The 57,671-nt window shown below is 71.1% G+C and carries 46 protein-coding genes (2 of these 46 cut by a window edge); 13 read left to right on the forward strand and 33 right to left on the reverse strand.

Translation table 11 applies throughout. The features are described 5' to 3' along the window. A protein-coding gene (locus tag AB0I69_RS39380; RefSeq protein ID WP_363100569.1) for a discoidin domain-containing protein crosses the window boundary here: on the reverse strand, positions 1–2,683 show its 5' portion. The gene continues 446 nt to the left of window position 1, outside the view; only the first 2,683 of its 3,129 coding nucleotides appear in the window; its start codon is at positions 2,681–2,683; the stop codon falls past the left edge of the window. Positions 2,684–3,151: 468 nt separating this feature from the next. On the opposite strand from AB0I69_RS39380, the gene AB0I69_RS39385 reads away from it, so the two are divergent. The 5 genes from AB0I69_RS39385 to AB0I69_RS39405 are packed head-to-tail and all read left to right on the forward strand — an operon-like array spanning position 3,152 to position 9,056. Further along, entirely contained in the window at positions 3,152–4,477 is a 1,326-nt protein-coding gene (locus tag AB0I69_RS39385; RefSeq protein ID WP_363100570.1) for an extracellular solute-binding protein, read from the forward strand. Continuing rightward, positions 4,474–5,427, forward strand: coding sequence for a sugar ABC transporter permease (locus tag AB0I69_RS39390; protein ID WP_363100571.1), 954 nt, complete (start codon positions 4,474–4,476; stop codon positions 5,425–5,427). The genes AB0I69_RS39385 and AB0I69_RS39390 overlap by 4 nt, the downstream gene beginning before the upstream one ends. After that, positions 5,427–6,299 (forward strand): carbohydrate ABC transporter permease, encoded by an 873-nt coding sequence (locus tag AB0I69_RS39395; RefSeq protein ID WP_363100572.1) that lies wholly within the window; start codon positions 5,427–5,429, stop codon positions 6,297–6,299. Before AB0I69_RS39390 ends, AB0I69_RS39395 begins: the two co-directional genes overlap by 1 nt. A gap of 4 nt (positions 6,300–6,303) precedes the next feature. Continuing rightward, complete coding sequence (locus AB0I69_RS39400) at positions 6,304–6,915, forward strand: hypothetical protein (RefSeq protein WP_363100573.1); 612 nt, start codon at positions 6,304–6,306, stop codon at positions 6,913–6,915. A 17-nt stretch (positions 6,916–6,932) separates the two neighbouring features. Further along, positions 6,933–9,056 carry a hypothetical protein gene (locus AB0I69_RS39405; RefSeq protein WP_363100574.1) on the forward strand — a complete coding sequence of 708 codons (2,124 nt, stop codon included), beginning with the start codon at positions 6,933–6,935 and terminating at the stop codon, positions 9,054–9,056. Positions 9,057–9,070: 14 nt separating this feature from the next. Here AB0I69_RS39405 and AB0I69_RS39410 read toward each other — a convergent pair whose 3' ends face one another. From AB0I69_RS39410 to AB0I69_RS39435, 6 genes are all read right to left on the reverse strand, one after another. Further along, positions 9,071–10,072 (reverse strand): hypothetical protein, encoded by a 1,002-nt coding sequence (locus AB0I69_RS39410; RefSeq protein ID WP_363100575.1) that lies wholly within the window; start codon positions 10,070–10,072, stop codon positions 9,071–9,073. Positions 10,073–10,101: 29 nt separating this feature from the next. After that, positions 10,102–11,382 (reverse strand): transporter, encoded by a 1,281-nt coding sequence (locus tag AB0I69_RS39415; protein WP_363100576.1) that lies wholly within the window; start codon positions 11,380–11,382, stop codon positions 10,102–10,104. Between the two features lie 3 nt (positions 11,383–11,385). Next, positions 11,386–11,985 (reverse strand): hypothetical protein, encoded by a 600-nt coding sequence (locus tag AB0I69_RS39420; RefSeq protein ID WP_363100577.1) that lies wholly within the window; start codon positions 11,983–11,985, stop codon positions 11,386–11,388. Next, a complete protein-coding gene (locus tag AB0I69_RS39425; RefSeq protein ID WP_363100578.1) occupies positions 11,982–14,111 on the reverse strand; it encodes a hydantoinase/oxoprolinase family protein in 2,130 nt (709 codons plus the stop codon). Before AB0I69_RS39425 ends, AB0I69_RS39420 begins: the two co-directional genes overlap by 4 nt. A 100-nt stretch (positions 14,112–14,211) precedes the next feature. Next, positions 14,212–15,810: an FAD-dependent oxidoreductase gene (locus AB0I69_RS39430; protein ID WP_363100579.1), complete on the reverse strand. Its 1,599-nt coding sequence runs from the start codon at positions 15,808–15,810 to the stop codon at positions 14,212–14,214. Between the two features lie 42 nt (positions 15,811–15,852). Beyond that, positions 15,853–16,953 (reverse strand): LacI family DNA-binding transcriptional regulator, encoded by a 1,101-nt coding sequence (locus AB0I69_RS39435; RefSeq protein ID WP_363100580.1) that lies wholly within the window; start codon positions 16,951–16,953, stop codon positions 15,853–15,855. Positions 16,954–17,218: 265 nt separating this feature from the next. Between AB0I69_RS39435 and AB0I69_RS39440 the strand changes: the two genes are divergently transcribed. From AB0I69_RS39440 to AB0I69_RS39450, 3 genes are all read left to right on the forward strand, one after another. After that, entirely contained in the window at positions 17,219–17,911 is a 693-nt protein-coding gene (locus AB0I69_RS39440) for a DJ-1/PfpI family protein (protein WP_363100658.1), read from the forward strand. 54 nt (positions 17,912–17,965) lie between these two features. Beyond that, on the forward strand, positions 17,966–18,268 hold the full coding sequence (locus tag AB0I69_RS39445) for a hypothetical protein (protein ID WP_363100581.1): 303 nt from the start codon (positions 17,966–17,968) through the stop codon (positions 18,266–18,268). A 121-nt stretch (positions 18,269–18,389) separates the two neighbouring features. Further along, entirely contained in the window at positions 18,390–19,424 is a 1,035-nt protein-coding gene (locus tag AB0I69_RS39450; RefSeq protein ID WP_363100582.1) for an FAD-binding oxidoreductase, read from the forward strand. A gap of 15 nt (positions 19,425–19,439) precedes the next feature. Here AB0I69_RS39450 and AB0I69_RS39455 read toward each other — a convergent pair whose 3' ends face one another. Continuing rightward, positions 19,440–20,375 carry an ADP-ribosylglycohydrolase family protein gene (locus AB0I69_RS39455; RefSeq protein ID WP_363100583.1) on the reverse strand — a complete coding sequence of 312 codons (936 nt, stop codon included), beginning with the start codon at positions 20,373–20,375 and terminating at the stop codon, positions 19,440–19,442. A gap of 55 nt (positions 20,376–20,430) precedes the next feature. On the opposite strand from AB0I69_RS39455, the gene AB0I69_RS39460 reads away from it, so the two are divergent. Continuing rightward, positions 20,431–20,949 (forward strand): AAA family ATPase, encoded by a 519-nt coding sequence (locus AB0I69_RS39460; RefSeq protein ID WP_363100584.1) that lies wholly within the window; start codon positions 20,431–20,433, stop codon positions 20,947–20,949. 4 nt (positions 20,950–20,953) lie between these two features. On the opposite strand, the gene AB0I69_RS39465 is transcribed toward AB0I69_RS39460, so the two are convergent. The 10 genes from AB0I69_RS39465 to AB0I69_RS39510 form a co-directional block, all read right to left on the reverse strand. Continuing rightward, positions 20,954–22,138, reverse strand: coding sequence for an acyl-CoA dehydrogenase family protein (locus AB0I69_RS39465; protein WP_363100585.1), 1,185 nt, complete (start codon positions 22,136–22,138; stop codon positions 20,954–20,956). Positions 22,139–22,217: 79 nt separating this feature from the next. Next, positions 22,218–23,303 (reverse strand): MSMEG_0565 family glycosyltransferase, encoded by a 1,086-nt coding sequence (locus tag AB0I69_RS39470; protein WP_363100586.1) that lies wholly within the window; start codon positions 23,301–23,303, stop codon positions 22,218–22,220. Continuing rightward, the gene (locus AB0I69_RS39475; RefSeq protein WP_363100587.1) at positions 23,300–24,136 is read right to left on the reverse strand and encodes a carbon-nitrogen hydrolase family protein; all 837 of its coding nucleotides are present in this window, start codon (positions 24,134–24,136) and stop codon (positions 23,300–23,302) included. Before AB0I69_RS39475 ends, AB0I69_RS39470 begins: the two co-directional genes overlap by 4 nt. Further along, positions 24,133–24,984 carry a carbon-nitrogen hydrolase family protein gene (locus AB0I69_RS39480; RefSeq protein ID WP_363100588.1) on the reverse strand — a complete coding sequence of 284 codons (852 nt, stop codon included), beginning with the start codon at positions 24,982–24,984 and terminating at the stop codon, positions 24,133–24,135. The genes AB0I69_RS39475 and AB0I69_RS39480 overlap by 4 nt, the downstream gene beginning before the upstream one ends. Next, the gene (locus tag AB0I69_RS39485) at positions 24,981–26,417 is read right to left on the reverse strand and encodes an MSMEG_0567/sll0787 family protein (protein WP_363100589.1); all 1,437 of its coding nucleotides are present in this window, start codon (positions 26,415–26,417) and stop codon (positions 24,981–24,983) included. The genes AB0I69_RS39480 and AB0I69_RS39485 overlap by 4 nt, the downstream gene beginning before the upstream one ends. Beyond that, positions 26,417–27,514, reverse strand: coding sequence for an MSMEG_0568 family radical SAM protein (locus tag AB0I69_RS39490; protein ID WP_363100590.1), 1,098 nt, complete (start codon positions 27,512–27,514; stop codon positions 26,417–26,419). The genes AB0I69_RS39485 and AB0I69_RS39490 overlap by 1 nt, the downstream gene beginning before the upstream one ends. A 10-nt stretch (positions 27,515–27,524) precedes the next feature. Next, positions 27,525–28,046 carry an MSMEG_0572/Sll0783 family nitrogen starvation response protein gene (locus tag AB0I69_RS39495; RefSeq protein ID WP_033279770.1) on the reverse strand — a complete coding sequence of 174 codons (522 nt, stop codon included), beginning with the start codon at positions 28,044–28,046 and terminating at the stop codon, positions 27,525–27,527. Positions 28,047–28,087: 41 nt separating this feature from the next. Then, positions 28,088–28,903 (reverse strand): amidohydrolase family protein, encoded by an 816-nt coding sequence (locus tag AB0I69_RS39500; RefSeq protein WP_363100591.1) that lies wholly within the window; start codon positions 28,901–28,903, stop codon positions 28,088–28,090. Between the two features lie 15 nt (positions 28,904–28,918). Next, positions 28,919–30,235 carry an MSMEG_0569 family flavin-dependent oxidoreductase gene (locus AB0I69_RS39505; RefSeq protein ID WP_363100592.1) on the reverse strand — a complete coding sequence of 439 codons (1,317 nt, stop codon included), beginning with the start codon at positions 30,233–30,235 and terminating at the stop codon, positions 28,919–28,921. Between the two features lie 206 nt (positions 30,236–30,441). After that, positions 30,442–30,930: a hypothetical protein gene (locus tag AB0I69_RS39510; RefSeq protein WP_363100593.1), complete on the reverse strand. Its 489-nt coding sequence runs from the start codon at positions 30,928–30,930 to the stop codon at positions 30,442–30,444. 200 nt (positions 30,931–31,130) lie between these two features. Between AB0I69_RS39510 and AB0I69_RS39515 the strand changes: the two genes are divergently transcribed. Further along, complete coding sequence (locus AB0I69_RS39515; RefSeq protein ID WP_363100594.1) at positions 31,131–33,284, forward strand: MMPL family transporter; 2,154 nt, start codon at positions 31,131–31,133, stop codon at positions 33,282–33,284. Between the two features lie 19 nt (positions 33,285–33,303). Here the strand turns inward: AB0I69_RS39515 and pepN are convergent, their stop codons facing one another. Both pepN and AB0I69_RS39525 read right to left on the reverse strand, forming a co-directional pair. Beyond that, positions 33,304–35,739, reverse strand: a complete 2,436-nt coding sequence (pepN, locus tag AB0I69_RS39520) for an aminopeptidase N (protein ID WP_363100595.1) — start codon at positions 35,737–35,739, stop codon at positions 33,304–33,306. A gap of 259 nt (positions 35,740–35,998) precedes the next feature. Then, the gene (locus AB0I69_RS39525) at positions 35,999–36,670 is read right to left on the reverse strand and encodes a helix-turn-helix domain-containing protein (protein WP_363100596.1); all 672 of its coding nucleotides are present in this window, start codon (positions 36,668–36,670) and stop codon (positions 35,999–36,001) included. 298 nt (positions 36,671–36,968) lie between these two features. Here AB0I69_RS39525 and AB0I69_RS39530 point away from each other — a divergent pair, with 298 nt between their 5' ends. Next, on the forward strand, positions 36,969–39,791 hold the full coding sequence (locus tag AB0I69_RS39530; RefSeq protein ID WP_363100597.1) for a BTAD domain-containing putative transcriptional regulator: 2,823 nt from the start codon (positions 36,969–36,971) through the stop codon (positions 39,789–39,791). Positions 39,792–39,815: 24 nt separating this feature from the next. Here AB0I69_RS39530 and AB0I69_RS39535 read toward each other — a convergent pair whose 3' ends face one another. Next, positions 39,816–41,054, reverse strand: a complete 1,239-nt coding sequence (locus AB0I69_RS39535; protein WP_363100598.1) for an MFS transporter — start codon at positions 41,052–41,054, stop codon at positions 39,816–39,818. Between the two features lie 138 nt (positions 41,055–41,192). Between AB0I69_RS39535 and AB0I69_RS39540 the strand changes: the two genes are divergently transcribed. Then, positions 41,193–41,672, forward strand: coding sequence for an Lrp/AsnC family transcriptional regulator (locus tag AB0I69_RS39540; RefSeq protein WP_363100599.1), 480 nt, complete (start codon positions 41,193–41,195; stop codon positions 41,670–41,672). Here AB0I69_RS39540 and AB0I69_RS39545 read toward each other — a convergent pair. The 6 genes from AB0I69_RS39545 to AB0I69_RS39570 are packed head-to-tail and all read right to left on the reverse strand — an operon-like array spanning position 41,669 to position 49,610. Further along, on the reverse strand, positions 41,669–42,655 hold the full coding sequence (locus tag AB0I69_RS39545; protein ID WP_363100600.1) for a PDR/VanB family oxidoreductase: 987 nt from the start codon (positions 42,653–42,655) through the stop codon (positions 41,669–41,671). The genes AB0I69_RS39540 and AB0I69_RS39545 overlap by 4 nt on opposite strands. Next, a complete protein-coding gene (locus tag AB0I69_RS39550; protein WP_363100601.1) occupies positions 42,645–44,081 on the reverse strand; it encodes a glutamine synthetase family protein in 1,437 nt (478 codons plus the stop codon). Before AB0I69_RS39550 ends, AB0I69_RS39545 begins: the two co-directional genes overlap by 11 nt. Before the next feature lie 5 nt (positions 44,082–44,086). Continuing rightward, the gene (locus AB0I69_RS39555) at positions 44,087–45,439 is read right to left on the reverse strand and encodes an aromatic ring-hydroxylating dioxygenase subunit alpha (protein ID WP_363100602.1); all 1,353 of its coding nucleotides are present in this window, start codon (positions 45,437–45,439) and stop codon (positions 44,087–44,089) included. Between the two features lie 30 nt (positions 45,440–45,469). After that, on the reverse strand, positions 45,470–47,416 hold the full coding sequence (locus tag AB0I69_RS39560; protein ID WP_363100603.1) for a primary-amine oxidase: 1,947 nt from the start codon (positions 47,414–47,416) through the stop codon (positions 45,470–45,472). After that, positions 47,413–48,960, reverse strand: coding sequence for a gamma-glutamyltransferase (locus AB0I69_RS39565; RefSeq protein WP_363100604.1), 1,548 nt, complete (start codon positions 48,958–48,960; stop codon positions 47,413–47,415). Before AB0I69_RS39565 ends, AB0I69_RS39560 begins: the two co-directional genes overlap by 4 nt. Continuing rightward, entirely contained in the window at positions 48,957–49,610 is a 654-nt protein-coding gene (locus tag AB0I69_RS39570; protein ID WP_363100605.1) for a cyclase family protein, read from the reverse strand. The genes AB0I69_RS39565 and AB0I69_RS39570 overlap by 4 nt, the downstream gene beginning before the upstream one ends. 137 nt (positions 49,611–49,747) lie before the next feature. Between AB0I69_RS39570 and AB0I69_RS39575 the strand changes: the two genes are divergently transcribed. Beyond that, positions 49,748–50,452 carry a GntR family transcriptional regulator gene (locus AB0I69_RS39575; RefSeq protein ID WP_363100606.1) on the forward strand — a complete coding sequence of 235 codons (705 nt, stop codon included), beginning with the start codon at positions 49,748–49,750 and terminating at the stop codon, positions 50,450–50,452. 35 nt (positions 50,453–50,487) lie between these two features. Here the strand turns inward: AB0I69_RS39575 and solA are convergent, their stop codons facing one another. The 6 genes in view from solA to AB0I69_RS39605 are tightly spaced (at most 31 nt apart) and all read right to left on the reverse strand, a layout consistent with a single transcriptional unit that may run on beyond the window. Further along, positions 50,488–53,262 carry an N-methyl-L-tryptophan oxidase gene (gene solA / locus AB0I69_RS39580; RefSeq protein ID WP_363100607.1) on the reverse strand — a complete coding sequence of 925 codons (2,775 nt, stop codon included), beginning with the start codon at positions 53,260–53,262 and terminating at the stop codon, positions 50,488–50,490. Continuing rightward, positions 53,259–54,716: an aldehyde dehydrogenase family protein gene (locus AB0I69_RS39585; protein ID WP_363100608.1), complete on the reverse strand. Its 1,458-nt coding sequence runs from the start codon at positions 54,714–54,716 to the stop codon at positions 53,259–53,261. Before AB0I69_RS39585 ends, solA begins: the two co-directional genes overlap by 4 nt. Positions 54,717–54,727: 11 nt before the next feature. After that, positions 54,728–55,615, reverse strand: a complete 888-nt coding sequence (locus AB0I69_RS39590) for a creatininase family protein (RefSeq protein ID WP_363100609.1) — start codon at positions 55,613–55,615, stop codon at positions 54,728–54,730. Between the two features lie 31 nt (positions 55,616–55,646). After that, positions 55,647–56,105, reverse strand: coding sequence for a cytidine deaminase (locus AB0I69_RS39595; RefSeq protein WP_363100610.1), 459 nt, complete (start codon positions 56,103–56,105; stop codon positions 55,647–55,649). Further along, positions 56,102–56,866: an amidohydrolase family protein gene (locus AB0I69_RS39600; protein WP_363100611.1), complete on the reverse strand. Its 765-nt coding sequence runs from the start codon at positions 56,864–56,866 to the stop codon at positions 56,102–56,104. Before AB0I69_RS39600 ends, AB0I69_RS39595 begins: the two co-directional genes overlap by 4 nt. 26 nt (positions 56,867–56,892) lie before the next feature. Then, positions 56,893–57,671, reverse strand: partial view of an oligopeptide/dipeptide ABC transporter ATP-binding protein gene (locus AB0I69_RS39605; RefSeq protein ID WP_363100612.1) — the 3' portion only. The gene runs 205 nt beyond the window's last position; 779 of the gene's 984 nt are visible here — the last part of the coding sequence; its start codon lies off the right edge, out of view; it ends in the stop codon at positions 56,893–56,895.

Raw genomic sequence — 57,671 nt, forward strand, 5'->3', positions numbered from 1 at the left:
CGACGGTGACGCCGCAGGAAGGCCCGGTGAGCCGTACGGTGCGGCCGTCCAGCACCTCGGCACGGAGCCCGGCCGGCACGCGGCGACCGGAAAGGACGATCCTCGGCGGCGCCAAAACGGCGGAGGCAGCGGGCAGTTCGACCTGGAGGGCCGTGCCCGACTCGGTGACCGTCTGCGTGCCTTCGTAGAGGCGGACTCCCTCGGCCGTCGAACCCGGGATCGTCACGGTCGTGGTCACGGCATCCGAGGAGAGGTTGAACAGGCTCAGGTGGTGCTCGGTGACGGCCGCTCTCACCTGCGGGGACTGCGCCGACGGGGTCCTGCGGGCGGCCGTGGCACGCAGTTCCCCGGGGGTGGCGGCGGGCAGTGCCTCGACCAGCAGGCTCTCGGCCGGTCCGTCGGAGAGGACGACCGTGTCGCCGTACACCGCAAGCGGGTTGGTGCCGCCGCGTACGACGAGACCCGCACGGCCGTCCACGTCGAGCCACCCGCCGCGGCTGGTGAGGTCCGGTCGCGGCCAGGTGACCAGCTCGGTCCACTGCTGCCCGTCGGCCGAGCCCTCGATCCGGTACGCGCGGGCCGCCGCGGCCTCCCAGCGCAGAGTCACCCGGTCCACGTCCCGGGACGCGCCCAGGTCGACCGCGATCCAACTGTCCGCCCGCGGACGGTCCGTGCGCGACACCGCCCAGCGACTGGTGGCGTCACCGTCGACGGCGAGCGCGGGTTCCCTGCCCGGGTCGAAGGACGAGGCTGAAGCCGTGACCCCGACCTCCCGCGCCAGGTCGGGTCCTGACACACCGTCACGAATCTCGAAGGCGAACAGCGAATAACCGTACGACGGGTCGGGACGCACCCCGAGCATGCGCAGACGGCGGAACGGGCCGCGGGGAAAGGTGAGTTCGTCGACGCGCGGGCCGGTGGTCGTGCCGGCATCGTCTCCGGCCGCGACCGTCGTGCTGCCCTCGGCGGCCCGATACGTACGGCTCCCGTCCAGGCCCGGCATCCCGGGCATGGCCAGGTTGCGGACCTCCAAGTGGCCCTCGCCGTACGCCGTTCCGGACGTCGCGTACACGACGGCGCCGGACGGCAACGTGGTGAACCCCGCATGCCCGTTGTCCAGGGTGAGCAGGGTCGCGCTGCCGTCGAAGCCGTCCCGCAGCCGTGAGTACGTGACGACCGACCGCCCGGTGACCTTCGCGCCGGTGCTCGGCAGGAACATCGAGGTCGTGCCGCCAATCGCGAACAGCCAGTCGTCATGGGCCGGTTGCCAGGCGAACTTCACGAAGCCGGACTTGCTGACCGCACCGGACCACGCGCCCGGCGACTGATGCGAGACGAGGCCGGGACCGGAGCCGTGGTCGGTGACGCCGCTCGCGCGCTCGAACAGTTCGCGCTGAGACAAGGGCTGCACGGGCGGCTTCCCCGACCGGGCCCGCCACTCGTGCAGGAGGTAGCTGATGGCCAGTTCGGCCCGGGCCTCCGGTTCGTACTTGGGCTCTCCCGAGAACTTGGCGAGCCGGTACTGCGGCGGATACGCCTGGTATGCCTCCAGGCGCTCCGCCAGGGCCAGTTCGCAGCGGGCCGCCGTGCGGTCGCCGAGGACCTGGGCCAGGAAGGCGAGCGGAATGACGTCCCGGCCGTAGAGGTGCTCGCGGTCGGCGACCATCGGCATCAGGGGCTCGCCCGCGTCGCTCATCACGCCGAGCAGGGTGCGCCACAACGGCCCGGCGTTCGGCTGCGCGGTGAGCACCTCGGGCAGGGCGCGGCCCGCGAGCAGGAAGTGGACGCTGTTGCGGGCCGACGTGCGCCAGAGTTCCTCCTGGTAGTGCGGGCCGAACGAGCCGTGGTTCTCGACGATGAACGTGTCGTACAGGTTCTGCGCGGTGTTCGCGCTCACCGAGATCCCGTCCACGCGGGCCGGGTTGGCGAGGTCGGCGGCGGGCAGCCCCGCCTCGTTGCGGCTCCACCGGCCGAAGGCGGCGCGCCATGCCTCGTACCGCGGATCGTCGCCCGCCCAGGCCAGACCGGGCGCCAACGACTGGGCGTAGACGCCCATTTCCTCCAGCTTGGTGTCGCCCTGGAAGCCCCCGCTCAGACCGTGCGGGGTCCAGCCGGCGGAGGCGGGATCGTCGCCCGTGCCCAACTGTGCGGTGTACTGCGCCTGTTCGCGGACGATGGTGTCGACGTTCCGGCGGGTCGCCTCGTCGAGGTCGTCCCACAGGAGGCGGGCCGCGAGGACGAAGTACGACTGGAAGGTGGTGTCGAAGAACAGGGTCCGTCCCCATTCGGTGCCACCGGTCAGCCGGTTGGACGCCGCGAAGTGCCGCACGGTGGCGACGGTTCGGGCGTGCAGGGTGTTCCTGTCGACTCCGGCGCGCTCCGCGTCGTAGGGGCCGCGGGTCAGCAGGACGGCGTTGCCGAGTACGACCGCGAAGCCGAAGTCCTGGGCGGTGTAGTGGCCTTGGGCCGCGTCCCACTGCTCTTCCGACCATCGGGTGTGGGAGAGGAGGACGCGGTAGTACGTGTCGGAGACGGAGTCCGTCGGCGGGGCAACTGTCGCTGCCGCTGTCGCGGCGGAGGCCAGGACCGGGGCCGGGGCGAGGCCGATTCCGGTCGCGATGCCGGAAGTGCCGAGCAGCCGCATGAGCTGGCGGCGGGTGAACCCCACGGCGTGCTGCGACATGGACGCAACCTTTCGACAACGTTGTCAGGGCGTGCGGTCATTCTGCGGTCACCGCGTGTGCACGTCAAGGCTCCCGGCGCCCCCTGTGGTGCCCGGCGATTCACATGGACCGACGGCTCGCGCGCACTCCATGTCGGATCAAGCATTTGCTGCAGCACCGTTGACCGACCGGACGAACGCCACCTACGTTTCCTGGTGGTGAAAGCGCTTGCCACCGGACACCGTCCGTCCGGCGTGGCCCGATGGGCCGCGTCCCCGAACCATGTCATTCGCCCAGCCGGCGGAGAGATCCTCGCGACGACGCGCACGTCGCGGTCTTCCTCCCGGCGGCTCCCCCCACCCGCAATGACCGACGACCCTCGACGGTGATGCACGGGCCCCGGCCGGCCCTCCGCACCTCCTGCCGGCGAGGTCACCCACTCCTGACCTCCGACATCGATGTCGAAGCCACGCCCAGGAGGCATCGCCATGACACGACCCAGCATGCGCCGCAGACGAGGCACGCTCGGCACCGTCGCAGGTACGGTGCTCGCCCTGCTCCTCGCCGGCCTGACCGGCTGCGCCGACGGGCAGAGCACGGAAGCGGGCGGGAAAGTGACACTCACCTTCGCCTGGTGGGGCAACGACGACCGCGCTCAACGCACCGACGAGGCCGTGGCCCTCTTCGAGAAACGGCACCCGAACATCTCGGTGCGCACCTCCTTCGCCGGCTACCCGGCGTATGTGCAGAAGCTCGCCACCCAGGCGGCGGGCGGCGACCTCCCCGACGTGGCACAGCTCGACTACCGGCAGATATCCCAGTACGCGGGCAGCGGAACCCTCCTGGACCTCAGCCCCTACCTCAAGAACGGCACGCTCCGGACCGCCGACTTCGACAACACCCTGACCAGCACCGGCGTCTACGACGGCAAGCAGTACGCCCTCCCGATGGGCAGGGGCACGACCGGCATCGTCTACGACGCCGCGGTCTTCAAGAAGGCGGGAGTCGCGACCCCCCGCCCCGGCTGGACCTGGGACGACTGGGCCGAGGCGGGCAGGAAGATCAGCGCGCTCGGTATGAAGGGCCCCAACGGGCATGCCTACACCGGCCTTTCCGACCTCGGTGTGAACGAGGACGCCTTCGAGACCTGGCTGCGCGGCAGGGGCAAGGAGCTCTACGCCTCCGAGCACCGACTCGGCTTCACCGCCGACGACCTGACCGCCTTCTGGACCTTCACCGACAAGCTGCGTCGCGAGGGCGTCCTCTCGCAGGCCAGGGACACCGCCCAGGTCGGCGGTGCCGTCGAGGACACCCCGATGGGGCGGGGCCTGGCCGCGACCGACTTCAACTGGGACGCCCCCTTCCTCGGCTATCCGCCCCTGCTCGGCGACCAGGTCCACCTCGCGCCCGTCCCCACGACCGACGGCAAGGTGGGCCAGTACTTCAAGCCGACCATGCTCATCGGCGTGGGTGCGGGGACCCAACACCCCAAGGAGGCCGCCGAGTTGATCGACTTCCTGCTCAACGACCCCGCCGCGGGCAAGATCCTCGGCGTCACCCGCTCCACACCTCCCAACAGGAAGATCGCCGCGGCGATAGGCAAGACCCTCACCGGCCCGGAGAAGGAGGTCTACGACTACGGACGCGAGATCGCCGCCCACGGCACGTCCGCGCCACCCATGGCGCCGCCCCGCGGCGACGTCGTCCTCCAGGTCTCCTTCACCCGCGACTACCAGCGCGTCTCCTACGGGATGGAGAGCCCGCGAGGAGCCGCCGAGGAGTACGTGGCCGAGGCGAAGCGGGAGCTGCGATGACCACCACAGCCACCCCACCGCCCCGCACTGCACACGCCACCGCGGCACCACAGGAACACCGCAGGCGCGTCCAACGCAGCGGCCCCGCCTACGTGTTCCTCTCGCCGTGGATCCTCGGAGTCGTCCTCCTGACGCTCGCCCCCATGGCCGTGTCCCTGTACCTGTCGTTCACCGACTACGACCTCTTCGACCCGCCCAAGTGGGTCGGACTGCGCAACTACACCGACATGTTCACCGCGGACCCGAGGTACTGGCGCTCGGTGGGCACCACACTCCTGTACGTCGTGGTCGCCGTCCCCCTCAAGCTCGCCCTCGCACTCGGTGTCGCGCTGCTGCTCAGCACCACGCGCAAGGCCAAGGGTTTCTACCGCTCGGCCTTCTACGCCCCCTCCCTGCTCGGCGCGAGCATGTCGATCGCGCTGGTGTGGCGGGCGCTCTACAACGACGGCGGCACCGTCGACGAGCTGCTGTCCTCCATCGGCATCCACACCGGCGGCTGGGTGTCCGACCCGCACCTCGCGGTGTTCGTCGTCGCGCTGCTCACCGCCTGGCAGTTCGGCGCCCCGATGGTCATCTTCCTGGCCGGGCTGCAGCAGATCCCGGCCGACCTGTACGAGGCCGCGGCGCTCGACGGCGCCGGACGGTGGCGCCGGTTCGTGTCCGTGACGCTGCCCATGCTGTCCCCGGTGGTCTTCTTCAACCTCGTCCTGGAGACCATCCAGTCCTTCCAGGTCTTCACGCCCGCGTTCGCGATCAGCGGCGGCAACGGCGGACCGGCCGACTCGACCGAGTTCTACACGCTCTACCTCTACGAACGCGGCTTCTCCGCCTCGCACATGGGCTACGCGTCCGCCATGGCCTGGGTCCTGCTCCTGGCCATCGGCGCGGTCACGCTCGTCCTCTTCAGGACCTCGCGCTCCTGGGTCTTCTACGCCAACGAGGGGGCCTGATGGCCACGACCGTGCCCAGCCTCAAGGGCAACGCCGGACGAACGCGCACCGTGACCGTCGTGAAGCACCTCGGGCTGCTGGCCGCACTCCTCGTCCTGCTCTACCCGCTGGCCTGGCTGCTCGCCACGTCACTGAAGCCGGCGAACGAGGTCCTCACCAGCCTCAAGCTGCTGCCGAGTCACCTGGAGTGGTCGAACTACACCACCGCCCTGGACGGTGTCAGCGGTGTCTCCGTGTCCCGGCTCCTGCTCAACTCCCTGTTGATCAGCGTCGGTTCGGTGATCGGGAACGTCGTGTCCTGCTCCCTCGCCGCCTACGCCTTCGCGCGGCTGCGCTTCCGGATGCGGGGCCCGATGTTCGGCTTCATGATCGCCACGATGATGCTGCCGCACCACGCCGTGCTGATCCCGCAGTACATCATCTTCAACAAGCTCGGCATGGTGGACACCTACTGGCCGCTGATCCTGCCCAAGTTCCTTGCCACGGAGGCATTCTTCGTCTTCCTCATCGTCCAGTTCATGCGCGGCCTGCCTCGCGAACTGGACGAGGCCGCCCGCATCGACGGCTGCGGACCGTTCCGCATCTTCTGGTCGGTCGTCCTCCCGCTGACCCGGCCCGCGCTGATCACCACCGCGATCTTCACCTTCATCTGGAGCTGGAACGACTTCTTCACCCAGCTGATCTACCTCTTCGACCCGGAGAAGTTCACGATCACCCTCGCCCTGCGCAACTTCGTCGACCAGTCCAGCACGTCCGCCTACGGCCCGATGTTCGCGATGTCGGTGATCTCGATCGTGCCGATCGTGCTGTTCTTCTTCGCCTTCCAGCGCTACCTGGTGCAGGGCATGGCGACCTCCGGACTGAAGGGCTGAGCCCATGAGTTCCTTCGTGCCCCAACGCCGGGAACCCGGCGAGCTGTTCGGCCCCCGCTTCACGCTCTTCGCCGACATGCTCGCCGTAGGTCTGGCTACGTCGGTCGCCTCACTCCCGCTGATCACGGCTCCTACGGCACTCGCCGCGGCCGGTGCCGTCCTGCGCCGCTCGATCCGCGAGGACCGGCCGGTGACCATGGGGGAGTACGCCGCGGAGTTCCGCGCGCACGGCCTTCGCCGTTCCCTGCTGGCGGGCGTGACGGTCTTCGCCGCCGTGACCCTGGTCGTCCTCGACCTCGCGCTCGCGAGGGCAGGCCTTCCGGGCGCCCGTCCGGTGTCATGGGCACTGACCGTTCTCGCGGCCACGGGACTTGTCCTCGCCCTGCGCGCCGCCGCTGATCCGGAGGTGGCGCGCGGCTGGCGTCCGGCCCTGAACCGGGCCGCGTCACGCTCTGTCGCCGACCCGGCGGGCTGCGCGCTGATCGTGGCAGCGGTCGGTCTGTGCGTCGCGTTCCTGTGGATGCTGCCGCTGCTCGCCCTGCTCCTGCCCGGGCCACTGGCCTTCGCCATCACGGCCGTCGAATTCCGCATCGAGCCTCCCGCCGACGAAGGGTGATCCCTGCGATGTCTCCCGTGAGCCGCCGATCCTTACTCGGCGCGGCCTGGGCCGCCTTCTTCGCGGCAGGCACCGGATCCGCCGCCGCGGTGTCGGACACCATCCGACACAGATCCAGGGACTGGACCTTCGAGAACGACTCTCTGCGCGCCACCGTGACTTATCGGAACGGCGGGATTCAGCTCACCGGACTCCTCAACAAGCGGGCCGGGCGGGACTACTTGAGCGCGCCCTCGTCGCTGTTCGCCCACGAACTCGACGGCACCGACACCGTCCGCGCGGACGACGGAGGCTGGCGGTTGGGAGCGGCGAGCAGGGAAGTCATCGCCGTACGCACGAAGGAGAGATCCTGCCGGGTCGGCGAGCGCGTCCGCATCCCCCTGCACAGAACCGCGCCCCGCCCGCTCCGCGTCACCCTGGTCTTCGAGATCTACGACGGCGACGCGGGCCTGCGCCACTTCACCCTCGTCCGCAACGAGGACCCGGCCCGCGAACTCACCCTCACCCGCTCCACCGTGATCGAACTACGTTTGCCGGACGAGCCGCACACCCTGCACTACGTCCCGAACATGAAGTGGTTCAGCACCCGAGGTTCGCTGAGCACGGAGCCCGTCGGCAGGTCCTGGCCGAAGAAGGCCCTCGCCGTGTACGACACCGGCGACGGCTGGAGCGTGAGCCCCGAGCTCAACTGGAAGACACAGCGCGGCAACGGGAATTACCCGACCGACTACATGCTGCCGCCGTTCGCGGGCATCAACGCCTGGCACGAGCAGGACACCGTCTCCGTGGACACACACCCCGAAGCGCTGCAACTGACGCTGCTGCCGGGGGAGGAGTTCGAGTACCTCGCGGTGAACCTGACCGTGTTCGAGGGAGATGTCGTCGACGGCAAGATGGCCGACGAACTGCACTTCCGCAAGCGCTTCAAGTACCACCACACCACGACGCTCTTCCACCAGAACGACTGGGACTACCGCGGTGGCTCGGGCCGTGAACTGCCGGCCGGGTACTACTACGACACGGTCATCCCGCAGACCAGCCGGGCCGGCCTCGACATGGTGATGCTCGACGACTACTGGAACACCACCCGCGACTCGATCGAACCCAGCGACTCCATGAAGAAGTCCATCACCAGCCTGGCCACGCTCTCGAAGACGCTCCAGGACAACGGGCTCGGCTTCGGCCTGTGGTTCTCCCTGACGGGAGACGGCCACCTGTTGGGCCGCGACCTCGCCGACCCGGCCCAACTGGCGTACAAGAGAGGCCAGATCGAGACGCTGCTCAACGACTACGGCGTCACCCAGCACATGATCGACCTCACCGAGTACTGGCAGAACGAGCGGACGACCGCCTACTCGCACGCGGGCGACAACGTCTACCGCAAGGCCGTCCTCACCAGGACCATGCTCAACGACCTGGTGACGAAGAACCCCCAGTACCTCCCCAAGCTCACCAGCGAACTCGACATCGCCCCCACCCAGGGCGACCGCAACAACGGCCTGCTGCACATTGCGTACAACGGCTGGAACACCTCCAACGGAGGCATCACCGGAGAGGACCTGTCACTGCGCACGGCGCTCACCGCGTTCGGACACCTGCCGATGGGGTCGACGTACATGAACGGCGGCAGGATGACCGGCCGCATGGAGGACTACTACTCCTACCTTGCTGTCCGCGCCGTCAAGTTCGGCCAGGACCCCGGCGACGCGACCAAGTGGCCGGAGGCGGCCGTGAAGTTGATGGGAGTCTTCAACGCCTGGCGCAAGCGGCCCGAGATCATTGCCCTGACGGACGGTCAGTTCCTGCCCGTGTACCTGGGCCAGGGCTGGGACACGACCGAGTGGGACAGCAGCAAGGGCCCGTACGTGTGGATGTGGGCGGACGCCCGGCGCCGTACCGCTCTCCTCATCGCGACCGCGGCCGGAACACCCCAGAGCACGGTCGACGCGAAGGTGCGCTGGCTGAAGGAACGCACGACCTATGCCGTCACCGACATCACGATTGACGACGACGGCAGCCAGGCCCACACCGCGAAGGGCGAGTTCACGGGTGGGCGGCTGCGTGCCGAGGGACTGCCGATCGACCTGTCCGAGAACACCTCGAAGGGCAAGGCGTTCTGGCTGGAGGCGGTCGGGCGGTGAAGTGGCCTGTCCGGTCAGCCCCGGGCCACCGCGATGGACCCCGCGAGCCGCTCTCCCGCCTCGTAGACCATGTACGGGACACCGCCGTCCGTGCCGAAGGACGGCGACGCGGAGCGGCCGTTCTCCGGAGCCGTACTGCGTGAGTTGTAGAAGACACCGAGGTGGTTGCGTTTGCTGAAGTCGTTGCCGACCTCGGTGATCATGATGTCGCCGCCGCTCTCCTTGTCCTTGTTGTAGACGACGTAGGTGCTGTTGTCGCGGTAGAGAAGGTGCGGGCCGCCGATGTTGACGGCGCCGACGTCGCTGTGGCTGACCAGCGGCTGCTGGTCGTAGGTCCAGGTGCGGGCGTCGGCGGACCAACCCCAGTGGATGTCACGGTGGTTGGTGGTGTTGTTCAGCATGAAGACCATCACGTAGCGGGCGCCGCGTGCGGGCAGGTCCTGCCGGAAGACCCGCGCGTACGACGTCTCCGTGGTGCCCGCCGGGAGCATGGACGCCGACAGCACGACCTTGTCGTACGTGAAGTGGATGCCGTCGGCCGAGCGGGCGAGGCGGGTCGTGGTGTTCTCGCCGTGGAAGTACAGCCAGAACTCCTTGGCGTCCGCGTTCCACAGCACGTGCGGGGACGAGACATGGCTGACGGAGTAGTACGGGGACCACTTGTTGGAGACGATCGGGTTCGACGGGTACTCCGTGAACGGCCCCTCCAGCGAGTCGCCGTAGGCCAGGCAGATCCCGCCGGGCGCGTCGTGCGGCGCGTAGTACAGGTAGTAGCGGCCGAGGGGGGAGGCCAGCTTGTCGTAGACGCCTCTGATGGTGGGGAAGATGATCTCGCCGGTGGGGTTGTACTTCAGCTGAGACGGCGTCAGAAGGGTGCGGACGTAGGCGTAGTCGGGGAATCCGCCGGGCGCCGCGGACGCGGACTGGGCGCCCAGGGACGTGCCGACGGCGAGGGCGGCTCCGGTGGCGGCGGTGGCGCGCAGGAAGAGACGCCGGTCGAGGTGCTGTTCGGGCATGGGGGCTCCAATTCCGGAAGGTGTACGGCTCAGAGGTAGGTGGCGGCGGTGACGCACAGGCCGCCGAGGGCGACCGCCCAGACGTACGGCAGGGTGCGCACCATGACCTGGTGGGGAGTGACGCCCGCGTACTGGGCACTCCACACGGTCTGAGTGCTGGTGGGGTCGGCGACGCCGAAGACCTGGTTGTACGAGGTGGCCATGCCGAGGACCGCGGCGGCGGGGTAGATGCCGGTGGCGATGAGGACGCCGGCGATGCCCGCGCCGAGACCGTAGATGTTGAGCGGGCCGCGGTAGAGGCACAGCGGGACCAGGAGGGTGAACACGACCACGAACGCCACGGTGTTGTGCGGACTGACGGCCTTGACGAGCGGTTCGAGCGCGTCCACGGTGCCCGGCAGCTTCACGGCCGCGAGCAGGACGCCGATGGCGATGAACAGGGCAATCGGCGGGGCGGCCACCTCGAAGCCGCCGTACAGGGTGCGCAGCAGCCGCTTGTTCATCGCGCCGGGCCGGGTCGTGGTGACCAGTGCGTACAGGACGCCCGCCAACAGCGAGGGGATGATGGCGAGTTCGAAGCCCAGGGCGAGGACGAGCGGGACGGCCGGGGCGAGCAGCGCGTACCAGGGCGCGTCGCCCAGCTCCTTGCGTCGTGAACGAGGCTTCGCGTCAACGGACTTGAGCGACCAGGCGTGCTCGGTGCCCCGCCGGCGCGTCTCCACGAAGACGAACGCGAGGGCGGCGACCAGCGCGAACGGGAACAGCTTCACCATGAAGCCGCGCACGGTCGGGATCGGCAGCTCCAATGCCGTGGAGAAGAACTGCCACACCGGCAACTCGAAGGGGATGCCCACGGCGATGCCCATCAGCACCGTCCCCGCGGCCGTCACCTTGGGCACGCCGACGGCGATCATCGCGGGGATGCCGATGATGCCGGCGAGCATGGCGGCGGGTGCCGAGCCGGTCACCGTACCGACGAGTGCGGACACGCCGAGGACGCCGAGGGCCACCACGGTCGGGCGGTCACCGCCGAACTCGACGATCTTGCGGACGAGCGTGCCCGCGATGCCGGTCTCGTCGAGGAGCTTGCCCAGCCAGGACCCCAGAATGATCGCGATCATGGTGGCGGCGAGGGTCGGCGCGCCTTCCTGGAGGACGGTGTCCAGCACGCTGTTCTTGCCGGTCAGCGGTGCCCCGGCGAGGCAGGCGATGACGATGGCGAGCAGCACCAGCGCGAAGGCGGTGGGCAGTCTGCGGCTGAGCATCAGGGCGACACCGGCCGCCATGACGAGCAGGATGACGACACCCATGGGTCACTTCTCTCTTCCGGGCCGGGGGAGTGCCGCACGCAGCGCGGCGGTCAGAAGCAGCGGGCTGCGGCCGAGTCCGCAGACGGTTCGGGCGTAGGCGTGCGCGGCGACCTCTTCCGCACCGGCGACATGACCGGCCACGCGGTGGCGTCCGAGGCGCAGCACGGTGTGGCCGAGCGCCTGCCTGAGCGCGGCCTTCTCGGGTCCGTGGTGGAGCCGGGCGTGCACAGTCTCGTGGGCGAGAGCGGCGGCGCGCACCGAACCCGGCGGGTACCAGGCACGCCAGCCACGGACCTCGACCAACTCCTCGGCCAGCGCGAGCGTGTCGGCGTACAGCTCGACCGTCGGGGGCCGTGACGTGTAGCGGGCGAGCAGCATCAGCTCCAGCCCGCCGTCCCGCTCGACCACGCGCGCGGTGGAGGGGATGGGCGCGAGGTGCGCCCCGAACTCGTCGGCTCTGCGGGCCCATTGGCGTAGCAGATCGCGGTCGCGGCCCTCGTGGGTGGGAGTGGCGGCCAGCAGCCGCACACCCCATTCGAGGTCGTCAACGGACGCGAGATCTGCCAACCCCCGGTCCTGGAGGGCGAGTTCGGTGGGCGTCATGACCGCACCTCCAGGACCGCGACCACCGGCTCGTCGGCCGCGCGGGCCCGCAACTCGCTCTGGGCCAGCGCCAGTAGGGGGTGCGGATCGAGGACACCGGACAGGTCGGCGATGCGGGAGCCGAGCAACAGCCGCAGGGCGGGAGCGCGTACCCCGCCGTCGCCGTACGAGGTGGACTCGCCCACCAGCCGGGCCAGCACCTCCGGGGCACCGGCCACGGTGGTGGTCTCCACCCGGGCGTCGGCGGCGTGATGGCGTACGACGCCGTCCACGTCGACGATCCGGATGGGGCGGCGGGTCGGCCGTAGGCGGCGGCGTGTCTGGGTGCCGTAGACGGTGTGGGCGGTGGTGCTCGCGAGGACGTGGACCGCTGAGGGGTCGGTCTTCAGGCTGGCCGCCGCGGCATGGAGCCGCTCGGTGTCGTCGGCGCGGTGGGACCGGTCCTGGGTGCGCAGTTCGGTGGCGCCGGTCGCGACCGCGCGCACGGTGTTGGTCTGCGGGTCGACGGTGACCTCGACCTCGACGCCTTCGGCGGCGGCACCCTGTGCGACGACCGCCCGCTCCGCCTCGGCCCGGACGGCGAGGATCTGCTCCTGTGTGGCGCCGGGCACGATCCGCTCGACCTGTTCCCGTACGAGCGCCAGGGCGACCCCGATGGGGCTGATGACCTCGTTGTGGCGGGCGATCCGCCCCTCCATGCCGCTGGCGTGGGCGAGGTGCGGGGTGACGGACGCGGCACCGCCACCTCCTCCGACGAGGACCGCCGTGTCCTTGTCGAGGCGGTAGTCGCGGACCATGGCGTCCACCACCGTCTTCACCTGGGCGACGCCCGCGTCGAGGATCCGAGTCGCCGCCGTCACGACGTCCGTGCCCAGATGCGCGGCCAGCGGCGCGATCGCGGCACGCGCGCTCTCGGGATCGCACTGGGCGAAGTCGCCCTCGGGCACGCGGCCGAGAGCATTGGCGGCGCAGGTCATCGTGACGGCGAACCGCCCGCCCGCCGCGTCGAGCACGGCGTAGTCGGCGGGGTCGCCGTCCATCGGCCGGACGGTGTCCACCCTGGCGTCGCGCAGCTGGTCGGGGGAGGCGAAGCAGGCGTACGGCAGTCCCGCGATGTGCGCGCTGCGCGGCCCCACACCCGTCACCCGGCCGTCGCCGATCCGCACCATGGAACCGCCGCCGACACCGACGGTGCGCACGTCGAGGGCATTGAGATACGAGGTCCTGCCGAGGATGGTGGCGTGCCGGACGGCGACCTTGCCGCGGCGCACGACGCTGATGTCGGTTGAGGTGCCGCCGGTCTCCAGGAACACGCCCTCGCTCACCCGCTCCTGCATCAGCGCGCCCGCGACCCCGGCGGCCGGTCCCGACAGGACCGTCAGGAGCGGTCGGCGGCGCATCTCGTCGAGCGCCATCACACCGCCGTCGCAGCGCATCACCATCAGGGGAGCGGTCACGCCCGCCTTGGTGATGGAGGCGTCGACGAGGTCGGCGGTGGCCAGCATGCGGGGCAGGATCGCCGCGTTGACCACGGCGGTTCGGGTCCGCTTGTGCAGTCCGTACAGCGAGGTGATCTCGTGCGCGGCGGTCATCGGCAGCCCGTACGGCCGTGCCGCGTCCAGGACCGCCTGCTCGCCCTCGGGGCGGTCGACGCTGAACGGCTGGCTGGCGACGAGGACTTGAGCGCCTTCGCCCTTCACCTCCTCGACCGCGCGTCGGACGGCCGCCGTGTCCTGAGGGTCGGTGACATGGGCGTAGACCAGCGGAAGCCGTTTGCCGGGGGCGAGTTCGAGCTTTCCGAACGCTGCGAGGCGGCGGGTCAGCACCGCGCCGGGACCGGTCCCGATGCCGATCAGTCCGACGGTCGCGACGTCGCCCTCCAGGAGGGCGTTGGTCGCCTGGGTCGTACCGTGCGCCAGGAAAGCGACGTCCGCTGGGGCGCGGCCGGTCTGCTCCAGGAGTCGGTCCAGCGCGACGACGATGCCGTGCGCGACACCGTCCTCGTGATGGTGGCTGGTGGGGACCTTGACCTGCCCCAGGAGTTCGAGGGTCGTGGCGTCCACGGCCACGGCGTCGGTGAAGGTTCCGCCCACGTCGATGCCGACGCGGATGCGGGATGTGTTCATGTCCTGGCACCTCCTTGTGCTGGGATCGGTTCGCGCGGGCGGTCACCGGGCGGGGCGGACGGAGCCGCCCCGCCCGAACTCCCGTCCACGCGGGGGTGGTTCAGTAGCCGCGTACGTCCGGCCAGTGGCGTTGCACTCCGTCGCGGTCGAGCAGCCGCGCGAACTCCTCGAACCGCTTGTCCTCGGCCTGCACCTGATGCGGTTCGACTTCCTCGGCGACGCAGTGCGCGGCCAGGGCACCGGCGACCTCGCCGACGTTCCACTCCACCGGGTGGAGCCGGTAGCAGCCGTTGGTGATGTGGGTGGTGCCGATGTTCTTGCCGGCGGGCAGCAGGTTGCGTACCCGGCGCGGCACGAGCGCGCCGAGCGGGATCTCGAACGGCACGGACCCGATGTCGATGTAGCCGTCGCCGCCGGTCGAGGGATGCAGGTCGATGCGGTAGCTGCCGACACCCACCGAGTCACGGTGACGGGTACCGCCGTAGGGCCCGACGAGGTCGATCGCCACGTCGTGCTCGGTGACCGTGGTGACCGCCTTGATACGCCGGGACTCGCGGACGTACGGCGCCTTGGCCAGACCGTCCGCGGTACCGGTCATGTCCGGTCGGATCCGCAGCCCCGGGAAGCCGGTGCCGCCGTCCGAGCGCGGCGCTTCCGTCTGCAGCCAGTACAGGAGCGACAGCGACAACTGCCGTGCCCCGCGCAGCGCTTCGGCCTCCTGGCCGATGTACGGCTTGAGCCAGTAGTCGTTGAGCGGCCAGTTGACGAGCGTGATGTCGGAGTCGAAGGCGCCCGGCGCGTGCAGCTTGCGGGCGAGGATGCGGCGGAAACCCCACAGTTCCTTGTCGCCGGCATCGGCGCTCTGGTCGGCCGAGATGCCGAGCGGATCGAGATCCGGATTCGGTACGAAGGTCCGCGGCACCGGCTCCAGCGTGCGCGGGTCGGGCGCCTCGAAGCCGAGCAACGGGCCCGGCCAGAAAGAGGGTTGGTAGGTGCGCCAGAAGCCGTAGTCCTGCGGGCGGTCGATCGTGTAGTCCTCGCCCTCGTGGTGGGAGAGCGCGAAACAGACCGTGATGCCCTGCTGGTTGAGAGGCTGAGCCTCGTCCGGAGCGTGCGGTTCGTCGAACTCGCCGCGCGCTTCTGCCCCGTTCGCGTGCTCGACGCCCGCGAGGTGGAGGAGTTCACCCGTCTCGGTGGCGTCCAGGACGTACCGCGCGGTGAGGGTGCGATGCGCCCCGTCGCGCAGGTCCTCCAGCGTCACCGACCGTACGACATCGTTGTCCGACTCGGTGGAGATCGGCCGGTGTTCGGTGAGTACGGTCAGCCGTCCCGCTGCCCTGTGGGGTGCGAGCATGCCCTCAAGGACGGCGAGGGCGACCCGCGGCTCGTGGCAGAGCTTGCTGACGCGGCCCGCTCCCGGGTTGAGGTCGGCGAGCGCCAAGGCCTCGGCCCGCAGCGGGTACCAGTGGCGGTAGTACCGCCGGATCTCCTCGCGCAGCCGCCGGTACGAGGCGGTCGTCCCGAACTGCTCGACCCACGGGTGCTCGTCGGGCGGTACGGCCTGGCTGGTGAGCTGGCCGCCGATCCAGTCCGTCTCCTCGGTGAGCACGACGCTGCGTCCTGCCCGGCAGGCGGCGAGTGCGGCGGCAACGCCACCGAGACCGCCGCCCACAACGAGGATGTCGGCTTCGGATATCACGCTTCTCCTTGATGGGGGGATGGGAGTCTGCGGGGACCGTGTTCAGGAACGGTCACGCGGCGGCCCGGCCGTCAGACCTGGCCGGAAGACACAGCCGACGAGTGGCTCTCGCGCCTCCTCACCCGCGACGAGCGCGGCCAGCAAGCGCACGGCCGCGGCGCCCAACTGCGGCCGGGGGATGTCGAATCCGGTCGGTTCGGGCTCACCCGCCAGGTCGGAGGGCGGACTGCCGAGCAGGGCGAGAGAGACCTCGCCGGGGCAGTCGAGGCCCGCCCAGCGTACGGCGGAGAGCAAGGCCCGCCAGGCCGCCCCGGTGTCGGTCTCCTCCGCGACGAAGGCCGTCACCCCGTCGCCGACCCAGGCGCGCAGCCGTTCGGGCGTAAGGTCCCGCTGCGGATCCGCGGACCGGAAGACGGTCGTGGGCCCGGAGGGCAGACCTGCCGCCTCCAGCCCTTCCAGAAAGCCGCGTTGACGGTCCGCCGAAGCGGGCGCGTCGTCGTCCTCGCGGACGAGCACGATCCGCCGATGCCCCGACTCGGCCAGATGGCGCACCACTTCACGCGTGGCCTCGACATAGTCCGCGCCCACCCATGCCACGCCCTCCAACTCCTCGCGGCGGCCCAGGTGGACGACCGGGAAACCGTCCTCGACCAACCGCTTGAGCTCGGCCCGCGGTGTGTGCCGGCCGAGGAAGAGACAGCCGTCGGCGAGCCGGACCCGGCTCAGGGCGTCGGGACCCGCGGCCCCTGCGCCGCCGGTGCTCGACCCGGTGAACAGCACCAGGTCGTAGCCGAGCGCCGCCGCCTCGCGCTCCACGCCGACCAGGAAGGGGTAGTACGAGTGCTGCACCTCGGTCGGGAAGGTGGCGGTGAAGCTGAAGACGCCGAGGAGGTTGTTGCGGGCGGCGGCCAGGCGCCGGGCGGCCGGGTCGGGAACGTAGCCGAGGCTGCGGGCCGCGTCCAGGACCCGTCGGCGGGTCTCCTCGGAGATGATGCGTCCCTTGGCGTCGGGCTTCGGGGAGAGCACCAGCGACACGGTCGCCTGGGACACTCCCGCCAGCCGAGCCACCTCGGCCTGCCGGGGCCGTGACGTACGCCCGGCGGGAGCGGGCGTACGTCCGGGCCGCTTTCTGTGTTCCTCCACAGTGGTTTCTCTCCTCCAGGGCAGGGTCCGGCGCGATCGGTGGCGCTCGTTAATGCGTATTAGTTAATGCGCATTAACGAGAGACTGTGCGCCTGTCCACCGGGTGGGTCAAGCCTTGCGGCAGAAGTTTCCGTGGGGTCGGCTCGGCGTGGCGAGATCCCGTCGGACCCTGTCACCGAGCCCTCTGGTTGCCTCCCACACCCCGCTTCTACCGTCGAAGGACAGGCCGGTGATCACCGGCAGCCCCTACGACGGAAGACGCCACATGCACGTCCAGATCGTTCTGTTCGACGGCTTCGACCCGCTCGATGTCGTCGCTCCCTATGAGGTCCTGTACGCCGGCGGCACCGCGTCCGACGGCGCCGTCACTGTCGAGCTGGTCTCTGCCGAAGGGCCCCGGGACGTCGTCAGCGGCACCGGCGGCCTGACGCTGCGGGCCACCGGCGCACTCGATCCCGACCGGGCCGGCCTCGTTCTCGTGCCGGGGGCCTCCGGCCGGGTCGGGGAACCGGGCGAGGTGCCCGACACCGATGCCGACAGCGCAGCGCAGTGGCGGCAGGACGAGTTCATCCCCGTCCTGCTCGGACGCACCCTGACCACCGAACTGCCCGGGCTGCTGAAGGCCGCCATGGACAATCCGCGGATCACCCTGGCCGCGGTCTGCGGCGGCTCGCTCGTCCTCGCCATGGCCGGACTCATCGAGGGACGCAACGCCACCACCCATCACCTGGGCCTGGACAGGCTCGAAGCCACGGGCGTCCACGCCGTCCGCGCCCGTGTCGTCGACGACGGCGACCTGGTCACCGGCGCGGGCGTCACGTCCGGACTCGACCTGGGCCTCTACCTGCTGGAGCGCGAGATCGGTCCGCGGATCGCCCACGCCGTCGAGGAACTGTTCGCACACGAGCGCCGCGGCACCACCTGGCGGGCCCACGGTCCTGCCCCCGCCGCCCTGTGACCCCCGATCCGCCTCCGCACCGGCTCCGCCGCTCGCCACGAGGAAGTACCACTCATGCCCATTGAAGGCGTCTGGGACCTGACCATCGCCACGCCCATCGGCCGCATCAAGCCCGTCATCGAACTGAGGCGGGAGGGCGCGGAGTTCATCGGAATCGCGCACGGCGCAGGCGAGGAGGTACCCCTTCGGGACGTCCTCGTCGACGGCGACCGCATCACCTGGAAGCAGTCGGTCACCAAGCCGTTGCGCCTGAACCTGACCTTCGCGGTCACCGTCGACAGCGACGCCCTCACCGGCACCTCGAAGGCCGGTCGCCTCCCTGCCTCAAAGGTCACCGGCCGACGCCGACCAAAGTGATGAGACGCAACAGGTGATGCGCCGCTCTCCTGAATTACGCATCACTTGTTGAATGCCTGCCTCCTGTCGTGATGCCAGACTTCCTGCAAGCCGAACCTGCTGACCAGAGGGTGTTCACCCCGTGTTCGGCAGCGCTCGGTACGTCGACCCGGCGTCGCAAGTGGGAGTCACGCATGACAAGTCCCGCCACAACAGCTCGCCCCCCTCGATCCACCACACGGCGCACTGTTCTCCGGAGCGCCACCGCGGCACGGGCCGCCACTGGCCGCCGAAGCGCCTGGCCGACGACGCGTTCTGGGTGCCTTCCTCCGAACACCTCGGCGCGGTGTACACCCCGGACGCCGGACATGTCAGCGACCCGCAACTCGCCGCGGCCAACCTGGCCGACGCGGCCGTACGCCAGGGCGCGGTCTTCATGCTGAGCAGGGCGGTCACGCGGGTGATCCGCCGGTCCGGGCGGGTGGCCGCCGTACTCCTCGATGACGGGACCAGGATCGACACCGGCATCGTCGTCAACGTGGCCGGCCCGTGGTCGGGCCGGATCAACGAACTGGCGGGCGTCGGCGACGACTTCACGGTGTCGCTCCGGCCGCTGCGCCAGGAGGTGCATCACGTGCCGGGACCGGCGGGGGAGGGGGGCACGGCAGCGACGGGCATGTGTGTCGCGGACATCGACCTCGGCGTCTACCTGCGGGCCGAGGTGGGCGGCGGCCTGATCTTCGGCGGCACCGAGCCGGAATGCGATCCCCTGCAGTGGGTCGACGATCCCGACGACGTCGGCACCGACGTGACGAAGGCCGTGTTCGAGGCACAGGCCACCCGAGCGGCCCGCCGCCTCTCGACCCTGACGGTCCCCAACAGGCCCAGGGGCGTCGTCGGTGTCTACGACGTCACCGACGACTGGACGCCCATCTACGACAAGACGAACCTGCCCGGCTACTACGTGGCGATCGGAACCAGCGGAAACCAGTTCAAGAACGCCCCGCTCGTCGGCGGATTCCTGCGCACCATCGTCGACCAGACGGAGAACGGCGTGGACCACGACCTGCATCCTGCGGTGTTCAGGGCGCCGTACACAGGCCACACCATTGAACCGAGCGCCTTCTCCAGGCTGCGGCCGATGAACGAGAAGAACTCGGGGACGGTCTTGGGCTGAGGGCTCTCGCCGGGTCTACGCGCCGGACCGGTGGCCCGCCGTGACGGAATCCCACCTGCTCCAGGCAGGGATCAATTCGCGGGCCTCCCACCAGGCGGCCGGGATGCCGCCCGTGCCCGTGCGGGCCGCGACGACACCTCCCACGATCGCGCAGGTCGTGTCCCGGTCGCCCCACCCGGCGACGGTCTGCCACAACGCCTCGGGCAGGTCGTCCAGGTGCCCCGCGGCGGACCACAGGGCGAACGGCACCGTGTCCGGCGCGGAGATCAGCGTCCCGGAGCCCAACACGAACGCCGCGTGCCGTACCGACGTCCGCTCGGAGAAGTTCGCGGCGACCAGCAGGCCGGAGCGGACATCGCTCTCCGGCACGTGCGAGGCGACCTCCCGCAGGAAGTCGGCGCGCCGGGCGGCCCGTTGACCCTCCCCCGCTGCCGCGAGCGCGGTGGCGACCGCCACGGCCACTGCTCCCGCGACGGCCTCCGGGTGAGCGTGAGTGGCCAGTGCGGACAGCCGGGCCTGCTCGGCGGCAACCTTCAGGTCGTCCCGGAACCAGGCCCCCAACGGGGCGACCCGCATCGCGGCGCCGTTGCCGTAGGACCCCTGTCCGCCGAACTGCCCGGTGGTGACCGCCTGCCAGTCCTCACCGTCGCCGATGCGCCGCAGCACACTGTGCATGGACGGGCCGTACTTCCGCCCCGGCTCCCGCTCGTACTCGGTGGCGAACTCCCTTGCCAGCGCGTCCGGTTGAACCTCCCCGTGCGCCACGAGATGGGCGAACAGGACGAATGCCATGGCCGAGTCGTCCGTCCACAACCACGGCACGGGGCGCAGTTCCCGTGCCGCCCACAACGCCTCGGCGGACTCGTCGGACCGAGTGAACCAGCCGTCACCGAAGGCGTCGCCCATCACCAGCCCGTCCAGGGAGGCGTGGGCCTGCTGCGGACTGCTCATGACGGGCCCCTCTTAATGATCGGCGAGTTCGGCACATCGTAGTTAGGGTGCCTGGATGGACCGGATCTTGGTGGTCGGGGCGACGGGTGCGGGCAAGTCCACGCTGGCCCGCACCGTGGGCGAGCGGCTCGGCGTGCCGTACCACGAGATGGACGCCCTCTACTTCACCGGCCCCGACTGGACCGTCAACGAAAGCCTGACCGACGACGTCCTGCGGCTCGCCTCCGAACCCAGCTGGATCATCGACTCGATCGGCTCACCCGAAGTCCGTGACCTGCTCTGGGAGAAGGCCGACACGGTGCTCTGGCTGGACTACACGAAACGCGTGATCATGCCGCGCGTCCTGCGCCGCTCCCTACGGCGCACGGTCACCCGCGAGAGCATCTTCGGCGGCAACAGGGAGACTTGGGCGGGCTGGCTGAGCCGGGAACACCCTGCCTGGTGGGCCTGGTCCCAGCACGCGGGTCGGCGCGGCGAGATCGAACGCCGGACCCGCGACCCCCGCTTCGCACCGCTCACCGCGCACCGGTTCGCCCGCCCCGACGACACCGAGGCCTGGCTGGCGACCCTGTGACGAATCAGAGGAACGGCGTACCCGCGTCGAGTCCGGAGAGGACCCGCCCGTACAGCTCCAGGTTGGTGGTGGGGTTGACGAAGGAGTGCAGGCTCAGCGCGTGCAGGTCGCGTACGGCTCGCTGGACGGGGACGTCCCGGTGGAGGGAGGACGCTCCGGAGGCGGAGGCGATGATGTCTACGGCCTCCTTGCACAGGCGCGTCGTATAGCCGCTCTGCGCTCGGATCCTGGCCCGGTCCGCCTGCGTGTACGGCTCACCGCTCTCGGCCGCGGCCTCGATCCGGGCGACGAACTCGCCGGTCAGCAACTCGGCGCAGGAGATCTTCATCGCCGCCTCGGCGGCCTGCAAATGCGTGACGCCCGCCTCGTACTGCCGCTCGTGGAAGGTGTACGTGATGCCCCGCCGATGGATCCGCTCGGTGAACTCCGCGAGGGCCGCCCGGGCCAGGCCCAGCGCGTTCGGCGCCGTCCAGGCACAGAACAGCAGCAGCACCGGCATCCGGTAGAAGGGGTCGTCGGCGTTGGCCTTGGAGGGGAAGTCGCCGCCGAGCAAAGGCCCGACGGGCAGGACGCGGTGAGCCGGCACGAACACGTCCCGTGCGACGACGCTGTTGCTGCCGCTCCCCGCCAGCCCCGAGACGTACCAGTCGTCGAGGATCTCCAGATCGGACATCGGCACGGCGGTCCACAGAACTTCGGGCGGGCCGCCGGCGGACTCGACCCGGGCCGTCAGCAGGTGCCAGTCGGCGTTCTGGCAACCGGTGGCGAACGCCGAGGTGCCGTCGACGACATAGCCGCCGTCCGTCGCGACCGCGACGGCATCCGGGATGAGCGTGCCGCCGACCCGCACGTCCGGGCCGGTGAAGATCTCGTCCTGGGCCTCGTCGGGGAAGAGCGCGGCGATGTACGAACAAGCGGCCTGGATCAGAGCCATGAACCCGGTCGAACCGCACCCGGCGGCGATCTCGCCCAACACCTCGACCTGCGTACTCAGCCGACTCTGGTAACCCCCGTACCGCCGGGGGACGTTCATCCGGTAGACCCCGGCGTCCGTCAGTGCCGACACCACCTCCGCCGTCACCCTTCTCTCCTGCTCGGTACGTAACGCGTGCTCGCGGAGCAGGGGTTGTATCGCCCGCACGCGCTCGACGAGGCCGGCATCGGACGGGGGCGCTGAGGGCGGAGCCATGGACGACCTCCGGGCACGACGGGCCCTCACCGTGGCGCGGATCGGGTGAGGTGTCAACGCCCTTGCTGACAGGGCCTGTTCAGGCAGGAGAGCGCAGGGACCGGTAGAAGCCGAGGTGGCTGCGGGCCGCGGCCTCCCAGGTGTGGCGGGCGGCGAGAGCGCGCCCGGCGGATCGCCGGACCGGGTCCTCGGTGGCGAGGGCGTGGGCGAGTTCGGCAGCCAGGTCCTGGGGTGTGGCGGCGAAACGGGCGGCTGCGCCGAACACCTCCCGCAGCACGGGCAGATCCCGTACGACCAACGGGACACCCGCGGCCAGCGCCTCCATGGCCGCGAGACCGAAGCCCTCCTTGAGTGACGGGAACGCGAACGCGTCCGCCGCCGCGACCAGGGACGGCAGCTCGACCTCGTCCACCTGCCCCAACACCACCGGTTCTACGGCGAGTTCGGCGGCCCGCGACTCCCAGGTCGCCCGGTAGTCGCGGTAGTCGAAGAGCGTCTCACCGCCCGCGATCACCAGCCGGACGTCGGGACGGGCGGCCCGCAGCAGGGCGTAGGCCTCCAGGAGGTCCAGTGAGCCCTTGCGGGGTTCGATGCCGCCGACGGTGAGGATGTACGGGCCGAGCCGGGAACGCCAACTCGCCTGCGCGGCCGGGTCGGTGGCGGCGAAACGGTCGTAGGCCACGCCGTTGGGAATGACCTGCGCCTCGATGCCCCAGTCGGAGGCCAACTCCCCGGCGACGGCTCCCGACACGCAGATGTGCGTGTACGGCTCGACGATCGCCCGCTCGTGGCAGGCGGCCAGTTCGGGGGTGGTGAAGTGGTCGAGGTGGTGGACCGTGCGGACGCAGCGGCCGGCCGCGTTGGCGCTGATGCAGTCCTGGGCGTGGACGACGTCGTAGGGCGTGGGGTCGAAGGCGGTGCGGAGGGTGGCGATGGAGCGCAGGATGCGTTCGCCGACGGTCTCCTCGGGAGGGCCGTCGGGGAACGGGACGATCTGGAGTCGTACCGCCGGGTTCACCGGGCGGAAGAAGCCCGCGTCGCCGCCCCGGCCCAGCGTCCACACCGTGACGTCCTCGCCCAGTGCTGCGAGGGCCTCCGCGAGGGCGAGGGTGTGGACCACCCCGCCGCGCGGCTTGGTGGAGTAGCTGAGCAGGGCGATCTTCACGTACGGGACTCCCGGTAGGCGTCGGGACGGCGCTCGTCGAGGTGGCGCAGGACGCGGCGGGCCCGGTCGGTCTCGGCGGCGACGTCGATCTCGGCGACGGCGAGACCGGCCTTGGACCAGGTGCGGGCGAGGATGTCGCCGCCGGGGCCGACCACCTTGGCCTGGCCGAGGAAGCGCATGCCGCCCATGGCACCGGTCTGGTTGGAGGAGGCCAGGACGACCTGGTTCTCGGCGGCGCGGGACTGGTCGTACAGGTCGAAGAGGCGGGCCTGGCGGTCCTGGGCCATGCGGGGGGCGCGGTTGGTGATGCTGGTGGGCCAGGCGGAGAGGCAGGCGAGGATCTCGGCGCCGTCCAGGGCCAGAGAGCGGGCCGACTCGGGGAAGGTCTTGTCGTAGTCGATCAGCATGCCCAGGCGGCCGACCGGGGTGTCGAAGGCGTCGAAGCGGTCCCCTGCCGTGTACGCGGCGACCTCGCCCGCCGGGAGGTGGACCTTGCGGTGCCGGCCGAGGACGCCGTCGCCGCTGACGCACACGGCGGCGTTGTAACGCTCGGTTCCGCCGTCCTCGCAGTAGCCGACGCACACCACCATCTCGGCGGCCAGCCGGGCGACTTGGAGGATCAGCGGGTCGTCCGGCTTGAGGGCCGGTGGCAGCGCCTCGGGGTCCGGGTGGCGCAGGTCGGCGAGGTAGCCGCCGAGGGTCGCGTCCGGCAGGACCAGCAGGTCGGCGCCGGAGCCGCGGGCATCGTCGATCAGTTTGGCGATGCGGGCCAGGTCGAACTCCAGGTCGCGGCCGAAGTGGGCGGCCGCGGCCGCGATCCGGATGGTGCTCATACGGTGACTGCTCCCGGGGCTGGTCCGTAGGTCTCGGGCCGCCGGTCACGCAGGTGTCCCATCGACCGGCGGGCGGTCTCCAGGGCCTGGGCGACGTCGAGTTCGGCGACGGCGATGCCGGAGGTCACGCCCGTGTCGGCGAGGATCTCGCCGCCCGGGTCGACGACCTTGGCACTGCCGACGAAGCGTAGCGACCCGAACGTGCCCGCCTGGTTCGCGGACAGCCACACGATCTGGTTCTCCAGCGCGCGGGCCCGGTCGAACAGGTCGAAACGCCGCTTCCAGCGGTCCTGTTCGAGATCGGCGCTCGCATTCGTGCGTGCTCCCGGCCAGGCCGACACGCACACCCCGATCTCCGCGCCGTCCAGGGCCAGGGCCCGTGCCGACTCCGGGAAAGCCTTGTCGTAGCAGATCATCATCCCGATCCGGCCGACCGGTGTGTCGAAGGCGTGGAAACGGTCACCGGAGGCGTAACTGGCGTCCTCGCTGAGCGGCTGGTGGACCTTGCGGTGGTTGCCGAGGACACCGTCGCCGGTGACGCAGACGACGCTGTTGTAGCGGGCGTCGCCGGCCGCCTCGCAATATCCGGCGACGACCGTCAACTCCCCGGCCAAGGCTGCCAGTCGGCGGATTTCCGGGCCGTCTAGGGCGAGCGCGGGCGGGCCCTCGTCCAGCTCGCTGTCGTCGTCCAGGCTGAGCAGGTAACCGCCCAGGCACGCCTCCGGCAGCGCGAGGAGTCGTACGCCCTGCTCGCCGGCCTCCTTGATCAGCCGTTCGGCGATCGCGAAGTCCTCTTCCAGGTCGCGGCCGAACTCGGCGGCGACGGCCGCCATCCGCAGCGTGCTCATGCGGTCCCCATTCCGGTCACCGTGGAGGCGACCGCCTCGGTGATCTCTCCGTCGGGCCAGCGCAGCCCGACCCCTTGCCCGGCGGTCAACTCCCCGCACACAGAGCCAGTTGCAGGCCCGGCGGGCAGCGGCGGCGCGTGCGGCTCGTCGGCGGTGAGCATCGCGAAGCCCGGGAAACAGGTCAGCCAGTCGCCCATGGACGCACCCGCCGGACGGGGCACGGCGGCCACGTCGAGCACCGCCCCGCAGCCGCTCGCCTCGGCCAGCATCCCCAGCGTGCCGGGGATGCCGGCCATCGACACGTCCTTCGCGGCGGCGGGTCGCGCGGCGGCCACCGCCCTTGTCATCGTGCGCAGTTCGTCCGTACGACGGCGGGTGGTCGAGTCCCACTGGCGGCCCCGGTAGCCCGCGCGCCAGCCGCCGCCGAGGTCGGCCGTGAGCCGTACGGCGTGTCCGGGGCGCCCTCCGCCGCCGGGCACGGATCGGTCGGTGCGGCCGAGTGCGGTCACCGACAGGGCCGCGGGGACGCCGAGTTGGGTGTGACCGCCGAGCACCGGGACGCCGTAGGCCCGCGCGGCCCGGGTCAGTCCGGTGAGGACCAGCGCGGCGTGCGTCGCGTCGCGCGCGCCCACCGCGTCCAGCAGCCCGACCGGGGAAGCACCCATCGCGGCAAGGTCGTTGACGTTCACCAGGACCGCGCACCAGCCCGCCCACTCCGGGTCCCGCTCCACCATCGACGGCACGATCGCGTCGCACGCGGCGATCACATCGGTGCCGGGGACGGGCGCGCCGTCGTCACCGACGAAGCCGGGCGGCGCGGGCAGCGTGGCGAGCAGGGGGCCGAGTGCGGACTTGGTGGCCGCGGTCTGGGCCGCGATCCGTCCGATGGGCCACCGCATCAGGACGTGCGGAGTACCGGCGACCTCCGTGGCCCGCACCGACTGCCAGCCGAGCCGCCGGAAGAGGACCTCGTTGCGGGCCTGCACGGTCGCGTCGAAGCGCAGCGCGCCCTCCGCCTCGGCCCGTGCGCAGGCAGCCCGGACGAGCGCCGAGCCGATGCCCTGCGGACCGCGGGCCTGCGGGGCCACGACCAGCCGACCGCCCTGCCACCAGCCGAGGTCCGGACCGTCGTCGACCGGACCCAGACGCACCCCGCCGATCACCGTGCCCTCCGGGGTCCGGGCGATCAGCACGACGGTTCGTACGTCGGCGTCACGGTCGTCGAGGTCGTCACCGGTGAAGAGCCCCTGTTCGTGGACGAAGGTCTCTTTGCGCAGCCGCCGGTAGGACGCCAACTCGGTGTCGTCACAGGCCTGTTCGATGTGGAACGAGGGACGGCGGGCGAGTGTGCTCCGGTCGCCGAGCAGCGCAAGGATGTCAACCGGCCCGTCCACCGCGGGCGGTGCCGCGGAGCCGTCGAGGTACATGGACATCACCCTCCCGCCGACTGCAGGACGCTGCACGCGCCGCAGGCCGCGCACCCCGCCTTCTGGTCGGCGCCGGTCATCCCGGCGGCGCGCAGCCCGGCCGCGACACCCTCGGTGACATACCGCAGGACTTCCGCGTCGGGAGGTCCGATCCCGTCGCGGGCGGCGAGCGTGCCGCGCATCGGGCGGAAGGGGACGACGAAGGGGTACACCCCTCGGTCGATCAACGCCCCCGCGCCCGCCACGAGTTCGTCGGGATCCTCACCGAGGCCGACGAGCAGGTAGGTGGAGACCCGGTTCCGTCCGAAGACGCGCACCGCCTCGTCCCAGGCCGCCTCGTACTCGGCCATCGGGACGCTCGACTTGCCGGGCATCCAACGCCGCCGCACCCCCTCGTCGAGGGACTCGACGTGGATGCCGATCGCGGTGGCCCCGGCGTCGCGCAGTTCACGTATCCAGGCCAGGTCGCCCGGCGGTTCGCACTGCACCTGGACGGGCAGGCCGGGGACCGCTTCCAGGACGGCGCGCACGGAGCGGACGAGAGTGCGCGCGCCCCGGTCGGGGCCGGTCGTCGTGCCCGTGGTCATGACCATCTGCTTCACACCGTCCAACCGGACGGCGGCCTCGGCGACTTCGGCGAGCTGCGCCGGAGTCTTGGCCGCTACCGTCGCACCCGAGCGCAGGGACTCCTCGATGGTGCAGAAGCGGCAGCGGTCGGACTCGGCGTAGCGGATGCAGGTCTGTACGACGGTGGTGGCGAGGACGTCGGCGCCGTGGAGGCGGGCGATGTGCTCGTAGGGGGTGCCGTCGGCGGTGGTGAGGTCGTAGAACTGCGGGCGGCTCACGGCGGACAGGGTCAGGCCGGTGTCGGTGAACGTCCCGTTGTCGTCACCGAGCCACACCTTGCCGTCCCGTACGGAGTAGGGGCTGTCGGGATTGGTGGGCAGCGCGGCGTTGACACCGTCGACGAGGACGTGACCGTCGTCGCTGGGCCCCGCGCCGTCCGGCCGCCGCACGGGAGCTGCCGACCGGACTCCGTGGAGGGCGAGTTCGGCACGGGTCATGATCCGCACGTCCACCGCTGTGTTGGTGCCAACGCTCACGGCATGCCCCTTACAGCTGGTAGGTCGAGTTGATGATGGCGCCCTTGCGCGCGTAGTGGATCAGCGCGTCCTGGACGTCGAGCGGGTGGGTCGGGATGACGCCCTCGATGAGGTCCTCCTCGCGGGCGCCGTGCAGGGACAGTCCGAAGCGGCAGCAGAACACCTTGCCGCCCTCGGCGATGAACGTCTTGAGCTGGTTGTTGATGTTGTGCTCGCCCGGGAAGGCCGAGTTGCCGGTGGTCGGGAAGCCGCGCGTGGCAAGGCAGTTGAGGGAGCCGGGGCCGTAGAAGTAGATGGCCGTCTCGAAGCCCTTGCGCAGCGCGCGGGTCGCCTGGAGGACGGCGACGAACGAGACCGACGACTCGTGGGCGATGCCGTGGACGAGCGTGAAGTACGTCTCGCCGTCCTCGGCCTTGTAGTCGGGGAACACCTTGGTGGCGCCGTAGATGCTGGTGCCGTCGGGGAGGGACGGGTGGGGGATCTCGTTGAGGGACTGCTGCTCGATCTCGCTGAGTTCGACGGTTTCGGACATGGCTGTCTCCTTGTACGTACCGGACTTGGGAGGGAGGTCGGTCAGTCGTAGAGGGCGGCGAAGGTGTCCTTGAAGACCAGGTCGCCGAGTTCGCCGCCGCCGGTCGCTTCGGCGAGGCGGGCGTACTCACCCGTGAAGTCGCCCCACGGCTGGTCGCTGGCGAAGAGCACCCGGTCGTGGCCGACACCGCGGCGCTCGATCTCCCGGACCAGCCAGCGCGGAGTGAAACCGATGGCCCAGGAGAGGTCGGTGTAGACGTGCTTGCCGGCGGTGATCCAGTCGAAGAACCGGGAACCGGCGAGCTTGATGTGACCGCTCATCCCGCCGCCGAAGTGCACGAGATGGACGGGGACTTGATCGGCGTACCAGTCGACCAGGCGGCCGACCTCGTCGATGTCGGAGGCGGCGCCGGGCGAGGTGTGGACGTGGACCACCAGTCCGTGCCGGGCCGCCTCGGCGAAGATACGGTCCAGGTGGGGGCGGCAGGCCGGGTCGGTCGGCCGCCCGCCGAGCAGGAAGCTCAGCTTGAGCGCCTTCACGCCCCGCTCACCCGCCAACTCCAGTGCCTGCGCCGTGCGTTGCTCGTCCTCGGGGCGCGGGGAGACCCACAGCCCGGCACGGATGCGGTCGTCGGTCTGGGCGGCCTCGATCGCCAACTCGTTGAAGGAGAAGGCGATGGCGGGGTCGGGGACGCCGTAGTTCGGGATGACCAGGGCGCGTTCGGTGCCTTCCGCGTCCAGGTCGGCGATCAGATGCTTGACGGTGGCGCGGGCGGTGGTGTCGGGGTTGACCGGTGGGCCGCCGTAGAAGGGGTGGGCGGGCAGGACGCCGATGTGGCGGTGCGCGTCGTAGACCATGACTGTCCCCGTTCCTCAGCCGATCGGGAGGGCGGAGGCGAGGTCGGTGGGGGCGCCGGTGAGGGTGCCGCAGACGTCGGCCAGGCGGCGCGAGGCCTCGATGTGGTTCGCGAGGAACTCCGCGTCCCTGCCCACCGCTTCGAAGCGTCCCGAACCCCACGAGTGCTGCCAGGGCAGGCCCAGGAAGTACAGGCCGGGGACGCTGGTGGCGCCGCGCCAGTGCATCGGGTAGCCGCGGCCGTCGAAGACCGGTGCCTCGATCCACCGGTGGTCGCGGCGGAACCCGGTCGACCAGACGACGGACCTGATGTCGGCCTGGTCCAGGTCGAGTTCGCCCGGTTGGTCGTCCGGTTCCCACACGGGTGTGTAGCGGGGCTCGTCCGGTGCCGCGATGCCCTGGGCGGTGATGTGGGCGTCGATGGCGTCCTTGATGCCCTCCGCCACGGCGTCCGCGTGATCGAGGTTCACCTTGAGGTCGTCGGCGAACTCCAGCGCTGTACCGGTGACGTCGGTGAGTCGGCCGTACAGCCGCATACCTTCGAGGGCGAAGGCGCGCAGGTCGATGTCGCGGCCTCCGTCGCGTCCGGTCACGTAGTGGTTGACGCGCATCCGGACCGCGCCGGCGTCGTCGAAGTCGTCGATGCTCTTCGCGTAGTGGCCCATCTCGTCGAGCCAGGCCACGCAGTCACGGCCGCGGTAGAAGCGTGCGACGCGCGGTGCGCTGCCGACGGCCAGATGTACCTGGCGTCCGGCGAGGTGCAGGTCCTCGGCTATCTGGCAGCCGGACTGGCCGGTGCCGACCACCAGGACGGCGCCCGCGGGGAGTTGGTCGGGGTTGCGGTAACGGGAGGAGTGGACCTGGGTGAGGGAGTCGGGCAGGCGCTGGGCCATCGGGGGGAGGGAGGGGGTGTGGTAGGGGCCGGTCGCTATCACCACCTGGTCGGCGGTGAAGTCGCCCTCGGTGGTGGCGAGTTCGAAGACTCCGCTCGGGGAGCGGCGCAGCCTGGTGACTGCCACGCCCTCGACCAGCGGGGGTCGGAAGCGGGCGACGTAGCCCTCCAGGTACCGCACGATGTCGTCGCGGACCATGAACCCGTCGGGGTCGTCGCCCTGGTAGGGGTAACCGGGCAGTCTGCACTGCCAGTTGGGAGTCACCAGGCAGAAGGAGTCCCAGCGGCGCTCGCGCCACTCGTGTCCGACCCGGTGGGCTTCGACGACGACGTGGTCGATACCGCGCTCGCGGAGCTCGTGGCTGACGGAGAGTCCCGCCTGACCACCACCCACGACGGCCACCGAGCGGTGCGCCCCGGCCAGCCGTGCCGCCGGGCTCATCGCGGGTTCCCGTCGCCGCCGTTGACGAATTCGGCTGGTTCGAAATACATCTCGGGCATGACATCCTCCATGCCGCGCGCCGAGGTCTTGCCACCTCGCCGCTCTTCATGGGGACCAACCTCAGCCTTCCGGATTTCCGAGCGAAGTCATCCGGAACAAAGGGGAGTTGCGAAAACCTCACCACGGCCGAAGAGTCGGGTCTGCTGTCAGTCGCAGTCGGTGGTGGCCCTCGCCGGCGGCCACTGGGCCAGCGAGATCATTCCCATCACCCGGTGAATCAGATAGCCGGCCAGCGGCAGTTCGGCGAAGACCGCGAGCGCTGCCGCCAGCCACACCTCCGAGGTGCCGAAGGCGAGCGACACGTCGAACCAGGCGTCGCAGATCAGCAGTACCGACGTGGTGAGCGCCGCCAGGATGACGGCGCGGTTCCGCCGCCAGCCGAGCAGCGCGGTGGACGCCATCGCGACGACGAGCAGGACGTCGAACCCGACCCAGGTCAGGCGCCACTGGTGGACCTCATACCCGGACGGCAGCGTCGTCGCCAGCAGGACCGTCCACGGGACGAGTCCCACGGCGCAGACCGTGAGCAGCTCCAGGGTGTGCCGTCGGTGCCGCCGTACCCGTTCCAGGACGTCGGCTGCCGCAGTGGGGGCCTTGACCCTGGTGCGGGTGTCGGCGTTTATCGCGTCGCTCACCTCGACTGCTCCGTTCTCAGATGCGCGGTGGTGATCCACTCCTCCAGAGGTAACGCCCCCTTCGGCGTCGTTTCTTCCCGAGGCGGCGGGTGCGGATTCCAGGCCTCCGGATCCTGTCAAAACGGAAGGACCGCTCCGATAGCGGAGAAAGTGGGCGGCGGGCTAAACTCGCGCAACCAACGATCCGGGGAAGGTCCGGCATGCGACGGTGGGCCGAATTCGTTCTGCGGCACCGCAAAGCGGTGGTCGCGTTCTGGGGCCTGGTCCTGGTCGCCGGAATCCTGCTGGCCGGCCGCACCACGGACCGGCTGACGATCGACTTCTCGCTGCCGGGCCAGCCCGGCACCGTGACAGCGCACAAGATCGAGGGCGCCTTCGGCAGCGGCGGCGACACCAATCCCTATCTGGTCACGGTCACGCTCCCGGCAGGGCAGACGATCACCGGTCACGAGACGGACGTAGGGCGGGTGTTCACGGCCGCCGGTACCGCGGCACCGGGCCTGCGGGTGATCGACGAGGCGAACACCGGCGACAAGGCCTTCCGGACGAAGGACGACCGTACCGCCTACGCGCTGGTCTTCTACCGGTTCAACCCGTCACCCAGCCAGAAGCCGCTCACTGATCCGATCCGGGCGGCAGCCGAGAAGGCCACGCCGGCGGGCGCGACGATCGGGGTGACCGGCGAGGACACACTCGCCTCCGGCGGCAACAACGGCGGCGGACCCGGGGTGCTCGGCGAGACGCTCCTCGGCGCCGTCGGCGCACTCGCCGTCCTCGCCTTCGTGTTCGCCTCCTTCCTCGCCCTGCTGCCCCTGCTCGTGGCCGCGGTGTCGATCCTCGCGACCTTCGTGATGCTGCTGCCGCTCACCTACGTGACCGACATGTCGTTCATCGTGCAGTTCCTGGTCGCCCTGATCGGCCTGGGCGTGGCGATCGACTACTCGCTGCTGTTCGTCACCCGCTGGCGCGAGGAGCGCGACCGCGGCCGGGACAACCACGACGCGGTCGTCGTCGCGATGGAGCACGCCGGGCACGCGATCGTGTTCAGCGGCGTCACCGTGGCCATCGGCCTGCTCTCCCTGGTGGTCCTGCCCGTCCCGTTCCTGCGCAGCATGGGCTACGGCGGCGCGCTCATCCCGCTCGCCAGCGTGCTGACGACGCTCACCCTGACCCCCGCGATCCTCGGCGGCATCGGGCCGAAGGTCGACTGGCCGAAGATCCGGCACGAGAACCGGGCGAGCCGATTCTGGAGCCGCTGGACCGCCGCCGTCGTACGGCGCCGCTGGATCGCGGCCGCCGCCGCCCTGGCCGCACTCGCGGCCCTGGTCGGCGTCTTCCTCGGCATCAAGATCGGTCTCGCCTCCTCGGAGTCGCTGGCCAAGAACGGCCCGGCCTACGACACCCTGCAGACCCTGGAGCGAGGCGGCGTCCCGACCGGCGCGCTGACCCCGATGGAGGTCCTGGTCAGCACCGACCGGGCGAAACCCGTCGCCGCCGAGCTGGCCAAGGTCGACGGCGTGACCAGCGTGCTCGTGCCGACCGGACCCGCCGGCAACAGGGGCGGTCAGAGCATCGTCGTCGTCATCCCGGACACCGAGACGGTGAACTCGAAGAGCGTCGACGTGGTCAGACGGGTCAAGACCGCGACCGAGCACCTGCCCGGAGTCGTCGGTGTCGCCGGTGTCGGCGCCGCACAGATCGACTTCCTGCACGCCGTCTACGGCAACTTCCCGCTGATGCTCACGATCATCGCGCTGCTGACGTACGTCCTGCTCGTGCGCGCCTTCCGCTCCCTGCTGCTGCCGCTGAAGGCGGTGCTGCTCAACCTGATCTCACTGGCGGCGACACTGGGCCTGATGGTGCTGTTCTGGCAGGACGGTCACGGCTCCGACACGCTCTTCGGCATCGCCGCGACCGGGGCCGTCACGTTCTGGATCCCGATCATGATCTTCGCGTTCCTGTTCGGACTGTCCATGGACTACGAGGTGTTCATCCTCTCCCGCATCCGGGAGGAGTACGACGCCGGCCGCTCGACCGACGACGCGGTCGTCGAGGGCATCGGCCGCACCGGCCGACTCGTCACCAGCGCCGCACTCATCCTCTTCCTCGCCTTCGCCGCACTGGCCTCAGGACCGGGCACCGATCTCAAGACGCTGGCGACCGGTCTCGGCATCGGCATCCTGCTGGACGCGACCATCGTGCGGATGCTGCTCGTTCCCTCCCTCGTCTCCCTGTTCGGCGGCTGGAACTGGCACCTGCCCGGCTGGGCGGCCCGCCCGCTGCGGGTCGAGCCGTCCAGCCCGCACCCGGAACGGCCCGCGCCCGGGCCGACATCACCGACGGACACGGCCTAGGCCCCCGCCGCCGAGCAGGTCAGGCCGACAGGCTTCGGGCGCGGAGCATCCGGCTCACCTCGTCCGAGCGTTCCAGGAGCGTGAGGCGCACCACCGGGACCGCCTCACGGGTGGCCTGCCGGGCCCGCTCGATGTACGCCGGGTCGATGGCGTGCAGTGGGAAGAGGCGCAGCGTGTAGCTCATCGCCAGGATCATTCCTCCCTGGTGCAGCTTCGGGAGCACCTCCAAGTAGCGCTCGGCGTACGGGGCCAGCAGCGCGTCCTGACCCGGGCGCCAGAAGGCCGCCGCGACCAGGCCGACCGAGTTGATGGGGACCCTGCGGTCCACGACCAACTGCTGCCAGACCTCCGCCTTCGCGGCGGCGTCGGGCAGCGCGGCCCGTACGGTGAGGGCGCGGACCCAGGCGTCGGGGTCCGGGTCACGGGCGAGCAGGACCTCGGACTCCGACGTCACGTCCCCACCCAGTTCCGCCTCGCGGACCAGGGCACGCCAGCGCAGGTCCACGTCGTCGCCGGCCTGTTCGCGGAGCCAGCCGAGATCGTCCGCGGTCGGCGCGGTACGGGCCAGCCCGCGCAGCGCGACCTGACGGCGGCCGGGGTCCTTGGCGAGGCTCCGGCAGGCCGCTGCCACCGCCGCCGACAACTCGGCACGCTCGGCGGGCGGCGCCCACAGTTCCGAGATGTTCGCGGCGAGCATCAGATACGGCTCGATCACCGCGTCGGACGTCTCGGCCGCCAGGACCGAGGTGAGGCACCGCCCGGCCTCCGCCGCCGTGGCCTCGCCGGTCGTCAGCATGTCCCAGACCGTGGCCGCGGCCACGCCCCGGGAGATGGCCGTGGGCAACTGCGCCGCCGTACGGAAGAGGGCGTCCCTGGTCGTGGGATCCGGGCGGGTCGTCGCGAAGGTCAGGTCGTCGTCGTTGATCAGCAGGACGTCCGCGGCCGGCGGGAGGCCCGTGACCGGGGTACGCGGCTCCGTCACCTCGACCCGCACCAGGGCCCGGCGTTCGAGCGCGTCGCCGTTCCTGTCGTACGCGCCCACCGCCAGCACCTGCGGACGCACACTGTCGGCGGCCACCAACGTGACTGTGTCGCCGTCGCGCTCCAGGGCGAAGCGGTCGGTGCCCGCCGTCTCCAGCCAGGCTGTGCGCCAGGCGTCCAGGTCGCGGCCACTTGCCTCCGACAGGGAGTCGATCAGGTCCTGGAGCGTGGTGTTGCCCCACGCGTGACGGGCGAAGTAGGCGGCCATGCCGGCCCTGAAGTGCTCTTCACCGACATACGTCTTGAGCTGCTGGAGGACGGAAGCGCCCTTGGGATAGGTGATGTTGTCGAAGATCGACGCGGCCTGGGCGACATCGTGGATGGGCTGGTGGATCGGGTGCGAGGCGGGACCCTGGTCGGACAGGTACGCGCTGATCTTGCCGATCATCAGATGGCTCGCCCACGCGTCGGTGTGCCGGGTCGCGCGCTCGGCCGCCCAGTGGCAGGCGAACTCCGCGAACGCCTCGTTCAGCCAGAGGTCGTCCCACCAGCGCATGGTGACGATGTTGCCGAACCACATGTGCGCCATCTCGTGCAGCAACACCCTTGCCAGGACCACGTGTTCGGCCGGGGTCGGCGCGGCCCGGCGAAGGAACGCGTCGGACCAGGTCACACAGCCGTAGTTCTCCATCGCCCCGCCGAACTCGGGCACGAACACCTGGTCGTAGCGGCGCTGCGGGAACGGCATCGCGAAGACCTCGGCGTAGAAGGCGAGGCCCTGGCGGGTGAGGGTGAAGATCTCTTCGGCGTCGCGTTCGAGGACCTCGGCCAGTGAACGGCGGGCGTACAAGCCCAAGTCGTGGCCCTCGACCTCGCGGCGGACCTCGTGGAAGGGGCCCGCGTTGATGACCGTGTTGTACACGGACAGGGGCGGGGTGTCCGGGAAGGTCCACCGGCGGGCCGCGGCCAGCTCCTCGACGCGCGCGTCGCCGGAGTTGCTGGTGACGGTCCAGGCGGACGGGGCCGTGACGGTGAAGGCGTGCGGGGCCTTCAGGTCGGGCTGGTCGAAGCAGGCCCAGACGAAGCGGGCCTCGTCCGGTTCGAAGCTCATCCACACGTACACCTCGCCGTCGGCGGGGTCCGTCGCCTTGTGCACGCCCTCGCCCGCGGTGGTGTCGGCCTGCACACTCTCCACGCGCAGCACGTTGTGCTCGGCGAGGCCGGGGAGCTGGATCCGCCCGTCCTCGCCGGGTGCGAGCTCCACCCCGTTCAGCGTCGCGCTCAGCACCCGCGCCGCGCAGTCCACGAAGGTCTCCGCGCCCGGCTCGCGACATGCGAACGCCACGGTGGAGACGCAGCGGACCTCCGGCCCGTCGGGCAGGGCGGTCAGATCGACGTCCACGTCGTACCGCTCGACCGCGACCAGCGCGGCCCGGCCCTCGGCTTCGGTGCGGGTCAGGCTTCGGATCCCCATGTGTCCTCCCTCGGCAGACAGCGGCCGTCAGCGTACGCCGGAGATCGACGCGCAACGCACGGGTTTTCCAGGGCCTTTGACCTCGGCCGAGGGCGATCGTGGGCGTACGGGAGACCAGCCACGGTGCTCCGACCACGCAGGTCGCCACGCCGGGCGCTCGCCCCCCGCGCGAGCGCCCGGCGTCCTCGCGGACGAGGCCGTCGGCCCGGTGGGTGCTCGCCCCGCACGAGCGCCGGACCGGGCCGCCGACCCCGTCGTATCAGTGCCCCCGCACCCTCATGCCGATCACCCGGGCGGTCCGGCGGGCGGTTTCCGCGAGCCGCTCCAAATGGTGGTCCGGATCCGTGAGGACACAGAGGGCCGCCAGGGGAGGACCGCCCGCTCCGAACAGCGGAACCGCCGCACAGCACACCCCGGTCACCACCTCCTCCCGGTCGAAGGCGGTACCGCGCTCCCGGATCGCGGCGCGGTCCCTCGCCCAGGACGCGGGAAGCGGCCCCAGCAGTGGTGCCGGAACGGCCGTGGCCACCAGCACCTTGCCCGCCGCGGTGAACCACGGCCAGGTCATCCGGGTCTGCAGCGGATCGGGCCGTTCGGCGTCGTCGGGACACCACTCGACCATCAGCGTCTCGCCCTGCCACAGCACGGCGATCCCCACCGTCGTACCCGTGAGCTTCGCCAGGCGGCGCATCGGTTCCCGCGCGGCGGCGCGCAGCCGGGGGTGCGGCTGCCACGCGTGCCCCAGGCGGAACATCCGCGGGCCCACCCGGTAACTCCCCCCGCACCGCTCGACCGCACCCAGGTCCGCCAGCTGTTCCAGCAGCCGGTACGCGGTAGTCTTGGGCAGCCCGCAGTCGGACGCCAGCCTTGTCGGCCCCGCCTCCACGGCCCGCTCCACCGCCTCCAGCAGCGCGAAGGCGCCCTCCAGCACGCTCCGTCCGCCTACGCTCCCCGTGTCGGCCGGTAAGGTCTCCGGCCGCCGCTCCGGCACCCGTGTCCCTGGTGCCATCACTCCCCGTGTGATCACACTTCTCGCCCCCGATTGCCTGTTGCGGAGCCGCCAGGCGACGGCCCAGCCGTCACGCCCGAACGGAGCCTTGGTCAGGGCCCGTTCGCTCCCCAGCAGGTTGCCACCGGCATGTGGCAGGAAACCTTGTCGAAGGCTTGTCGCTTCGTACACATGTCCGCGGAAAAAGGAGGACGCTTCGTACCAGGGGGAGGCACACACCATGGTGGACGTGCAGTTGCTCGGGCCGGTGGAACTGTCGGTGGGGGACCGGACGGTGGAGGTGGGCCCGCCCCAACGCCGCATCGTGATGGCCGCCTTGGCCGTGGATGTCGGCCGGCCCGTCGCGGTCGACGTGGTCATCGAGCGGGTCTGGGGCACGCACGCCCCGGACGGCGCGCGCAGTGCGGTACATGCCCATGTCGCCCGGATCCGGCGGGTGTGCGAGCAGGCCGCCGGGACCGCACGAGAACCCCTGTGCCTGGTACGGCGATCCGGCGGGTACCTCCTGGAGGCCGGCCCCGACCAGGTGGACGTGCACCGGTTCCGGCAGTTGGTCGACCAGGCGCGAGCGGCGGGACCGGAAGACCCGGTACGGGCACGGCTGTTGCGCGAGGCACTCGACCTGTGGCGCGACGAGCCGTTGTCCGGTCTCCACGGCCAGTGGGCGGCCCGGATGCGTGAGGCCTGGCGGCGGCAGCACCAGGACGCGGCCGTCGGCTGGGCCCGCGCGGAGTTGAGCAACGGCGATCCCGCGTCCGTCATCGGCCCGTTGACCGGCCTGCTCGGTGAGTACCCGCTCGCGGAACCCCTGGCCGAGGCCCTGATGCGGGCCCTGCACGAGACCGGTCGCAGCGCGGAGGCCCTGGACTGCTACGCGGCGGTCCGTAAACGGCTCGCGGAGGAACTCGGCACGGACACCGGACCGGCGCTGCGCCACCTGCACCAGACGATCCTGCGGGGCCACCGGTCCACACCCGCCCGGCGGTCCGAGCCGTCGGCGGCGGCCCGGTCGACCGAACTCCCCACCCAACTCCCCATGGCTGTACGGGGATTCACCGGCCGCGACGAAGAAATGACCCGCCTCGCCGCGATCCTCGCCTCGGCGGAGGGAGAGTCCGCCGCCGTGGTGATCTCCGCGGTGTCGGGCATGGCCGGCGTGGGCAAGACCGCCCTCGCGGTGCACTGGGCACGCCGAGTGGAGAGCGCGTTCCCCGACGGGCAGCTGTACGTGAACCTGAGAGGGTTCGATCCCCAGGGATCGGTGATGCCTCCGACCGAGGCGGTACGCGGGTTCCTGGACGCGTTGGGGGTACGGCCCGGTCGGGTGCCGCCGGGGCTGGAGGCCCAGGTCGGGCTGTACCGCAGCCTGCTGACGGGGCGGCGGATGATGGTCGTACTGGACAACGCCAGGGACGAGGAACAGGTCCGTCCGCTGCTGCCGGCGGCGGTCGGCTGCATGGCGCTGGTGACCAGCCGGAACCGGCTGACCGGGCTGGCCGCGACCGAGGGCGCCCATCTCCTCGCGGTCGACCCGCTGACACCGGACGCGGCACGCGACGTACTCGCTGAGCGCCTCGGGACGGGACGGATCGCGGCCGAGCCGGAAGCCGTCGCGGACGTCGTCACCTGGTGCGCGGGACTGCCCCTGGCCCTGGCGGTCGTGTCGGCCCGCGCCTCCGCCGAGCCACGACGGCCGCTCGGGGTGCTCGCGGAGGAACTGCGCGAGGCGGGCGGCCGACTGGACGCCCTCGACGGCGGCGAGGAAGCCAGCCAGGTACGGGCGGTGTTCTCCTGGTCCTACAGCGCCCTCAGCCCCGCCGCAGCCCGGCTGTTCCGGCTGCTCGCGCTGCACCCGGGGCCGGACCTCGGACCGCATGCGGCAGCCGCGCTGGCCGGGGTCCCGCCGGAGCGCGTCCGGGGGCTGCTGGCCGAACTGACCGGCGGGCACCTGCTCGTCGAGCACGCACCGGGGCGGTACGCCTTCCACGACCTGCTGCGGGTGTACGCCGGGGAACTCGTGACCGCGTACGACGACGAGTGGGAACGGCGGGCAGCGCTGCACCGCATGATGGACCACTACCTCCACTCCGCGCGGGCGGCCGACGTCCTGGTGACCCCGCAGCCCAACCCGGTGGCGTCACCCGCGCCCGGGCCGTGGGCGAACGCGGTGGAGTTCGAGGACTACGGCCATGCGCTGGCGTGGTTCGTCGCCGAGCACCCGGTGCTGCTGGAGATCGTGCGGCAGCCGCAGCCCGGCTTCGACGGTCACGTGTGGCGGTTGGTCACCGTACTGACCACCTTCCTGGACCGGCACGGATACTGGCAGGTGCTGCTGGCCGCCGCGCGCAGGGCGTTGGCGGCGGCCGAGCGGGCGGGCGAGCTCGCCGGCCGGGCGGGCGCCCACCGCGGTCTGGGCCTGGCCCTGGACCGGTTGAAGTGTCCGGAGCCGGCCCGGGAGCACTATCTGCGGGCACTCGAACTCTTCGCCGCGACCGGCAGCGACGCGGGCCAGGCCCGAACCCATCAGCATCTCTCGCGGATGTCGGCGGAACAGGGCAGTCCCGAACTCGTGCTGGACCACGCGTACCGGAGCCTGGAGCACTACCGGGCGGCGGGCGACCAGGCAGGACAGGCCGCGGCGCTGAACCACATCGGCTGGCGGCAGGCGAACCTCGGCGACCACCTCCGCGCGCTGGCACACTGCGAGCAGGCCCTCGAACTCGCGCGGGCGGCCGGGGACGTGGCCGGGCAGGCCCACATCTCCGACAGCCTGGGCTACATCCATCATCAACTGGGCCGCCACCAAGAGGCAGTCGACCGCTATCGGCAGGCGTCCCGGTTGTTCCACGCCACCGGGGACCGCCACAGCGAGACCGCCTGCCTGCTCGGCCTCGGCGACAGTCACCACAGCGCCGGCCAGTCCGACGCCGCCCACGAGGTCTGGGCCCGCGCGCTCACCCTGACCGCCGAACTCCGCCTGCCCGACGACGATCCCCTCCGCACCGGGCTGCGGGACCGCATCGGGGACGGTCCCCCGCCGTAGCGGGCCGGGGCCTCTCGGCTGCCTTCAGGCGCAGGGCGCGGTCGTCGGGTCCGTCACCGAAGCCGTTGCCCGTGGCCTGAGGCCGCGGCTGAGGACGATGCCCGCGGCTGTGCAGGCGCAGGTCAGCCACCAGGTGGAGTGCCAGCCGCCGGTGCGGGTGGCCAGCCATGCGGCGACGGTGGGCCCGATGAAGCTGCCGGCGTTGAAGAGCTGCTGGATCAGGCCCATGGTGGCGGGAGCCGAGCCGCCGGCCGGCGTCAGGTCACCGATCATGCGCAACAGGGTCGCCGGTATCGCGCCGCCGGTCAGCGAGAAGGCCGCGACGCAGAGGAACTGCCAGGTGGTACCTGCGGGCAGGCCGTGCCAGTCGACGGCGAAGGCGAGCACGGAAGTCGTGGCCATGAGCGTGAAGGCGGGGACGATGAGGGCGCGGGTGGGCAGGCCGCGTTTCATGAGCGCCGCCGTGGAGATCGAGCCGATGGCGTTCGCCGCGCCGACCACGGCGCTGAGGACACCCGGCCAACTGCCCGTCATCCCGCCGTCGCGGTAGATGGTGGGCAGGAACCCGACCACGGCCATCCACGGCAGGGTGTAGCAGGCGAAGACGAGGCCGGCCGTCCAGGGGGCCGGGGCCCGGACGGTGCGGCCGATGCGGGTGAGGGCGGCTGCCGCACCGCGCACACCACCCGCAGCGTCACGGGGAACGCGGGCCAGGACCCAGGGCAGCGGCGCGAGTGCGAGTACGGCCATGCCCCACCACCAGACCCGCCACGGCACCACCTGGAGGACCAGTGCGCCGATGATGAGTCCGGCGAAGGTGGAGATGCCCTGGTAGGCGCCCCAGAAGCCCATGGCCGTGGTGAAGCGGCCGGGTGGAGCGGTACGGCGGATCAGCCCCGGGCCGGTCACCGCCACCAGGATGAAACCCGCGCCCTCGACCGCCCGGGAGGCCAACAGCGGGGCCGCCGACCAGGCGAATCCACCGCCTGCCGAACCGAGGAACAGCAGGACCAGCCCCCCGCTCAGACAGCGTCGCTCACCGACCAGTTCGGCCAGCAGCGAGACGGCAAGTCCCCCGAGCATCCCGGCCAGTTGGACGATCCCCAGCAGGGTCCCGGCCTGGACCAGACTCAGCGACAGGTCGTGCCGCAGGAACGGGAGTGCGGGCGGCACTTTCCACACCTGGAGCCCGGCGGCCACCCCGGCCGCCACGACGACGATCCAGGAGCCACCGGTGCCGGCGGGGTGCGTCTTCAAGGCCATGGCGGCGGTCCTTCATCAGCGCGGGGGCGTAGAACGGTCCACCACCTTGACCACGGAACGGGGCATCCGCGCAATAGAGGTTCTTGCTGATGCGACAGATGCTTAGCTGTCTTGGATTCTGATGGCAGAATGCACAGCATGACGCTGATGGACCCCTTGGACGCCCGGATCATCCTGGCCCTGGACGACGACCCGGACGCGACGATCCTCGCCCTGGCCCAGACCCTGGGCGTGGCCCGGAACACCGTTCACGCCCGGCTCCGGAGGATGGCCGCCGACGGCGTGCTCAAGCCCGTCAGCCGACGCGTCGACCCCGCCGCCCTCGGATACGGCCTGGTCGCGTTCATGTCGCTCGCGGTGAGCCAGGCCGAACCCGAGAGCGTCCACGAGGGCCTGCTCGACCTCCCCGAGGTCATCGAGGTCCACTACACCACCGGCGACGCCGACCTCCTCGCGCATGTCGTCGCCAAGGACACCGCGGACCTGCACCGCGTCACCAAAGCGATCCTCGCCATCGACGGAGTCGACCGGACCAGCACCGCCATCTCCCTGGCCGAGGTCATCCCTTACCGACCCCGGGCCCTGCTCCACCGTCTGGCGAACGGAGGGACCGCCTAGAGGTCCAGTTCCAGCACGGGGGAGTCGCAACGGCTCACGCAGATCATCATCGAGGTGGCGGTGGGGCGTTCGGACGGCTCGATCACCGTGTCGCGGTGATCAGGGACCCCTGCCGTGACCGGAGTCTCGCAGGTACCGCAGTAGCCCTCCTCGCAGGAGTAGGGCACGTCAGGGAGCTTCTCCCGGACGACGTCCAGTACGGAACGGTCGGCGGGCACGGTCAGCCGCAGTCCCGAACGGCTCAGCACCACCTCGAACTCTCCGCTCGGCTCCCCGAGTTGATCCGGAAACGAGTCGTCGGCCGGGGTGAAGCGTTCCAGGTGCAGTGTCCGCGCAGGGTCGGTCGTGCGGCACAGGGCCGTCACCGCGTCGAGCATCGGTTGCGGGCCACAGGCGTAGACGGCGTGTCGGGGCGGGGTGGCGGCGAGTTCGGCGGACAGGTCCGGGAGTCCTGCCTCGTCCTGCGGCACGAGCCGCACGCGGTCCCCGCCCAACGCCACCAACTCCTCGGCATACACGAGCCGGGACCGGTCGCGGGCCCCGAGGACGAGGCGCCAGGGCAGGCCGCGGGAGGTGAGTTCGCGGGCCATGGGCAGTAGCGGGGTGACGCCGATGCCGCCGGCCAGCAGCAGATAGCCCGGCGCGGGCACCAGCGGGAAACGGTTGACCGGCCCGCGCACCTCCAACTCCCGTCCCACCAGGGCGGTTTCGTGGATCTCCCGCGAGCCGCCCCGCCCCTCGGGCACGCGGTGCACGGCGACTGTCCACGCCTCGGTGTCGGTGACGTCCCCGCACAGCGAGTAGGGCCGCCGTAACCCCGAGGGCAGGGTCAACTCCACATGCGCGCCTGGCTCCCAGGCCGGCAGGGTGCCGCCGGTGGGCCGGGTCAGACGGAGTTCCAGTACGTCGTGGGCGACCCAGCGGGCTTGTCGGACCAGGAGGCGTTGGGTGGTCCCGCCGGGGTGGTCGAGGTCAGAAGACACGGAAGTACTCCCGCTGTTCCCAGTCGGTCACCTCTTGGCTGAAGCGGGCGATCTCGGCTCGCTTGATGCTCGTGTAGTACGCCACGAAGTCCTTGCCGAGCCGGTCGGCGAGCATGCGGTCGGACTCCAGCGCGTCGAGGGCCTCGCCCAGGGAGCGGGGGAGTGGTTCGGCGCGTGCCGCGTAGGGCTCGTCGGCGGCCGGTCCGGGTTCCAGGCCGCCCGCCACGCCCTCCAGTCCGGCGGCGAGTTGGGAGGCGAGGTAGAGGTAGGGGTTGGCGGCCGGCTCGCCGATCCGGTTCTCCAGCCGGGTGGATGACGGTCCGTCACCCAGCACCCGCACCATCGCCCCGCGGTTGTCCCGCCCCCACACCGCACGGTCCGGCGCCAGCGACAGTGAGCGAAAGCGCTTGAAGCCATTGAGAGTTGGGGTCGAGAACGCGCTCGTGGCCCGCGCGTGCCGCAGCAGCCCACCCAGAAAGGCGGTTCCGTACGGCGACAACGGCGGCCCGGACGCGGTGAGTTCGCCGCTCTCCGGTGCGAAGATGCCCACGCCGTCGCGCAGCATGCTCTGGTGCAGATGCCAGCCGCTGGAGAACACGCCGGGCAGATGAGGGCGGCACATGAACGTGGCGTGATGGCCGTGGCGGGCGGCGACCTGCTTCACGGCGCTGCGCAGCAGGACCATCGCGTCGGCCGTGCCCAGACCGTCGGCGGGCTGGAGGGTCAACTCGACCTGGCTAGGGCCGAATTCCACCTCCAGGCTGCGCAACGGCAGTCCCAGCCCCTCGATGTTCGAGCGCAGGACGTCGAGGATGGGGTCGAGTTCGTCGTAGCGAAGCTCGCTGAGGTACTGGTAGCCGTGGTTGAGCATGCCGACCTCGGGTGCGGCGCCGGGCTGGCCCTGGTCGCCGGGGCCCAGGCGGGGGTCGTCCAGCCGGAACAGGTGGAACTCCACCTCCAGACCGGTGCGGTACGTCAGCCCGTCGGTCTGGTCGAGGACCGAGCGCAGAAGTCCGCGCGTGCACAGCGGGACCGGTGCGCCGGAGGTGAAGCGCAGGTCGCACAGCAGCCAGCCCGTGCCCGGCGACCAGGGCAGCATCCGGAAGGTCAGCGGGTCGGGCACCATCACCATGTCGGCGGCGCCCCGCAGTTCGGGCAGCCCGAGCGGCGTCTCCTTGGTGAACAGCGGGAACACGGTCCGCCCCGAGGTGTCCTTGGCAAGCAGGGACGAGGCGATACCGGTGCCGTCGCGCAGGACGTTGGGCAGTTCGCCCATGGTGACGGTCTTGCCGCGCAGCAAACCGTGCTGGTCGGCGAAGACCAGCCGCACCACCGTCATCCCGCCGCTCTCGGCACGTTCGCCTATCTCCCGTGCAGCGACGGCCTGTTCGGCGTTCCACAGGCCGTGCCGTTCGATGAATCCCACGCTGCTCAGCCGTCCGTTCCCAGCGGCTGCGCCCAACTGCTGTCGGCGCGCTGCTTGTCGGTGACGGCCGCCCAGTGTTCCCGCCAGCCTTCGGTGGGGCCGATTCCGTCCAGGGCGACCGGTCCGTGCAGCCGCCCCGCCTCCTCGGCCGGCAGCACCAGCGGCGGATCCTCGCCGCGCTCGACGGCGCTGATGGCCTCGCCGAGCATCCGGCGGTACATCACGATGGCCTTGTCGGAGCGGCCCAGATGCTCGCGGGTACGGTCCTGGACGGCCCCCTGTCCCTCCACCGCCCACTGGTCGTGCACGTTGATGTCGGTGCCGAGCCCGGTGTACGTGGTCGTCCGCTGTTCCACCGGGTCGTAGCCGTAGCCGTTCGTGCGGCCGAAGCGCGGCCGGTAGTCGGGCAGGGTGACCGCGCCGACCCGCTGCCGGCGCATCTCGCCCTGGTCCACCGGGCCGCCGACACTGGTGAACAGGGCGTACCAGTAACTGGAGTTGTCGTCGATCGGCACATGCCACTGGGTGATCGCCGTCTCCGCGTCGAGCGGGATGTGGAAGGCGTGCGGGAACACCTGGTGGGTGATGCGGACATGGGTACGGCTGCCGTCCATCGGCAGACCCTGCGTGTCCGTTCCGTCGAGTGTGCGCCGTGCGGTGAGGCGGATGCCGTACGCGGTGCGGGCGGCGTCGATGTCGGGGCGGCCGTACTCGCGCAGGATCTTCGTCATCGGGAGGTCGGTGCCCTGGGAGGCGGCGCGGAACTGTTTGCCGTAGCTGTCGGCGGGGTCCTCGTCCTGGAAGAAGCGGTGGAGGTAGGAGGCGTGGGCCGGGTCGATGCCGACCTCCAGGGCCTGGAGCCAGTTGCACTCCAACAGCCCTTTCCAGGCGAAGGCGTGGTCGGCGGGGGCCTGGAAGCAGTCCAGGGCGGGGAGTTGGGGAGGTTCGCCGGGGCCGAGGTAACCCCAGATGATCCCGTTGATCTCGCGGACCGGGTAACTGCCCAGCCGTACACGGGACTTGAGCGGGCTGTCGACGGGCTCGGCGGGAGTGTCCAGACAGGAGCCGTCTCGGGCGAACAGCCAGCCGTGGAAGCAGCAGCGCAGCCCGCCGTCCTCCAGTCGACCGAGCGCCAGGTCGGCGCCCCGGTGCGGACAGCCGCGGTCGACGAGGCCGAGTTCGCCGTGCTCGTCGCGGAACAGGACCAGGTCCTGGCCCATCACTTTGGGGGCCACCAGCGGTCGAACGCCGTCGAGTTCCTCGCTGAGGGCGATCGGCTGCCAGTAGCGGCGCATCCACTCACCGGCCGGGGTACCGGGCCCGGTCCGGGTGAGCCGTGTGTTCTCTTCCTCGCGCATGGGACGCCTTTCGGGGGAGGGGAGGCGCGGTCAGCCGCAGCAGTGGTCCGGTGCCGAGGGGCTCGGCGCGTGACAGGAGTTGGGTGCGGGTACGTCCAGGGCCGGGTTGCGGTCGAAGAAGCCGTCGGGTTCGAGGCGTAGCCGGGCCTTGGCCACCGGCATCACCGGCCATTCCTCGGGGCGCGGGAAGTGGTGCGAGCCGACCGTGGCCCACAGCACCAGGTCCGTGCCGTCCAACGACCGGTTCTCCTCCTGCCACTTGTGGACACCGTCCGCGCCGGGCTCGGCCTGGTTCGGGTATTCGCCGCCGACGAACCGCCGCTCCGCGTCGTAGGCCGTCGCCCACAACTGCCTTCCCACGAACGGGGCTCGGCGTGCGCACACGCTGTCCTCGCGTACCGGCAGCACGGCCGTGTTCTCCAAGTGCACGCGGTATGCGGTCGGTTCGCCCATCCGGTTGCGGGACTCGGTGCTCTCGACCCGCCAGTGCAGTCCGCGGGACGGATCGGTGCGCCGGGCGCCCTCCGACTCGCTGAGGATCGGACGCAGCACGGTCCGGGCCGCGTTGCCGTACGGATCGAGCACGGGGTCGGGCTCGTGCTCGGCGGTGACCTCGACCAGCCGGTTGGGATCGCCGTCCACCGCCATGTCGAGGCGGACGCTGAAGAAGTGCTGGTGGTTGGTGACCGCGACGTTCGGCGCGACGCGGCGCGCGTACGGGGTCGCCTCGTCCTCCTCGACGCCGGTGGCGGAGAGGATGCCGGTCATCTTGATCTCCAGCATCACCGAACCGTCCTGGTACAGCGACCAGTAGAAGCCGTAGTCGTAGTTGGCGACGGTGGCGAACGCCGAGATGATCAGCCGGCGCGAACGGCGCACCTCCGTACGGCCCGTGCGGCCGTCGTGGTGCTTCCACAGAATCCCGTCGTCCTCCTCGTGCACACACACGGCGTTGGGGATGAGCCGGGGCACGCCGTCGCCGCCGAGCACCGCCGCGTCGAAGTACTGGATGACTCCGAGGCAATCGCAGCCCAGGGCAAGGGAGTTGGTGAGCGGGCCCGCGCCGTACTCGCCCCAGTCGAAGAAGTTCTTCCGGTACTGGGTGGAAGCGGTGTCGAAGTACGGGACGTACATCTCGTTGACGGCCGCACGCCGGATCACCTGCCGAGGACCCTTCCCGGCCGCCGCGAAGGCGAGGTCGTGCAGCACCAGCCCCTCGCGATGGCTGAAACCGACCCGCACCGACCACCCCTGCCAGTCGATTCGCTGCCCGGTGACGGTGAAGCTCGGGCCGTCCGGCTGGACGACCTCCAGCGGCTTCAGCCCGGGCCGCTCGTCCACCGTCCCGGCGGCGAACACGCCCGACTCCTCCGACAGCGGGATCACCCCGTGATCCTCGATGTGCAGGATCTGCATGGTCTCCATGTCGATGATCGGCACCACGCCCTGCACCGGGCGGGCGTAGCCGTTGTCGTCCTCGTCGGTGCGGTGCCAGACGCTGCCCCAGGTCAGGCGGCGGCCCGCGTACTCGGGCGGCTCGAACCCGCCGATCGACTCCGGGTCCACCATCACCAACGACACGTCGTGGATACCGCGCAGCGCCAGCGCCTCCCGGAAGCGCGGGTCCGCCCGACAGGCCGCCGCTGCCTGTCGCGCCTCCTCGGAGGAACAGCCCGGGCTGCGTATGTCCAACTCGCGCCAGGCGGTGGTCTGCGGCTTGTCGCCGAGTTCGAGGTCGACCTCGAAGGCGTGGCGGGCGGAGGTGGAGAAGACGACCGCGCGGGCCCGCCGGGTGTCCCCGGGCGCGGCGCGCCGGGCGTGGTCCTCGTCCAGCGCCACACCCCAGAAACGCGCGTCGTCGGGAACCCGGGTGTCGACCCTCAACACGCCTACAACCGCGGCCAGTTCGGAGACGGTGAGCGGGTCCAGCGGGTGGGGTGCGTCGGCCGGTACGGGTTCGGGGGCGAGAGTGCTCACAGCGGGTTTCCTTCCGAGGTGGTGCCGCCGTCGGCGCGGGGATCGGAGGCGCCGTCCAGCCGACCGGTGGCGGACAGTCGTACGGCCTGGATGTGACCGGCCAGATCGGTACGGCCCGGCGCCACGACGACCGGAACCACCGACGAGAACGCGCCCGCGACCGCTGGGACGGACCCGGGCTCGGCCAGCAGGGTCGGCGTCGCCTGGCCGATGTCGCGGGCGCCGATCACCCAGCGCGGGCGGGCCAGCACGGTGGCGGGTTCGGCGGCCGGGACCATCAGGTCAGGCACCGTCTGGGCGAGGATCTGCGGCTGCGCCCGGCCGCCCTGGCAACCGGCCGCGAGCAGCAGGCCGGCGGACCGGCCGAGTACGGGGCAGAGGGTGTGCGGGGGCCGCAGGCCGGGGCCGATGAGGGCCGGATGGCCGGGCAGGAGGCTGAACGCCGAGCCGCGGTTGTGCAGCACGATCCCCGTCTCCGGATCGCAGATGCCGGAACCGAAGGTCTGGTAGACGCTCTGGATCAGCGAGACGGCCAGCCCGGACGCGTCCACGGCGGTGATCGCGACGGTGTCCCCGGCGGGCCGGAAGGACGGCTCGGGTGGTCGCGCACCGGCGAGCGGAGCCGGGCGGAGCAGTCCGTCCAGGTCGACGGGCGAGGGGCCGAGCGGATCACCGAGCAGCAAGTCGCGTGCTGCGGAGGCATCTTGGCAGCCGGCGGCCAGCACGCCGGTACGCTCCGGCTCCGGCAGCTTCGCCACCGAGACCGCGGTCTCCAGTACGGCCAGCAGACTCGCCCCCTGACTCGGCGGCGGTGCGGTCCACCAGCGGGTTCCGGCCGCGTCCAGCGTCAACGGCTCGACGCTCTCCGCCTGATGGGCCGCGAGATCGCTCGCGGTGAGCGAACTCCCGGCCCGGCGCAGGCCATTCGCCAATGCCTCGGCGACCGCGCCCCGGTAGAAGGACGTCGGATCGTCGGCGAGCGTCCGTAGTACGGCGGCCAGTTGGGGCTGGGGGAGCGGGTCGCCCTCGTCGAGCGGTACGCCGTCGGGGCCGGTCAGCAGCGCGGTCAGCCCGGGGTCCGCGGAGATCTGCGGGGCCCGCTCACGTATGGCGCGCGCCAGACCGGCCGATACGGTGGCGCCGTCCGCCGCCAGTTCGGCGGCATCGCGCAGCGCGGCGGCCAGGGCACCAGGCGTGCCGTGGGCTTCGGCGAGCGCCGTCCAGCCCGCCACCACACCGGGCACGGTCACCGTCTGCGGCCCCTGCGCGGGCATCCGCCGGTCGGCGGCGCGCAGCGCTTCGACGTCTACGGCCTGTGCGGCGGCCCCCGCCGAGACCACCGCGCGCACCGACCCGCCGGGGGCGTGGACGAGGGCGATCAAGTCGCCGCCCAGGGAGCACTGGTGGGGGTAGACGACGGTGAGGGCGGCGGCTGCCGCCAGCGCCGCGTCCACGGCATTGCCGCCCCGCTCGGTCGCGCGACGGGCCGCCGTCAGCGCGGCCGGGTGCGGTGCGGCCAGGATCAGCCGGGGGGCGGTTGTCACGCCTCGTCCCTCTGGAAGAGCACGGTGCGGGAGGGGGCGGCTTCGGCGCCCTGGAGGGGCAGGGGGAGGGAGAGCATGTCGTAGACCCCGGCCGGTGTGTGGAGGAGGTCCACGACCTCCAGGATCAACACCTCGGCGGAGCACAGGAGTTGATGGGTCTCCCAGTGGGTGGTGTAGGCGACCGCTTCGATGCTCAGGTAGTCGATGCCCGCGGTGCGCACCCCGGCCTCGATGAGCCGTTCCGCGCCGTCCGGAGCCAGCCCGACCCACTGCCGGGCCTTCCACGGACTGCGCAGCACACCCTCGGAGTTGCTGGTGCGCAGCAGCACCCGCTCCTCGTCGCCGAGGCCGGCCGCGTCGAGGTCGGCTGCGGTGATCTGCTCCTTGACGTGGGTCAGGTCCAGCACCCGCGCTGTTCCGTTGAGTGCGGACAGGTCGAGCCGGTCGACCGTCTTGCCGCCGTCGATGAAGTGGGCCGGAGCGTCGATGTGGGTGCCGGTGTGGGCGCCGATGCGCCAGCGGCTCACATTGGAGGGATCGCCCGCGGTACGGGACTCGACGATCTCCACCTCGGGGCGGCGGCCCCAGTGCAGCATGCCGGGATGGATGGAAACGGACACGTCGATCGCCTTGGCGAAGTCCAGATTCATGCGGCCCTCCTATTGGATGCGGATATCATGGAAGTGGATCCAAAAATGAGCGGCTGTGGACGCCCTCGGCCGCGTGGGAAACTGCTCCACCACCGCGCAGCCCCAGACCGCCCCCGAGAAGGGTTTGACCGACTCCGATGACGCCTCAGACTGACGAGAGTCCCCTCGTCGACGACATCGCGGCCCGCATCCGCGCGCGGATCATGAACGGCGAGCTGGCGATCGGCAAACCGCTGCGCCAGGCGGCGCTGGCCACCGAGTTCGGGGTCAGCCGCACACCGGTGCGCGAGGCGCTGCGGCAGCTGCAGAACGGCGGGCTGATCGAGATGCAGCCGAACCGCGGTGCCGTGGTCCGGGTACCGGCCCCATGGGAGGTGCGCCAGGCGTACGAGGTGCGGGCCGAGCTGGAGGGAATGGCCGCGAGGCGCGCCGCCTCCCGCATCACGGAACGCGGCCTCGCCGCGCTGCGCGAGCACAACGCCGTCCTGTGCGAGGCCGTGGCGCGGGTCGCCGGTGAGGGGAAGGGGGCCGGCAGCCCCAACACCACCGCGGCCAACGACTGTTTCCACACGGTCATCTGCGAAGCGGCCGACAATCCGTGGCTGACCCGCATGATCGACCGGATCAACGAGAGCTTCCCGCGCAACGTCTCCTCGCTCGCCCTCGCCGGCGACGAACGCCATCGGCAGCTGAACATCCGTCAGCACGAGGCGGTGATCGACGCGTTGGCCGCTCACGACGCCGACCGCGCCGACGAGTTGATGCGCGAGCACGTCATCAGTTCCGGCGAGCATCTGACGGCCTGGTACGAACGCCGGTCCCAGACCGTCTTCCACGGCTGAACGGCGGGTCCGGGGCGGCTTCCCGGTGCGGCCCTTCACGGGGTGCCGCCGGGAAACAGTCGCGCAGGGGAGAGGAAATCCAGGTCCGGACGGGCGATCCCGCACACGAGGTCGGCCAGTGCCTCACCGATCGCCGGTCCGAACTTGAACCCGTGCCCGGAGCACGCCGACGCGACCAACACCTGCGGCACGCCCGGTACTTCGCCGACCACGAAACGCCGGTCGGCCGTCATCGTGTACAGGCACGTCAGGCTCTCGGTCACCGGCCCGGCGCCGGGCAGCACCTGGGCCACCGCCTCGGCAAGCAGGGCGAGTTCGGCGGCGGTCGCTTCGGGCCGGGGCGCGTGTGGGTCCCAGGGTGGGCCGCTGTCCAGCCCTGCCTTGAGACCGCGCCCGTCGGCCGCGGGGAACCCGTACAGGAGTCCTTGCGGCAGGTCGACGGAGAAGCTGCCGAGGCCCGAGGGGCCGAGCGGGCCCGCCGGGTCGGCGGCGAAGTAGGCGTTGATGATTCGAGTGACCGTCAGATGCGCGGCCAGGGAGGGGACTTGGGCTGCCGTCCAGGGGCCGGTGCACAGCACCAGACGGCGAGTGCGCAGGACGGCCTTGCCGGTGCGGACCACGACCTCGTCGCCGTCCGGTTCCCAGCCGAGGACGGGGGCGTGGTCGTGGATGTGCGCGCCCGAGCGTTCGGCGAGGGTCAGTTGGGCGCGCAGGGTCTCCTGTGCGTCGATGATGCCGGCGCGCGGGTCGTGTACGGCCGTGAAGCCGGGGGGCAGTCGCAGTCCCGGGAAGATCCGTGCCGCCTCGTCGGCGTCGACCTGACGGCAACCGGGGCCGCGCAGGGGATCGGGGCGGTCCTGCGGCGCTGCGTACAACCCGCCCGTGATGTCGAGTAGTTGGGACTTCGAGATGCCTTCGAGCTCCGCCCACGCCTGGTAGGCGGTGTCGACCAGGGCGTCCCAGTCGGGGTGGGGATAGGCGCGGCGGATCATCCGGGTCGCTCCGTGCGAGGAGCCCAAGTCGTGGCCCAGGCCAAACTGTTCGAGCCCGAGGACGTCGAGTCCGCGCGCGGCCAGATGACGTAGGGCGGCGCTGCCGTGTACGCCTAGGCCGACCACGATTGCGTCGTGACAGCGGGAGTTGGGGTGTGGGGCGTGCGGGGTGGAGGCGAGGGCTGGTCCGGTTGCCGGGGCTGAAGCTGTGGGCGTGAGCGGAGGTTCCGAAGACGACGGTCTGGGCCCGACGCCCGGCGCCGCGTCCGGCGTGGTTGCGGTTGCCGGTCCGGGAGTTGCGGGGGCGGCGCCCTGCGCCAGATCCTGCGGGTTCGCGGGCGTGGGCGAGGACATGACCCGAGGAGCCGAGAGCGGCGGCGTTGCGGTATCGATCCCCGGCTTCGAGGCATCCGACCCCGAACCTTCCGACCTCGAACTCTCCGGTCCTGAACTCTCCGTTCCTGAACCCTCCGGTCCTGAACCCCGCGATCCTGAGGCCTCGGCCACCGTGACCTCCGACCCCACGTCCTCCGCCCCGGAATCCCTTCGCCCCCTGGCCGACCCCGTACCGCGCCCCTGCAAGCAGACGATCTCCCGCACCGCCTCCACCAGCGCGTCCAAATCATCCTGGTCGTTGTAGACGTGGACGGACGCCCGGACCACCTTGGTCAGCCCCCGGTGATCCATGTCCCAGCGGCCGTGCCCCGCCGGCACCGCGATCAAGTGGACCCGGCGGTAGGCGAGTTGCTTCTGCACCTCGGAGGCGTCCAGCCCATCCACCACGAACGTGACGATGGCGCCGCCCGCAGCAGGCGGGTCGGTGACATGGACGCCCGGGAGTGCGGAGAGGCGATCCCGCAGCGAGGCGGCGAGGGTGGCCAGGTGTCGGGCGACGGTGTCGACGCCGAGTGTGCCGAGGTCGGTCAGTGCCGCGCCGAGGCCGAGGCGCAGGGCGTGTGCGGCCTCCCACAGTTCGAAGCGTTTGGCGTCCGGCACCAGTTCCCAGCTCCGCTCGGACGTCCACCGGGCGCCTCGCACATCGGGTGCCTCAGGGGTGAGCCGGTCCAGGAGCGGGCGGCGGACCGCGAGCAGGCCGGTGCCGCGTGGGCCGCGCAGGAACTTGCGGCCGGTTCCGATGAGCAGGTCGCAGCCGATGGCGCCCATGTCCACCGGTAGTTGGCCGAGCGACTGGGTGGCGTCCAGCAGGAAGGGCACTCCGTGGTCACCGGCCAACACGCCTATCGCGGCGGCTGGTTCGACCAGTCCCGATGAGGTCGGCACGTGGGCGGCCGTCACCAGAGCGGCGGGCCCCGCGCGCAACGCCGTCTCCAGGGCCTCCAAGTCCACTGCCCCGTCAGGTGCGTTGGGCAGCAGCTCGACCCGGACACCGTGGTCGCGTTCGACCGACAGCAGATGCAGCGCGCTGCTGACGTAACTGGAGCGAGCCGCCAACACCCGGTCGCCGGGCCGCAGTCGGAGCGCCGACACGGCCCGTTGCCAGCCGGCCGTCGCGCTCTCGACGAGGGCGACCTCCTCCAGCCGGGCGCCGAGGAGCTCGGCGGTACGCGCGTAGACGGCCTCCAGGGCGGGAGCCGCGTGTTTGGCGGCCTCGTAACCGCCGGACAGGCTCTCCGCGCGCAGGTGGTCGATGACCGCCTCGACGGTGCCGTTGGCGAGCAGGGCCGCACCGGCCGAGTTGAAGTGGTGGCCGGTGAACGAGCCGGGCGTACGGGCGCGTTCGGCCGCGACGTTCAGGGTGCGCGGGTGCGGTGGGTTCGGGGGCGAGGCGGCCGTTCCGGCCGTCACGGGCGCGCTCACAGGGCGATCGTCACGCTCTTGAGCTCGGTGAACCCGTCGACGGCGGCGTCGCCGAGGTCCCTCCCGAGGCCGGACTGCTTCATCCCGCCGAAGGCCACGGCGGGGTCGAACTCGTTGTACGTGTTGACCCACACGGTCCCGACCTCCAGCGCGGCGGCCGTGCGATGGGCGCGGGCCAGACTGCCGGTCCAGACGCCGGCGGCGAGCCCGTACTCGGTGTCGTTGGCCAGCGCGATCGCCTCCTCCTCGCTGTCGAAGGGCAGGATCGTGGCGACCGGGCCGAAGATCTCCTCCCGGGCGATCCGCATGTCGGGGCTGACGTCCGTGAACACCGTCGGCGGCACGAACCACCCCGGCCCGGGCAGCGGTTCACCGCCCACGACCACCTCGGCACCCTCGGCGCGGCCCAGCCGGACGTAGCCGGTGACACGGTCGTACTGCTCCTGCGACACCAGCGGACCGATGTTGATACCGCCCGACAGCCCCGGGCCGATCCGCAGCGCCTCCACCGCCGGCGTCAGCCGATCCAGGAACTCCTTCACGATCGCGCGCTCCACCAGCAGCCTGCTGCCCGCCGTGCACATCTGCCCGGAGTGCCCGAACACCGCGCGCACGGCGTTCGGTACGGCCGCATCGAGATCGGCGTCGGCGAAGACGATGTTGGGGGACTTGCCGCCCAGTTCGAGAGTGAGCCGCTTGAGCGACGGTGCCGCCGCGGCCATGATGTGCCGCCCGACCTCGGTGGACCCGGTGAAGGACACCTTGGCGACACCGGGATGAGAGACCAGCTCCGCACCCGTACGACCGTCGCCCGTAAGGACGTTGACCACGCCCTCGGGCACGCCCGCCTCCAGGCAGAGCGCGGCCAGCCGCAGCGCGGTGAGCGGGGTCTGCTCGGCCGGCTTGACCACGACCGTGCAACCCGCAGCCAGGGCCGGCGCGAGCTTCCACGCGGCGATCATGAAGGGGAAGTTCCACGGCAGTACGGCGGCCACCACGCCGACCGGTTCGCGGACGCTGTACACATGCCGGTCCGGGCCGGCCGCGTGCACGGTGCCCTCCAGGCGGGTCGGGGTGCCGGCGAAATGGCGGATGGCCTGGAGGCCCAACTCCACATCGCCGCGGGCACGTTCGATGGCCTTGCCGTTGTCCAGGGTGTCCAGCACCGCAAGTTGCTCGGCGTCGCGCTCCACCAGATCGGCGAGGCGCAACAGGACGTCACGGCGCCGCCGGGGCGGCAGCCCGCGCCAACGGCCGTCCCGGTGTGCGGCGTTGGCGGCCTCGACCGCCGCCGACACCTCGGCGGAGCCCGCCTGGACGACGGTGGTGAGCTGCTGCTGGGTGGCGGGGTCGAGCACCGGTATCCGCTCCGTCGCGGTGCCGGTGGTCCACTCGCCGCCGATGAGCATGGGCTCGCAGTCCGGCAGTCGGGGGATCACGATGCTGGGGTCCACCTTGTTCTCCTTCACGCCTGGCGTCCGGGACGGTGAGTGGGGTCGGGCCACGGCTCGCGCACCGCCGTGGACACCGCCCGGGCTGTGGTCAGGACGCAGCGGTCGAACTCCGCCTCGCCGTGCTTGGAGTTGGCGTCGGTCACGTCCCTGCCCCAGACCCCGGTCTCGCTGACCTGGTCCATGCGGTAGTCCCAGAACGAGTCGACGTCGACGTGGGAGGTGGCCCGTTCCATCCGGACCAGCTCCGGTGCGAGGTGCAGCATCACGGACGTCTCGAAGAAGTTGGCGTGCATCAACGCCCGGCCGTGGGTGACGTGTCCGTCGACCTCGGGCCCCGGGTACATCGTCACGTACCCCAACGCCCGCACCCGTGCGTCCCGGTGACGGACCCTCAACTTCTCGGCCGACACGTCGAGGGCGCCGTTGTTCCAGATGTGCCCGTTGAGCAGGATGAACTGCCGTACTCCGGAGGCGTACAGGGAGTCGATGACGTCCTCGACGACGGCGATCATGGTCTCCGGCCGCAGGGCCACCGTCCCGGCGAAGTCGCCGTGCGACGCGGACACCCCGAAGCTCAGGGGCGGGACGACGGGTACGCCGGTGAGTGCGGAGACGCCGAGGGCGACCGCCTCGCAGATACGGGTGTCCACGGCGAGGGGGAGATGCGGGCCGTGCTGCTCGGTGGCGCCGACCGGGATGATGACCGCGTCCTGGCCCGCGGCCGTGGACTCCGCCTCCGGCCAGGTCAACTCCTCCCACAGCACCGGCGATCCGGACCCGCCCAACTGCGCGGCGAGTTCGGGGACATCGAGCCCTGTGGGGATCGTTCGTCCGGACGGACCGGTGACGAAGACGGACGACATGGCTCTCCTCTCCTCGGGACCGATGGCGTTGGTCATCGGCACAGGCTCTTCTCGGGATCGACGGCGCTCACCATCGGCGTCGGCTCTTCTCGGGCAGCAGGTCCAGGGCACGCAACGGGACGGGCTTGTCCCCGTCGACCGTGGTGACCCACACGGTGGCGTCCGGGCAGTAGTCGCTGATCAGTTCACGGCACACCCCGCACGGCGCGATGATCCGGAACCACCCCGCCGGCTTGATCTGCACCGACACCACCGACGTGATGCTCAGCTCCGCCCCGGCGGGCAGCGCGCCCCGGGCGGTGCCCATGGCCACGCCCTCGGCGCAGATCGAACTTCGCCGGCAGGAACCCTCCACATGGACCCCGGTGTGCACCCGGCCGTCCGCGGTGCGGAGCGCGGTCGCGACCTCGTGGCGGCCCGACTGCCAGACCCGGGCCAGCAAGTGCTGTGCGGTGGCGAGGAGTTCGACGTCGTCCTCGTCCATCGACGGCGGTACGGAAACGGGCCGCACACCCACGGCGCTCATACCGTCAGCCCCAGCAGCCGGGCCATGTTGCCGCCCTCGACCAGCGCACGGTCCTTCTCGTCCTCGACCGCCTTCGCGATCTTCATGCGCTCCAGGTCGAAGTCGGAACCGGGCCACTCGCTCCCCATCAGGATCTTCTCGGGTCCGAGCCGCGCGTAGGCGCGCTTGACGTCGCTCATCAGCGTCGCCGAGGTCTCCAGGTACACGTGCGGCTGCCGTTCGGCGACGATGATCGCTTCCGGCACGTTCCACACCGCCCCCATGTGCGCGATGATCGTGGGGACTTGGGGGTGGTCCCGGGCGATCTCCTCGATGGCCAACGGGGCGCAGAACGCGTCGTCGAGGGCGTTGATCAGCACCAGCAGCCCGCGCTGTGCGCACGCCTCGAACACCGGGTCCAGCAGGCCGTGGTCGGCGACGTGGTAGCCGTGCAGACTCGGGTGCAGCTTCAGACCCACCAGACCCGCATCCGCCATCCGGTCGATCTCGTCGAGCGCGTCGTCGGCCTGCGGCATCACCTGCCCGAAGCCGAAGAACCGGTCCGGGTACGAGGCCACCAACGAGGCGATGAAGTCGTTCTCGATGCGCTGCGCGAGCGAGCACACCATCGCCATGTCCACCCCGGCCGCGTCCATCCGGTCGAGGATGCGGCGTGGCTCGAAGGGCTTGTACGGCGGTGGGGCCTGGCCCTTGCGGGCGCCGGTGAGGTAGTCGGAACGGCCGCGGACGTCCTGAGTGGTGTTGTACGCGTCGATGATCAAGGCGGTTCGTCCTTACTCGGTACGGGCTAGTCGCTGCTCGCGACGTGCTGCTCGCTTGACACCAGGGGCAGATGGCAGCGCACACTGCGGCCCGGCGTGATCTCGCGCAGCTCGGGCGCGCTGGTGCGGCACCGCTCCGTGGCGATCGGGCACCGGGTGCGGAACAGACAGCCCTCGGGCGGGTTCGCCGGATCGGGCAACTCGCCCTCCAGCACCTGCTGTTCACGGGCTGCTCCGGGCCGTAGCACCGGAACGGAGGACAGCAGCGCCCGGCTGTAGGGATGCGCGGGGGTGGCGAAGAAGGCGTCCCGGGAGGCGACTTCGATGATCTGGCCGAGGTACATGACCGCGATCCGGTCGGCGATGTGCCGGACGACGCCCAGGTCGTGCGAGATGAACAGCATCGTCAGGCCCCGGTCGCGGACCAGGTCCGACAGCAGGTTCAGCACCTGGGCCTGGATCGACACGTCCAGCGCCGAGACCGCCTCGTCGGCCACCACGAACTGCGGTGACGAGGCCAACGCCCGTGCGATACCGATGCGTTGGCGCTGACCACCGGAGAACTCGTGCGGCCTGCGCGCGCCGGCCTCGGCGCCGAGACCGACCAGGTCGAGGAGTTCAGCCACCGCCTTCGTGGCCTCGGCGCGGGTGGCGCCGCGTGCCCGGAGGAGGGGTTCGGCGACGATGTCGGCGATCCGGCGGCGCGGGTTCAGCGAGCCGAAGGGGTCCTGGAAGACCATCTGCAACTCGGCCCGGGTGCGCCGCAGTTGGCGTCCGCGCAGCCGGGTGAGGTCGGTGCCGTCGA

This window comes from Streptomyces sp. NPDC050508 (genome assembly GCF_040655155.1).
Lineage (GTDB): Bacteria > Actinomycetota > Actinomycetes > Streptomycetales > Streptomycetaceae > Streptomyces.

Bases quoted from the DNA above. Each gene is read 5' to 3' on its own strand.
- AB0I69_RS39505 (WP_363100592.1), bottom strand. From the start codon at position 30,235: ATGAGCCCGGCGGCACGGCTGGCCGGGGCGCACCGCTCGGTGGCCGTC.
- AB0I69_RS39455 (WP_363100583.1), bottom strand. From the start codon at position 20,375: ATGAGCAGTCCGCAGCAGGCCCACGCCTCCCTGGACGGGCTGGTGATG.
- AB0I69_RS39390 (WP_363100571.1), top strand. From the start codon at position 4,474: ATGACCACCACAGCCACCCCACCGCCCCGCACTGCACACGCCACCGCG.
- AB0I69_RS39540 (WP_363100599.1), top strand. From the start codon at position 41,193: ATGACGCTGATGGACCCCTTGGACGCCCGGATCATCCTGGCCCTGGAC.
- AB0I69_RS39445 (WP_363100581.1), top strand. From the start codon at position 17,966: ATGCCCATTGAAGGCGTCTGGGACCTGACCATCGCCACGCCCATCGGC.
- AB0I69_RS39440 (WP_363100658.1), top strand. From the start codon at position 17,219: ATGCACGTCCAGATCGTTCTGTTCGACGGCTTCGACCCGCTCGATGTC.
- AB0I69_RS39475 (WP_363100587.1), bottom strand. From the start codon at position 24,136: ATGAGCACCATCCGGATCGCGGCCGCGGCCGCCCACTTCGGCCGCGAC.
- AB0I69_RS39595 (WP_363100610.1), bottom strand. From the start codon at position 56,105: ATGAGCGCCGTGGGTGTGCGGCCCGTTTCCGTACCGCCGTCGATGGAC.
- AB0I69_RS39515 (WP_363100594.1), top strand. From the start codon at position 31,131: ATGCGACGGTGGGCCGAATTCGTTCTGCGGCACCGCAAAGCGGTGGTC.
- pepN (WP_363100595.1), bottom strand. From the start codon at position 35,739: ATGGGGATCCGAAGCCTGACCCGCACCGAAGCCGAGGGCCGGGCCGCG.
- AB0I69_RS39485 (WP_363100589.1), bottom strand. From the start codon at position 26,417: ATGTCCATGTACCTCGACGGCTCCGCGGCACCGCCCGCGGTGGACGGG.
- AB0I69_RS39410 (WP_363100575.1), bottom strand. From the start codon at position 10,072: ATGCCCGAACAGCACCTCGACCGGCGTCTCTTCCTGCGCGCCACCGCC.
- AB0I69_RS39415 (WP_363100576.1), bottom strand. From the start codon at position 11,382: ATGGGTGTCGTCATCCTGCTCGTCATGGCGGCCGGTGTCGCCCTGATG.
- AB0I69_RS39570 (WP_363100605.1), bottom strand. From the start codon at position 49,610: ATGAATCTGGACTTCGCCAAGGCGATCGACGTGTCCGTTTCCATCCAT.
- AB0I69_RS39480 (WP_363100588.1), bottom strand. From the start codon at position 24,984: ATGAGCACGCTGCGGATGGCGGCCGTCGCCGCCGAGTTCGGCCGCGAC.
- AB0I69_RS39575 (WP_363100606.1), top strand. From the start codon at position 49,748: ATGACGCCTCAGACTGACGAGAGTCCCCTCGTCGACGACATCGCGGCC.
- AB0I69_RS39495 (WP_033279770.1), bottom strand. From the start codon at position 28,046: ATGTCCGAAACCGTCGAACTCAGCGAGATCGAGCAGCAGTCCCTCAAC.
- AB0I69_RS39400 (WP_363100573.1), top strand. From the start codon at position 6,304: ATGAGTTCCTTCGTGCCCCAACGCCGGGAACCCGGCGAGCTGTTCGGC.
- AB0I69_RS39500 (WP_363100591.1), bottom strand. From the start codon at position 28,903: ATGGTCTACGACGCGCACCGCCACATCGGCGTCCTGCCCGCCCACCCC.
- AB0I69_RS39535 (WP_363100598.1), bottom strand. From the start codon at position 41,054: ATGGCCTTGAAGACGCACCCCGCCGGCACCGGTGGCTCCTGGATCGTC.
- AB0I69_RS39465 (WP_363100585.1), bottom strand. From the start codon at position 22,138: ATGGCTCCGCCCTCAGCGCCCCCGTCCGATGCCGGCCTCGTCGAGCGC.
- AB0I69_RS39460 (WP_363100584.1), top strand. From the start codon at position 20,431: ATGGACCGGATCTTGGTGGTCGGGGCGACGGGTGCGGGCAAGTCCACG.
- AB0I69_RS39590 (WP_363100609.1), bottom strand. From the start codon at position 55,615: ATGACCAACGCCATCGGTCCCGAGGAGAGGAGAGCCATGTCGTCCGTC.
- AB0I69_RS39555 (WP_363100602.1), bottom strand. From the start codon at position 45,439: ATGCGCGAGGAAGAGAACACACGGCTCACCCGGACCGGGCCCGGTACC.
- AB0I69_RS39420 (WP_363100577.1), bottom strand. From the start codon at position 11,985: ATGACGCCCACCGAACTCGCCCTCCAGGACCGGGGGTTGGCAGATCTC.
- AB0I69_RS39395 (WP_363100572.1), top strand. From the start codon at position 5,427: ATGGCCACGACCGTGCCCAGCCTCAAGGGCAACGCCGGACGAACGCGC.
- AB0I69_RS39385 (WP_363100570.1), top strand. From the start codon at position 3,152: ATGACACGACCCAGCATGCGCCGCAGACGAGGCACGCTCGGCACCGTC.
- AB0I69_RS39530 (WP_363100597.1), top strand. From the start codon at position 36,969: ATGGTGGACGTGCAGTTGCTCGGGCCGGTGGAACTGTCGGTGGGGGAC.
- AB0I69_RS39425 (WP_363100578.1), bottom strand. From the start codon at position 14,111: ATGAACACATCCCGCATCCGCGTCGGCATCGACGTGGGCGGAACCTTC.